At 59.3% G+C, this 56,780-nt stretch carries 51 protein-coding genes and 1 pseudogene (2 of these 52 running past the window's edge); 24 read left to right on the top strand and 28 right to left on the bottom strand.

Features of this window, described 5'->3' with window-relative positions; all coding sequences use genetic code 11:
* Positions 1 to 1,223, bottom strand: partial view of a transketolase gene (tkt, locus tag QRN48_RS00790; RefSeq protein ID WP_191944187.1) — the 5' portion only. It extends 889 nt beyond the left edge of the window; only the first 1,223 of its 2,112 coding nucleotides appear in the window; it begins with the start codon at positions 1,221 to 1,223; its stop codon lies beyond the left edge, outside the window.
* A gap of 235 nt (positions 1,224 to 1,458) precedes the next feature.
* Between tkt and QRN48_RS00795 the strand changes: the two genes are divergently transcribed.
* The gene (locus QRN48_RS00795) at positions 1,459 to 2,358 is read left to right on the top strand and encodes a bestrophin family protein (RefSeq protein ID WP_285348380.1); all 900 of its coding nucleotides are present in this window, start codon (positions 1,459 to 1,461) and stop codon (positions 2,356 to 2,358) included.
* A gap of 87 nt (positions 2,359 to 2,445) precedes the next feature.
* Here the strand turns inward: QRN48_RS00795 and QRN48_RS00800 are convergent, their stop codons facing one another.
* From QRN48_RS00800 to QRN48_RS00810, 3 genes are all read right to left on the bottom strand, one after another.
* On the bottom strand, positions 2,446 to 3,450 hold the full coding sequence (locus QRN48_RS00800; RefSeq protein ID WP_285348382.1) for an asparaginase: 1,005 nt from the start codon (positions 3,448 to 3,450) through the stop codon (positions 2,446 to 2,448).
* A gap of 31 nt (positions 3,451 to 3,481) precedes the next feature.
* Entirely contained in the window at positions 3,482 to 4,936 is a 1,455-nt protein-coding gene (locus QRN48_RS00805; RefSeq protein WP_191944185.1) for an alanine/glycine:cation symporter family protein, read from the bottom strand.
* A gap of 198 nt (positions 4,937 to 5,134) precedes the next feature.
* Complete coding sequence (locus tag QRN48_RS00810; protein ID WP_191944184.1) at positions 5,135 to 6,559, bottom strand: aspartate ammonia-lyase; 1,425 nt, start codon at positions 6,557 to 6,559, stop codon at positions 5,135 to 5,137.
* Between the two features lie 210 nt (positions 6,560 to 6,769).
* On the opposite strand from QRN48_RS00810, the gene QRN48_RS00815 reads away from it, so the two are divergent.
* The 5 genes from QRN48_RS00815 (at position 6,770) to QRN48_RS00835 (ending at position 10,499) form a co-directional block, all read left to right on the top strand.
* Positions 6,770 to 7,681 (top strand): LysR substrate-binding domain-containing protein, encoded by a 912-nt coding sequence (locus tag QRN48_RS00815; protein WP_191944183.1) that lies wholly within the window; start codon positions 6,770 to 6,772, stop codon positions 7,679 to 7,681.
* Positions 7,682 to 7,892: 211 nt separating this feature from the next.
* Positions 7,893 to 8,384: a 5-(carboxyamino)imidazole ribonucleotide mutase gene (purE, locus tag QRN48_RS00820; protein ID WP_074885928.1), complete on the top strand. Its 492-nt coding sequence runs from the start codon at positions 7,893 to 7,895 to the stop codon at positions 8,382 to 8,384.
* 7 nt (positions 8,385 to 8,391) lie between these two features.
* The gene (locus QRN48_RS00825) at positions 8,392 to 9,474 is read left to right on the top strand and encodes a 5-(carboxyamino)imidazole ribonucleotide synthase (protein ID WP_191944181.1); all 1,083 of its coding nucleotides are present in this window, start codon (positions 8,392 to 8,394) and stop codon (positions 9,472 to 9,474) included.
* Between the two features lie 163 nt (positions 9,475 to 9,637).
* Entirely contained in the window at positions 9,638 to 9,883 is a 246-nt protein-coding gene (locus tag QRN48_RS00830; protein WP_037016790.1) for a GlsB/YeaQ/YmgE family stress response membrane protein, read from the top strand.
* A 79-nt stretch (positions 9,884 to 9,962) separates the two neighbouring features.
* Positions 9,963 to 10,499 carry a DUF3299 domain-containing protein gene (locus tag QRN48_RS00835; RefSeq protein ID WP_191944180.1) on the top strand — a complete coding sequence of 179 codons (537 nt, stop codon included), beginning with the start codon at positions 9,963 to 9,965 and terminating at the stop codon, positions 10,497 to 10,499.
* A gap of 129 nt (positions 10,500 to 10,628) precedes the next feature.
* On the opposite strand, the gene QRN48_RS00840 is transcribed toward QRN48_RS00835, so the two are convergent.
* Positions 10,629 to 11,540 carry a D-hexose-6-phosphate mutarotase gene (locus QRN48_RS00840; RefSeq protein WP_285348387.1) on the bottom strand — a complete coding sequence of 304 codons (912 nt, stop codon included), beginning with the start codon at positions 11,538 to 11,540 and terminating at the stop codon, positions 10,629 to 10,631.
* 110 nt (positions 11,541 to 11,650) lie between these two features.
* Entirely contained in the window at positions 11,651 to 12,052 is a 402-nt protein-coding gene (locus QRN48_RS00845; RefSeq protein ID WP_037016781.1) for an acyl-CoA thioesterase, read from the bottom strand.
* Positions 12,053 to 12,573: 521 nt separating this feature from the next.
* Here QRN48_RS00845 and QRN48_RS00850 point away from each other — a divergent pair.
* The 8 genes from QRN48_RS00850 (at position 12,574) to QRN48_RS00885 (ending at position 23,203) form a co-directional block, all read left to right on the top strand.
* Positions 12,574 to 13,872 carry an MFS transporter gene (locus QRN48_RS00850; RefSeq protein ID WP_037016778.1) on the top strand — a complete coding sequence of 433 codons (1,299 nt, stop codon included), beginning with the start codon at positions 12,574 to 12,576 and terminating at the stop codon, positions 13,870 to 13,872.
* A gap of 148 nt (positions 13,873 to 14,020) precedes the next feature.
* Positions 14,021 to 15,001 (top strand): phosphate ABC transporter substrate-binding protein PstS family protein, encoded by a 981-nt coding sequence (locus tag QRN48_RS00855; protein WP_191944293.1) that lies wholly within the window; start codon positions 14,021 to 14,023, stop codon positions 14,999 to 15,001.
* 184 nt (positions 15,002 to 15,185) lie between these two features.
* The gene (locus QRN48_RS00860; protein ID WP_285348388.1) at positions 15,186 to 17,471 is read left to right on the top strand and encodes an ABC transporter permease subunit; all 2,286 of its coding nucleotides are present in this window, start codon (positions 15,186 to 15,188) and stop codon (positions 17,469 to 17,471) included.
* A 15-nt stretch (positions 17,472 to 17,486) separates the two neighbouring features.
* On the top strand, positions 17,487 to 19,157 hold the full coding sequence (pstA, locus tag QRN48_RS00865) for a phosphate ABC transporter permease PstA (protein WP_285348389.1): 1,671 nt from the start codon (positions 17,487 to 17,489) through the stop codon (positions 19,155 to 19,157).
* 104 nt (positions 19,158 to 19,261) lie between these two features.
* On the top strand, positions 19,262 to 20,095 hold the full coding sequence (gene pstB / locus QRN48_RS00870) for a phosphate ABC transporter ATP-binding protein PstB (RefSeq protein ID WP_037016767.1): 834 nt from the start codon (positions 19,262 to 19,264) through the stop codon (positions 20,093 to 20,095).
* Between the two features lie 51 nt (positions 20,096 to 20,146).
* Entirely contained in the window at positions 20,147 to 20,905 is a 759-nt protein-coding gene (phoU, locus tag QRN48_RS00875) for a phosphate signaling complex protein PhoU (protein ID WP_037016764.1), read from the top strand.
* A gap of 170 nt (positions 20,906 to 21,075) precedes the next feature.
* Positions 21,076 to 21,981, top strand: a complete 906-nt coding sequence (locus tag QRN48_RS00880) for a response regulator (RefSeq protein WP_285348394.1) — start codon at positions 21,076 to 21,078, stop codon at positions 21,979 to 21,981.
* Between the two features lie 313 nt (positions 21,982 to 22,294).
* Positions 22,295 to 23,203, top strand: a complete 909-nt coding sequence (locus QRN48_RS00885; protein WP_285348396.1) for a peptidoglycan DD-metalloendopeptidase family protein — start codon at positions 22,295 to 22,297, stop codon at positions 23,201 to 23,203.
* A 517-nt stretch (positions 23,204 to 23,720) separates the two neighbouring features.
* On the opposite strand, the gene QRN48_RS00890 is transcribed toward QRN48_RS00885, so the two are convergent.
* The 3 genes from QRN48_RS00890 to phoB form a co-directional block, all read right to left on the bottom strand.
* Positions 23,721 to 25,061 carry a hemolysin family protein gene (locus QRN48_RS00890; RefSeq protein WP_037016756.1) on the bottom strand — a complete coding sequence of 447 codons (1,341 nt, stop codon included), beginning with the start codon at positions 25,059 to 25,061 and terminating at the stop codon, positions 23,721 to 23,723.
* Positions 25,062 to 25,159: 98 nt separating this feature from the next.
* Positions 25,160 to 26,461: a phosphate regulon sensor histidine kinase PhoR gene (gene phoR / locus QRN48_RS00895; protein ID WP_037016753.1), complete on the bottom strand. Its 1,302-nt coding sequence runs from the start codon at positions 26,459 to 26,461 to the stop codon at positions 25,160 to 25,162.
* A gap of 48 nt (positions 26,462 to 26,509) precedes the next feature.
* Complete coding sequence (gene phoB / locus QRN48_RS00900) at positions 26,510 to 27,199, bottom strand: phosphate regulon transcriptional regulator PhoB (protein WP_037016751.1); 690 nt, start codon at positions 27,197 to 27,199, stop codon at positions 26,510 to 26,512.
* A 169-nt stretch (positions 27,200 to 27,368) separates the two neighbouring features.
* Here phoB and QRN48_RS00905 point away from each other — a divergent pair, with 169 nt between their 5' ends.
* Entirely contained in the window at positions 27,369 to 27,749 is a 381-nt protein-coding gene (locus QRN48_RS00905) for a COG4315 family predicted lipoprotein (RefSeq protein WP_191944171.1), read from the top strand.
* Between the two features lie 31 nt (positions 27,750 to 27,780).
* Here QRN48_RS00905 and ubiA read toward each other — a convergent pair whose 3' ends face one another.
* Both ubiA and QRN48_RS00915 read right to left on the bottom strand, forming a co-directional pair.
* Positions 27,781 to 28,671: a 4-hydroxybenzoate octaprenyltransferase gene (gene ubiA / locus QRN48_RS00910; RefSeq protein ID WP_037016746.1), complete on the bottom strand. Its 891-nt coding sequence runs from the start codon at positions 28,669 to 28,671 to the stop codon at positions 27,781 to 27,783.
* A complete protein-coding gene (locus QRN48_RS00915; RefSeq protein WP_191944170.1) occupies positions 28,671 to 29,249 on the bottom strand; it encodes a chorismate--pyruvate lyase family protein in 579 nt (192 codons plus the stop codon). Before QRN48_RS00915 ends, ubiA begins: the two co-directional genes overlap by 1 nt.
* 464 nt (positions 29,250 to 29,713) lie before the next feature.
* Between QRN48_RS00915 and QRN48_RS00920 the strand changes: the two genes are divergently transcribed.
* The 4 genes and pseudogenes from QRN48_RS00920 (at position 29,714) to QRN48_RS00935 (ending at position 32,220) form a co-directional block, all read left to right on the top strand.
* A complete protein-coding gene (locus tag QRN48_RS00920) occupies positions 29,714 to 29,881 on the top strand; it encodes a rubredoxin (RefSeq protein WP_002555879.1) in 168 nt (55 codons plus the stop codon).
* A 35-nt stretch (positions 29,882 to 29,916) separates the two neighbouring features.
* Entirely contained in the window at positions 29,917 to 31,065 is a 1,149-nt protein-coding gene (locus tag QRN48_RS00925) for an NAD(P)/FAD-dependent oxidoreductase (RefSeq protein WP_285348401.1), read from the top strand.
* A 188-nt stretch (positions 31,066 to 31,253) separates the two neighbouring features.
* A pseudogene (locus QRN48_RS00930) lies at positions 31,254 to 31,523 on the top strand (HU family DNA-binding protein); the annotation flags it as partial.
* Positions 31,524 to 31,845: 322 nt separating this feature from the next.
* Positions 31,846 to 32,220 (top strand): helicase, encoded by a 375-nt coding sequence (locus QRN48_RS00935; protein ID WP_285348476.1) that lies wholly within the window; start codon positions 31,846 to 31,848, stop codon positions 32,218 to 32,220.
* A gap of 131 nt (positions 32,221 to 32,351) precedes the next feature.
* Here QRN48_RS00935 and QRN48_RS00940 read toward each other — a convergent pair whose 3' ends face one another.
* The 6 genes from QRN48_RS00940 to exbB all read right to left on the bottom strand — a co-directional run bounded on the left by QRN48_RS00940 (position 32,352) and on the right by exbB (position 39,085).
* Complete coding sequence (locus tag QRN48_RS00940) at positions 32,352 to 33,746, bottom strand: HDOD domain-containing protein (RefSeq protein ID WP_037016734.1); 1,395 nt, start codon at positions 33,744 to 33,746, stop codon at positions 32,352 to 32,354.
* An 87-nt stretch (positions 33,747 to 33,833) separates the two neighbouring features.
* Positions 33,834 to 35,909, bottom strand: a complete 2,076-nt coding sequence (gene recG, locus QRN48_RS00945; RefSeq protein WP_285348404.1) for an ATP-dependent DNA helicase RecG — start codon at positions 35,907 to 35,909, stop codon at positions 33,834 to 33,836.
* 8 nt (positions 35,910 to 35,917) lie between these two features.
* On the bottom strand, positions 35,918 to 36,847 hold the full coding sequence (locus QRN48_RS00950; RefSeq protein WP_037016729.1) for a hydrogen peroxide-inducible genes activator: 930 nt from the start codon (positions 36,845 to 36,847) through the stop codon (positions 35,918 to 35,920).
* Between the two features lie 91 nt (positions 36,848 to 36,938).
* A complete protein-coding gene (locus tag QRN48_RS00955) occupies positions 36,939 to 37,682 on the bottom strand; it encodes an energy transducer TonB (RefSeq protein WP_037016726.1) in 744 nt (247 codons plus the stop codon).
* Complete coding sequence (gene exbD / locus QRN48_RS00960; protein ID WP_037016723.1) at positions 37,679 to 38,104, bottom strand: TonB system transport protein ExbD; 426 nt, start codon at positions 38,102 to 38,104, stop codon at positions 37,679 to 37,681. The genes QRN48_RS00955 and exbD overlap by 4 nt, the downstream gene beginning before the upstream one ends.
* A 3-nt stretch (positions 38,105 to 38,107) precedes the next feature.
* The gene (gene exbB, locus QRN48_RS00965; RefSeq protein ID WP_037016721.1) at positions 38,108 to 39,085 is read right to left on the bottom strand and encodes a tonB-system energizer ExbB; all 978 of its coding nucleotides are present in this window, start codon (positions 39,083 to 39,085) and stop codon (positions 38,108 to 38,110) included.
* A gap of 212 nt (positions 39,086 to 39,297) precedes the next feature.
* Here exbB and QRN48_RS00970 point away from each other — a divergent pair, with 212 nt between their 5' ends.
* Complete coding sequence (locus QRN48_RS00970) at positions 39,298 to 40,158, top strand: SDR family oxidoreductase (protein ID WP_191944165.1); 861 nt, start codon at positions 39,298 to 39,300, stop codon at positions 40,156 to 40,158.
* A gap of 129 nt (positions 40,159 to 40,287) precedes the next feature.
* On the opposite strand, the gene QRN48_RS00975 is transcribed toward QRN48_RS00970, so the two are convergent.
* From QRN48_RS00975 to QRN48_RS01000, 6 genes are all read right to left on the bottom strand, one after another.
* Complete coding sequence (locus tag QRN48_RS00975) at positions 40,288 to 41,025, bottom strand: hypothetical protein (RefSeq protein WP_037016715.1); 738 nt, start codon at positions 41,023 to 41,025, stop codon at positions 40,288 to 40,290.
* A gap of 57 nt (positions 41,026 to 41,082) precedes the next feature.
* Positions 41,083 to 41,463: a deaminase RidA gene (ridA, locus tag QRN48_RS00980; protein ID WP_037016713.1), complete on the bottom strand. Its 381-nt coding sequence runs from the start codon at positions 41,461 to 41,463 to the stop codon at positions 41,083 to 41,085.
* Positions 41,464 to 41,487: 24 nt separating this feature from the next.
* On the bottom strand, positions 41,488 to 43,596 hold the full coding sequence (spoT, locus tag QRN48_RS00985; RefSeq protein WP_037016710.1) for a bifunctional GTP diphosphokinase/guanosine-3',5'-bis pyrophosphate 3'-pyrophosphohydrolase: 2,109 nt from the start codon (positions 43,594 to 43,596) through the stop codon (positions 41,488 to 41,490).
* A gap of 60 nt (positions 43,597 to 43,656) precedes the next feature.
* Positions 43,657 to 43,920: a DNA-directed RNA polymerase subunit omega gene (rpoZ, locus tag QRN48_RS00990; RefSeq protein WP_025257879.1), complete on the bottom strand. Its 264-nt coding sequence runs from the start codon at positions 43,918 to 43,920 to the stop codon at positions 43,657 to 43,659.
* Positions 43,921 to 44,048: 128 nt separating this feature from the next.
* A complete protein-coding gene (gene gmk, locus QRN48_RS00995; protein ID WP_037016705.1) occupies positions 44,049 to 44,669 on the bottom strand; it encodes a guanylate kinase in 621 nt (206 codons plus the stop codon).
* Between the two features lie 13 nt (positions 44,670 to 44,682).
* Positions 44,683 to 45,546 carry a YicC/YloC family endoribonuclease gene (locus QRN48_RS01000; RefSeq protein WP_037016702.1) on the bottom strand — a complete coding sequence of 288 codons (864 nt, stop codon included), beginning with the start codon at positions 45,544 to 45,546 and terminating at the stop codon, positions 44,683 to 44,685.
* Between the two features lie 302 nt (positions 45,547 to 45,848).
* On the opposite strand from QRN48_RS01000, the gene rph reads away from it, so the two are divergent.
* Complete coding sequence (gene rph, locus QRN48_RS01005; RefSeq protein ID WP_191944163.1) at positions 45,849 to 46,571, top strand: ribonuclease PH; 723 nt, start codon at positions 45,849 to 45,851, stop codon at positions 46,569 to 46,571.
* 47 nt (positions 46,572 to 46,618) lie between these two features.
* Positions 46,619 to 46,987, top strand: coding sequence for a DUF4870 domain-containing protein (locus tag QRN48_RS01010; RefSeq protein WP_191944162.1), 369 nt, complete (start codon positions 46,619 to 46,621; stop codon positions 46,985 to 46,987).
* Positions 46,988 to 47,069: 82 nt separating this feature from the next.
* Here QRN48_RS01010 and crc read toward each other — a convergent pair whose 3' ends face one another.
* Complete coding sequence (gene crc, locus QRN48_RS01015) at positions 47,070 to 47,849, bottom strand: catabolite repression control protein Crc (RefSeq protein ID WP_037016693.1); 780 nt, start codon at positions 47,847 to 47,849, stop codon at positions 47,070 to 47,072.
* 82 nt (positions 47,850 to 47,931) lie between these two features.
* Between crc and pyrE the strand changes: the two genes are divergently transcribed.
* Both pyrE and QRN48_RS01025 read left to right on the top strand, forming a co-directional pair.
* Positions 47,932 to 48,573 (top strand): orotate phosphoribosyltransferase, encoded by a 642-nt coding sequence (pyrE, locus tag QRN48_RS01020; protein ID WP_037016690.1) that lies wholly within the window; start codon positions 47,932 to 47,934, stop codon positions 48,571 to 48,573.
* 12 nt (positions 48,574 to 48,585) lie between these two features.
* Entirely contained in the window at positions 48,586 to 49,197 is a 612-nt protein-coding gene (locus tag QRN48_RS01025; RefSeq protein WP_420850605.1) for a DUF4124 domain-containing protein, read from the top strand.
* Between the two features lie 21 nt (positions 49,198 to 49,218).
* Here QRN48_RS01025 and QRN48_RS01030 read toward each other — a convergent pair whose 3' ends face one another.
* The 4 genes from QRN48_RS01030 to dut all read right to left on the bottom strand — a co-directional run.
* Positions 49,219 to 52,635 carry a ParB N-terminal domain-containing protein gene (locus QRN48_RS01030; RefSeq protein ID WP_285348418.1) on the bottom strand — a complete coding sequence of 1,139 codons (3,417 nt, stop codon included), beginning with the start codon at positions 52,633 to 52,635 and terminating at the stop codon, positions 49,219 to 49,221.
* Positions 52,636 to 52,808: 173 nt separating this feature from the next.
* On the bottom strand, positions 52,809 to 53,714 hold the full coding sequence (argB, locus tag QRN48_RS01035; protein ID WP_037016681.1) for an acetylglutamate kinase: 906 nt from the start codon (positions 53,712 to 53,714) through the stop codon (positions 52,809 to 52,811).
* Between the two features lie 22 nt (positions 53,715 to 53,736).
* On the bottom strand, positions 53,737 to 56,337 hold the full coding sequence (locus tag QRN48_RS25200; protein ID WP_502944558.1) for a phosphomannomutase/phosphoglucomutase: 2,601 nt from the start codon (positions 56,335 to 56,337) through the stop codon (positions 53,737 to 53,739).
* 109 nt (positions 56,338 to 56,446) lie between these two features.
* On the bottom strand, positions 56,447 to 56,780 hold the 3' portion of the coding sequence (dut, locus tag QRN48_RS01045; RefSeq protein WP_037016677.1) for a dUTP diphosphatase. The gene runs 122 nt beyond the window's last position; the window shows 334 of its 456 coding nt (coding positions 123-456); the start codon falls outside the window, past its right edge; the stop codon is at positions 56,447 to 56,449.

The raw sequence follows: 56,780 nt of genomic DNA on the forward strand, positions 1-56,780 counted from the left end.
CACGGAATTTGTTCCGCGAAGGCATTCAGCACCTTCCCGCCAGACGCCCGGGAGGCGATGCCTTTTGCGTCCGCTTCAAAAGTCATTTGTTTGTCTTGCCAGCCTTCTGGCATTTCACCGGCACGCATGCGCTTGAGCTGATCCGCAAGCTCAGGCTGGTCCTTCTCGAATTGCTTGTAGGTAGCAAGCCAGGCGTCATACTCGCTGCCGCTACGTTCCAACAGCGCGTCGCGCAGGCGGTGGCGAGCGTCTTCCGGCACCAGGAAGCTGCTGTTTTCATCCCAGCCGTAAGCCTTTTTCGTCAGCTTGATTTCGTCATCGCCCAGGGGCTCGCCGTGTGCAGCTGCGGTGTTGTGTTTGTTGGGCGAGCCGAAGCCAATGATGCTGTCGACCACGATCAGCGTTGGCGCGTCTTGGGTTTGCTGAAAGGTTTGAAGTGCATTCGCCAGGGCGGCGGCATCGTTGGCGTCTTTCACGTGGAGGGTTTTCCAGCCGTACCCTTCGAAGCGTTTCTGCACGTCATCGCTGTAGGCGAGTTCAGTGTGGCCCTCGATGCTGATGGTGTTGTTGTCGTAGATCCAGCACAGATTCGACAGCTTGAGGTGCCCGGCAATCGATGCCGCCTCCGCCGTCACACCTTCCATCATGTCGCCATCGCCGCACAGGACGTAAACGTTGTAGTCGAACAGGGTCGCATCCGGCTTGTTGAAGTGCTCGCCCAGCCAGCGCTCGCCCATGGCCATGCCCACGCTGTTTGCGCAACCTTGCCCCAGCGGGCCGGTCGTGGTCTCCACTCCAGTGGTCATGCGGTATTCAGGGTGGCCCGGGGTCTTGGAGTCCATCTGGCGAAACTGCTTGATGTCCTCAACGCTCACGGCCGGCTTGCCCGACGGTTTCCCATGCTCATCGATCTCGATCACGCCGGCCAGGTGCAGCAACGAATACAGCAGCATCGACGCGTGACCGACCGATAGCACGAAGCGGTCGCGGTTCGGCCAGTCGGGATGCTCAGGGTGATAACGGAGGAAGTCTTTCCACAGCGTGTAGCCGACCGGGGCCAACGCCATGGGCGTACCGGGGTGGCCAGAATTGGCTTTTTGCACCGCATCCATGGCCAAGGTACGAATCGTGTTGATGGTCAGTTGGTCGCGGTCGTTGTGCGGCGTGAAGGGACGCGCGGCGGCGGATCGTTCGGTGGAGTGAGAGTTGGCAGACGAGCTCATTAACATTCTCCTCGTGACGGGTAGCTGAAACATCCAGATAGGTGTTGAGCCCCTGAAGGCTGTGATCGTTCCATGAACAATCTGTCAGGCGATCCGGTGGAGAAGCGATTCAGCTTCCGCGATTATCTGGTTACATATAGCCTGCTCCAGCAACGAACGAACTTGCCCAGACGCATTCGAAGCTTTGGGTCGAGCCTTTGCCGACTGATTCAACGTATTGCGATGGAGGTGGCTCTTGCAGGAAATGATCATCAAGAAGTACCGCGCCATGATCAGGACGTTTACCTACATTGGTTGGTCTCTGTTCTGGCTTTTGATTTGGGACGTGGTCGTCACTGTCGACTTCATGCTTTTTCTGGATCGCAAGATCACCTTGCCGTCCATGCCCCTGACCCTGCTGGGTTCTGCGCTGGTCGTGCTCACCAGCTTCCGTAACACCAGTGCTTACAACCGGTGGTGGGAGGCGCGCACGTTGTGGGGAGCGCTGGTCAACAACTCACGCAGCTTCGCACGACAAGTGCTGACATTCATTGATGACGGGGACGGGCTGAACCCGGTCAAGGCAGCACTCTTGCGCCGGCACGTCGCCTATGTTGAATGCCTGTCAGCTCATCTGAAGGGCAACGATTGTGGCGAACACGTCACCGCCATGATTTCCCGCGAAGAGTATGAGCGGCGTACGCGCACCAATAACTTCCCCAACGCGATCCTTAATGAATCTGCGGCGATCATTGCGCAGGAGTACAAGGCGGGGCGTCTGGACAGCATCCGGCTGGAGCGGCTGGAGGCGACCTTGGTGGAGTTGTCCAATAACCAGGGCGGGATGGAGCGTATCGCCAATACGCCGTTGCCCTATCCTTACGTGACGTTCCCGCGCCTGTTCATCACGCTGTTTTGCATCATCGTCCCTATCGGGCTGGTGGAAACGCTGGGATGGTTCACGCCGTTGGCATCGACCGTGGTCGGTTTCATGCTGCTGGCCATCGAGAAGATCGGCACCGACCTGCAAAGCCCTTTCAAGGCCTCCGAGCATGAGATCCAGATGAAAGCGCTGTGCGAAAACATCTCGGGCAATCTGAACTCGATGCTGCAGGACGCGATAGAAAAGCGGCCGGTTGAGGCTGTTCATCCGTAATAAGCGAGTAACCGTTGGCATGAGCCGCATCAAGGATTGATACGGCTCTGCGGGAGCGCCACTCGAGTCCACCCGAGAGCTGAGCCCTTAGCGCAACTCCCCACAGATATCGAGCTCGACCCAACGGCGCACTTCATCCCCATCCAGTCCGGTGCCGAGCAGCGCGTGCAGCTTGCCGAAAGCCGCTTCACGGGTCATGCCACCCCCTGACAGCACGCCGACACTGCGCAACCGGCTGCCAGCCTCATAAACATCCAGCTCTACGCCGCCTTCGTGGCACTGGGTGATAGCGACCACGACGACGCCTTGCTGCCGCGCCCGTTGCAGGCTGGCGAGAAAATCGGCGTTATCGCTGGGGCCTGTACCGTTGCCGAAGCACTCCAGCACCAGACCCTGTATGCCGCTGTCGATCAAACCGTCGAGCTGTGCCGCGCCAATGCCGGGGAACAGTGGCAGGACGGCAACATTCGCCAGATCCCTTGGCTGGCGATAATCGAGAGCAGCGGGCAGAGCCGGTGCCACCTTGCCGCCGCGAGCGCGGTTGAGCGCAGCAAATGGATTACGGCCAAAGCTTCGAATCTTGGCGCAACGCGTCGGCTCCAGCAGTTCGCCGTGGAAATACAGATGCACGCCAGGCGCAAGCCCACTTCCAAGCGCCTGCAGAGCGCCGTTGACGTTTTCCCAGGCATCGCTGTCGGGTACGCCCGCGGGCAGCATGGACCCTGTGAAAACCACAGGCGCATGCAAGCCCGACAGCTGAAAGCTCATGGCCGCTGCGCTGTACGCCAGCGTGTCGGTGCCGTGCAGAACCAGCACCCCGTCGCACCCGGCGATATCGACGGCATCGACCACCGCTTCGCGCAAACGCTGCCAATAGGCAGGGGTCATATTGGCGCTGTCGATCAAGGGAGACATTTCACGGAATGTCCACTGCGGTACGTGCACATTCGGCTGTGCAGTGAGTTGCGCAGCCATTCGGGCTTCAAAGCCGGAAGCAGGGGCAAGACCGTTTTCGCTGGCCTGCATCCCGATGGTTCCACCGGTATACAAGACCATCACATGGCTGGCGGATACGTGGTTTACGCTGTTCATGCCTGTCTCCCCGAGATCGACGTTCAAATAATCAAGACGCGTCTACGACGGGCTTGCCATTGATCGCTGTAGCGGTTGCCGCAGGCTGAGCGGTACCAGGCTTGGGCCAGGCCTGCAGGTCCAAATCCAGGTCAGGGAACTGGCTGGAGTCGAACACTGGCGTCTTGATGCCGGCTTTACGCTGAGCATCGTAGTCGTTCAATACCCGCAGCGCGATTTTGAACAGCATCGCCAACGCGATCAGGTTAACGAACGCCAGCAGGGTCATAGTGATGTCGGCAAACGCGAACACCGTCCCCAGGTCTTCGACCGCACCCCATAGAATGAGCGCGAGCACCAGCACACGGTAGCCGAAAATCGCTTTGCGGTTTTCGCCCAGCAGGAAGCGCAGGCTGTTTTCACCCAGATAGTAGTTGTAGAGAATCGAGGTGAACACGAACAGTGCCAGTGCCACGCTGATGAACAACTTGCCCCAGTCACCCACAACGGCGGCCAGAGAGTTCTGCGTCAGGGCAATGCCGTCGCCCTCGAAACCCGGGGTATAGAACCCGGACAGCAGGATCAGCAGGGCGGTGCAGGTGCAGATGACGAAGGTATCGAGGAACACGCTGAACGCCTGGACGACGCCCTGTGCAACGGGATGCTCAACGTGCGCAACGGCTGCCACGTTTGGCGCGCTGCCCAGACCGGCTTCGTTGGCGAAGACGCCGCGTTTTACGCCCATCACGATGGCGCTGCCGATTAGCCCGCCAAACACTTCATCCATACCGAACGCGCTTTTGACGATGGTCATCAGCATGTGCGGCACGTGTTCGAACTGGACGCCGATGACGTACAGCGTGACCGCAATGTAAACCAGCGTTTTGATTGGCACCAGCAGGTCGGCCACTGCAGCGATGCGTTTGATGCCACCGACGAATACCAGCCCCAGCAGAATTGCCAGGCCAACACCGGCATAGCCCGGCGAAACCTTGAACGCATCGTTGAGCGAGTGAGTCACGGCGTGGGATTGCAGGCCGTTGAAGGCGAAACCGAACGTCACCAGCAGCAACACCGCCATGATCATCCCCAGCCAGCGCTTGCCCAGGCCGTGCTGAATGTAATACGAGGGGCCACCGCGGTATTGGCCTTCGGCGTCGCAGCGTTTGTAGAGTTGGCCGAGGGAGCATTCAAAAAAGCTGCTGGCCATGCCGACCAGAGCGGTGACCCACATCCAGAACACGGCACCGGGCCCACCCAGGGTCACAGCAATACCGACGCCTGCGATATTACCGGCACCCACGCGCCCGGCGAGGCTCAGCATCAGGGCTTGAAATGAGCTCAGTTGCCCCGCGCTGCTGCGCAGGCTGTCGCGGAACACTGAAAACATGTGAAAGAAGTGACGGAACTGAACGAAACGCGAGCGAATGGTGAAATATCCACCGAGCCCTACAATGAGCACGATCAGTACTTTTCCCGAGAGGAAGTCGTTGATGACTTCAAGCATTGGTGTTTCCTCGCTTTCTTAGAGGGTGCGCACTATACCGGTGCGCGTTATTGGAGTCTTTATCCGGTTTGTTGCAAGCCGACGTAACGCAGGCAAAAAAAAGGGCCTGGAAGCATGTGCTTCCGGCCCTCAAAAGGGTGAGGGGTGTCTAGACCCTCAGCCTGGTGATCCTGATGCAATTGACGCAGGGGCCGGAGATCAAGCCTTCAAAGGCACGAGTCTTGGCGCAATCATGTTCTCGGGTCGCAGGATGTCCGCCAGCATGACGTCATCAAGCAAGCCCTCTTCACGCACCAGCTCCAGCACACCGCGGCCTGTTTCGAGGGCGACGCGGGCAATGCGGGTGGCGTTTTCGTAACCGATGTAAGGGTTCAGCGCAGTGACGAGGCCGATGGAGTGCTCGACCAACTCGCGGCAGCGCACTTCGTTGGCCGTGATGCCGACGATGCAATGCTCGCGCAGCATGTCCATGGCCCGTTGCAGCAAGCGGATCGAGTCGAAGATCTTGTAAGCGATCAGTGGCTCCATCACGTTCAGCTGCAGCTGTCCGCCTTCGGCGGCAATGGTCAGTGCCAGGTCATTGCCCATGATTTCGAAGGCGCACATGTTTACCGCCTCCGGGATCACCGGATTGACCTTGCCCGGCATGATCGAGCTGCCCGGCTGACGCGCAGGAAGATTGATTTCGTTGATCCCGGTGCGCGGGCCGCTGGAGAGCAGGCGCAGGTCGTTGCAAATCTTCGACAACTTGACTGCAGTGCGCTTGAGCATGCCGGAGAACAGCACGAAAGCGCCCATGTCTGACGTCGCTTCGATCAGGTCGGCGGCCGGTACCAGCGGCTGGCCGCTGATGGTCGCAAGGCGTTGCACGGCGAGGTGCTGATAGCCCGGGTCGGCGTTGATGCCGGTACCGATCGCGGTACCTCCCAGGTTGACTTCGGTCAGCAGCTCGGGCGCCAGAGTGCGCAGGCGGTTGAGGTCTTCGGTCAACGTCGTGGCGAAGGCGCGGAACTCCTGACCCAAGGTCATCGGAACGGCGTCTTGCAGCTGGGTTCGGCCCATCTTAAGTACATGATTGAACTCGTGGCCTTTGGCTGCGAATGCCTGAATGAGGCTATTGAGGCTGGCGAGCAACGAGTCGTGGCCCAGGAGCAGGCCCAGGCGGATGGCCGTCGGGTAGGCGTCGTTGGTGGACTGGGCCATGTTCACGTCGTTGTTGGGGTGCAAATAGTTGTATTCACCCTTGGCGTGGCCCATCGACTCCAGGGCGATGTTGGCGATGACTTCGTTGGCGTTCATGTTGGTGGACGTACCGGCGCCACCCTGGATCATGTCCACGACGAACTGGTCATGAAAATCGCCACGGATCAGCCGTGCGCACGCTTCGCTGATGCCCGCGTGCTTGTCGGCGCTCAAGTGCCCGAGTTGATGGTTTGCGTCTGCTGCAGCCTGCTTGACCATCGCCAGCGCTACGACCAGCTTCGGGTAATGCGAAAGCGGAACGCCAGACAGGCGGAAGTTATGCACTGCGCGCAGGGTCTGGATGCCGTAATACGCTTCAGCGGGGACTTCGAGAATGCCAAGCAAGTCTTTTTCGATGCGAAATGATGCAGCGGAGGACATGATAGAGAACGTCTCAAGATGGGCACGGACTGAGCCGGAACGCCGCTGATACTAGGCTTGAGGCTTATGCTGGACCAATGCTGTTAAACGCTGCCCTATGCACAAACGGCATAATGTCGATGTGACGACAGGGCAGTGGCAAGCGTATGAACCTTTAGGGAGGCCGCGCTTGCGCATTGCGGTCACGCAACTTTTCGCGCTGGAGAAATGATGAACCTTGAAAGCAAATGGCTGGAAGATTTCAGCGCTCTGGCGGCGACCCGCAGTTTCTCTCAGGCAGCGGAGCGCAGGTTCGTCACGCAGCCTGCTTTCAGTCGGCGCATTCGCAGCCTTGAGGCGGCGCTAGGGCTGACGCTGGTCAACCGCTCCCGAACGCCGATCGAGTTGACAGCGGCGGGGCAGTTATTCCTGGTCACCGCCCGTACCGTTGTCGATCAGCTGGGTGAGGTCCTGCGCCATCTGCACCATCTGGAAAGCGGGCAGGGCGAAGTTATGCAGATCGCAGCGGCCCACTCGCTGGCGCTGAGCTTCTTCCCTCGCTGGATTGCGCAGTTGCGCAACGAGGGGCTGAACATCGCCACGCGTCTTGTCGCCACCAACGTCGGCGACGCGGTGCATGCGCTGCGTGAAGGCGGCTGTGACCTGATGCTCGCGTTTTACGACCCCGATGCTGCCCTGCAAATGGACGCCGAGATATTCCCGTCGCTGCACCTGGGCATGACCGAAATGCTGCCGGTTTGCTCAACGGACGAGCAAGGTCAGCCCTTGTTCGATCTGGAAGGGGAACAGAGCGTGCCGCTGCTGGCGTACAGCGCGGGCGCGTTTTTGGGCCGCTCGGTGAACCTGCTGCTGCGTCAACGCAGCGTGCGCTTCACCACGATCTATGAAACGGCCATGGCCGACAGCCTCAAAGGCATGGCGCTCCAGGGCCTGGGCATCGCGTGGGTGCCCCGATTGAGCGTGACGGCAGAGCTTGAGCGCGGTGAGCTGGTGATCTGTGGCGGCCCCCAATGGCACGTTCCGCTGGAAATACGGCTTTACCGCTGCGCGCTGGTTCGCAAGGCCAATGTGCGCCTGCTGTGGCGCAAGCTTGAAAGCAGCGGCACACCGCCTGCCGCTTGACCTCGGAGTCAGCAAATATGGGCTTCCCTCGCCCTGTTTCGTTGGCTGACAGGAGGTCGCCGGCAGTCTGTCAAACGAGACTCTTTGCGGTATACTCCGCGGCCTTTGGCCGGTTCGACTGGTCATAATTTGTACGACAAGCCACGCCGGTCCTCCCGCGTGGCTTGTTGTTTTTAGCCGCGCCTGCGGGCGCCCGATGAGAGGCACGACGATGAGCGCACTGGTTGGCGTGATCATGGGCTCCAAGTCCGATTGGTCCACCCTTAGCCACACCGCCGACATGCTTGAAAAGCTCGGCATTCCGTACGAAGTCAAAGTGGTCTCGGCGCACCGCACGCCTGATCTGCTGTTCAAGTACGCCGAAGAAGCCGAAGGCCGTGGTATCGAAGTGATCATCGCTGGCGCCGGCGGTGCTGCACACCTGCCAGGCATGTGCGCTGCCAAGACTCATCTGCCCGTTCTGGGTGTGCCGGTCCAGTCTTCCATGCTGTCGGGCGTTGATTCATTGCTCTCCATCGTGCAGATGCCGGCCGGCATTCCGGTCGCGACTCTGGCCATCGGCAAAGCAGGCGCAATCAACGCCGCGCTCTTGTCAGCCAGTATCCTGGGCGCCAAGCACCCACACTTCCACGCAGTGCTGAAGAAATTCCGCGCTGAGCAGACAGACAGCGTTCTGGACAATCCAGACCCACGCGAGGCCTGAGGTTTTCATGAAGATCGGCGTAATCGGTGGCGGCCAGTTGGGTCGCATGTTGGCACTGGCGGGCACACCGCTTGGAATGAACTTCGCCTTCCTGGATCCTGCCCCTGACGCTTGCGCCGCCGCGCTTGGCGAGCATTTGCGCGCAGATTACGGCGACCAGGATCACCTGCGCCAACTCGCCGATGAGGTCGATCTGGTCACCTTCGAATTTGAAAGCGTGCCCGCTGAAACCGTCGCTTTTTTGTCGCAGTTCGTCCCGGTCTATCCAAGTGCCGAGGCGCTGCGCATCGCCCGTGATCGCTGGTTTGAAAAAAGCATGTTCAAGGACCTTGGCATTCCAACGCCAGCGTTCGCTGATATCCAGTCCCAGGCAGACCTCGACGCCGCAGTCGCCACCATTGGTCTGCCTGCCGTGCTGAAGACCCGCACGCTGGGCTATGACGGCAAAGGGCAGAAAGTCCTGCGCACGCCCGAAGACCTGCTCAACACCTTCGCCGAGCTGGGCAGCGTGCCGTGCCTGCTGGAGGGGTTTGTACCGTTTACCGGTGAAGTGTCGCTGATCGCCGTGCGCGCTCGCGATGGCGAGACGCGCTTCTATCCGCTGGTTCACAACACCCACGACAGCGGCATCCTGCGCCTGTCCATCGCCAGCACTGACCATCCGCTTCAGGCGCTGGCGGAGGATTACGCCGGGCGCGTGCTCAAGCAGCTGGATTACGTAGGCGTTCTGGCGTTTGAATTCTTCGAAGTCGACGGCGGGCTGAAAGCCAACGAGATTGCGCCGCGGGTGCACAACTCCGGCCACTGGACCACCGAAGGCGCCGAGTGCAGCCAGTTCGAGAACCATCTTCGGGCCGTTGCCGGATTGCCTCTGGGCTCGACCGCAAAAGTAGGCGAAAGCGCGATGATCAACTTCATCGGCGAAGTGCCTGCAGTTGCCGAGGTCATCTCCGTAGAAGACTGCCATCTGCATCACTATGGCAAAGCCTTCAAGGCCGGGCGCAAGGTTGGCCATGCCACGGTGCGCAGCAACGATCGCGCAACGCTGGATCGCCAGGTGAAGAAGGTCGAGGCGCTGATCAAAAACTGATCAGCGTGTTGCTCTGACGGGTGGGTGCCTGGCGCCGCAAAGCTGTATCCGGCCCCACTCTTCGCACATCCGTTGAACCATTCTTCGCGGGCACCCCTCTCATAGCGTGTTGCCAATTGCCAGCTAGGCTTTTGGCATATTCATTCAAACAGAGGGACATGGCATGGGAATCATCGGAACCATCTTCATCGGGCTGATCGTAGGTCTGCTGGCGCGCTTTCTGAAGCCTGGCGACGACAGCATGGGCTGGATCATGACCATCCTGCTCGGCATCTGTGGCTCGCTGGCCGCTACCTACGGTGGTCAGGCGCTGGGTATCTACCGCGCGGGCGAGGGTGCAGGTTTCCTCGGTGCGCTCGTCGGCGCGATCATCCTGCTGGTGATCTACGGCATGATTAAAAAGCGTTAAGCACACCTGGCCCTCTGCGCTATTGCTGCGCGGAGGGCTAGAATGCCCGGCACTTATTTCCTCCCGCCGAGCATCTCCAATGCGTCATCTCCTCTTCGTTTCACTGCTGCTGGTCTGCGGACTGGTACGCGCCGCTGAATTGCCTGAGACCGACTGGCTCGAACTGATGCCGAAGTCGGATCAGAAAGCCCTCGAAGCCATGCCCGAGATCGATCACAACTCTCCGGAAGGTCAGGGGACGTTCGACAGCAAGGGCGGCTTGAAACAGAGCAAGGGCTTGCCCGCCGTCATGTACTCCACCAAAACCGTTGCGTCTATGAACGACAAGACCATTCGGCTGGGCGGGTATCCGGTTCCCCTGGAGACCGATGCCAAAGGCCACAGCACGTTGTTCTTCCTCGTGCCTTATCCGGGTGCCTGCATCCACGTGCCACCGCCGCCGCCTAACCAATTGGTACTGGTGCGCTATCCGAAAGGCCTCAAAATCACCGACATCTATACGCCGTTGTGGGTGATCGGGACGTTGAAGGTCGAGAAGGTGAGTAATGATCTGGCGGACGCTGCCTACGCTCTGGATGCGTCCAAGGTGCGTGTGGTGGTTGAGGCTGATTTGTAGGCGCAATTAGCTGTTGGCGCATTCCCTGTAGGAGCGCGCTTGCCCGCGATGCGGTTTGTCTGACACCTCAAGGTGTCTAACTCAAGGCAATCGCGGGCAAGCGCGCTCCTACAATTCCGGGCGAATGGCTCAGGCTTCTGTCAGCGGCTCGGCCCAGATGCTCACGCTCAGCGCGTGCATATCCCCCGGCTTGAGGGTCACCACATCAGTCATGACATTGGCCGTCTCAACGCAGACCATGCTGCGCCAGCCATCAGGCTGCATATCGTCGAAGGTCTTGGTTTTGTCGACCCAGGGGTTCCAGATAATCGCCGAGTGCGACCCGGTCGTTTGAATCTGAATCCGGCGTTTCCATTGCGGATCGACCACTGAAATCAGGTCCGGCGTGTCCTGATAAATACGGTCGGTCTCGCCGGTGAAAGTGATGTCTCCCACCTGGACGTTCTGCGTCTCCCAACTCTCAAGTGTGTTCAGGTATTGAACCCCGTCGAGACCTTCGACGCTGACCTGCGCAACATCGCTGACAGCAAAATAGCTGTGCAGCGCCTGGCTCAACGTGACGTCTTCAGTGCCAGCATTGAAGCTGACCAGACTGACATTCAGCGCAGCATCAAGCCGGATCTGCAGCTTTAGCCCTACAGTGTGCGGCCAGCCGGGCAGGTGGCCCTCGGCTTGCGGCTGAATGAATTCGACGATCAGTGCATCGCCGTCCTCACCCATTCCCATCAGCTCCCAGTCAATGGCCCGCACTTCACCGTGGGCTTTCGCAGCCTCATCACTCTGGCGCATGGCCTGGACACTTTGCGGATTGCGCTGGAAATTGCCAAACCAGGGCCAGCAGATCGGCATACCACCACGAATGGGCTTGCCGGTTTTGAACAGCGCGCCAGGGTTTGACCAGATCAGAGGCTCATCGCCGTCGACCTGATAACTGATGATGTGCGCGCCTTGCTGGGCAACGACCAGTTCGGCCGCACCATGGCGGATGCGCCAGCAATTCAGTTCACCGAGCTGGATGGATTCAACGTTTGGCGTAGGCATGGGGGTTCTCACTCGAAGGACAGTGACTTAATCGGACTGCGCCAAGCTTGATGAGTTTATTGCGCAAAGCCAAGGGCAAGCGCACTGGCGCGCCTGCCCTGGTTTGATGATCAGCGCCGGGCGGGTACTGAACGGGTCCGGCCACTGCCGTCAATGGCCACGAAGACGAACACCGCCTCAGTCACCTTGCGCCATTCGCTGGACAGTGGATCGTCGCTCCACACCTCGACCATCATCTGAATCGAACTGCGGCCGATTTCTAGGGTTTGGGTATAGAACGACAATTGCGCCCCCACCGCGACGGGCACCAGGAATGCCATCCGGTCGATGGCAACAGTGGCCACGCGCCCACCGGCCACCTTGCTCGCCATGGCGGTGCCGGCGAGGTCCATCTGGGAAACCAGCCAGCCGCCGAAAATATCGCCAAAACCGTTGGTTTCACGGGGTAGAGCGGTAATTTGCAAGGCAAGATCGCCTTGCGGGATTGGATCTTCTTGTTCGAGCTCAATCATTACTGGGTTCCTCTGACCCTGCAGACCCTGTGAAAACTACTGCGCTCGACAATACTGCCTTAAAAGCAGGCGGAAAATGCTCATTTAGGAGCCTCTAGACTCCGCTTTTCCGCCTGCTTTTGCCTTGTCTTGCCTTCGCTCGTGACGTTTTCACAGCGTCTGCTGACTCTAGGTAGTCTTCATTTCGTTAAAAGGGAAACTCTGCGAAAACAACTTTGCTAAATGGCTTCGCACAATTTCCCTGAAGAGACCGGTTGAGTCGCGGTCGGCAAGTATATCGGTCGCATCGTCACGCGACGACCGCCGGGTGTGCAGAATGCCTTCGCCTCATTGCAATCCATGTGCATTTGCACGCAATTTGCTATCGTGCCGGACCGATCTGGCGCACTACGCCATTTTTGGCACGCAATTTTGATGCCCGATTAACTTTCGAGTCGAGAAATCGCGTGTGAAGCCGTTACCCACGGCGGTGTCACCGTTGATTTCCACCCAAAGAGAGCCTCAAAAGAGAAGCCATTGTTATGTCCTCTGTGCCTTCAAGCGCCACGCAGCCTTCGCGCCCGCTGACCCGAAACGATTACAAGACTCTTTCCCTCTCCGCCTTGGGCGGAGCGCTGGAATTCTATGATTTCATCATCTTCGTGTTTTTTGCGGCGGTGGTGGGCAAGTTGTTTTTCCCCGTAGACATGCCCGAATGGCTGCGTTTGATGCAAACGTTTGGCATTTTTGCCGCCGGTTATCTGGCTCGTCCGCTGGGCGGCATCGTCATGGCGCATTTTGGCGATCTGCTGGGTCGCAAAAAAATGTTTACCCTAAGCATCTTCCTGATGGCCGTGCCGACGCTGATCATGGGCCTGTTGCCAACCTACGCCCAGATCGGGATCTGGGCGCCGTTGTTGTTGTTGCTGATGCGCGTCATTCAAGGCGCTGCAATCGGTGGCGAAGTGCCTGGTGCGTGGGTATTCGTTTCCGAACACGTTCCCGCCCGTAACGTCGGTTACGCCTGCGGTACCCTCACGTCCGGTTTGACTGCCGGCATTCTGCTCGGCTCGCTGGTCGCCACGTGGATCAACAGCGTCTACACGCCGATTGAAGTTTCGGACTACGCATGGCGTATTCCCTTCCTGCTGGGCGGCGTGTTTGGTCTGATGTCGGTTTACCTGCGTCGCTGGCTGCACGAAACCCCTGTTTTCGCCGAGCTGCAGTTGCGCAAGCAACTGGCTGAGGAAGTTCCGCTCAAGGCGGTGCTGCGTGATCATCGCGGTGCCGTAGTGCTGTCGATGCTGCTGACCTGGCTGCTTTCCGCCGGCGTGGTGGTCGTCATTCTGATGACCCCGACCTTGTTGCAGAAGGCCTACGGTTTCGCGCCCGCCGAGACCCTGAAAGCCAACAGCCTCGCTATTGTTTTGCTGAGCCTGGGATGTATCGGGGCGGGCGCGCTGGCGGATCGAGTCGGCGCGGGGCTGGTGTTTCTGTTCGGCTCGCTCGGTCTGTTGGTCAGTTCCTGGACCTTCTATCACATGATCGGTACGCACCCGGATCTGCTTTATCCGCTGTACGCGATTACCGGTTTGTTCGTCGGTACCATCGGCGCGGTGCCCTTCGTGATGGTCAAGGCCTTCCCGCCAGTGGTTCGCTTCTCCGGGCTGTCGTTTTCGTACAACCTGGCGTACGCCATCTTTGGCGGGTTAACGCCAATGGTCGTCAGCATGATGTTTGCTGCCAACCCGATGGGACCGTCCTGGTATGTGGCCATTCTCTGCGCCATGGGCATGGCGATCGGTGTGTTCTTGATGAGAAGAAAACCGGTCGCGTCCTGATCGGCCACAGAACAGACTCTCCTGCTTCAACCAAAGGCCGCCAGTTGTAATGACTGCCGGCCTTTCATTTGTTTGTCATATTCCGGTCATACAGTGGTCACATGGCCATCATCGATGGCGGCCCCCTTTATCTCGTCAGGAGCGCGGAATGACTTTCAAATGGTGGATGACGGCACTGACGTTTGTCGCGGCGGGGCTCGCAGGGGGCACGGTATCTGCCGCCGTTGACCCGGCGATCAAGCCCTACGTCAAAACCAGTGGTGTTTCGGGAAATCTGTCCAGCGTGGGTTCCGACACGCTCGCCAACCTGATGACGATGTGGGCCGAAGCCTACAAGCGCGAATACCCGAGCGTTAACATCCAGATTCAGGCGGCCGGTTCATCAACAGCACCGCCTGCATTGACGGAAGGCACGGCGACGATGGGCCCGATGAGCCGCAGGATGAAAGACGGTGAATTGTCGGCATTCGAGCAGAAGCACGGCTACAAACCGACAGCGATTCCCGTGGCCGTTGATGCGCTGGCAGTGTTCGTTCACAAGGACAACCCGATCAAGGGCCTTACGCTGCAGCAGGTTGACGCAATTTTCTCGGCGACCCGTTTGTGCGGCGCCCGCAGTGACGCAAAGACCTGGGGCGACTTGGGGGTAACGGGAGATCTGGCCGGCAAGGCCATTCAGCTGTTCGGACGTAACTCGGTTTCCGGCACGTATGGCTACTTCAAGGAAGAGGCGTTGTGCAAAGGCGACTTCAAGCCCAACGTTAACGAGCAGCCCGGCTCGGCTTCAGTGGTCAGTTCCATCAGCAGTTCGCTTAACGGCATAGGCTACTCGGGTATTGGTTATAAAACGTCCAGCGTGCGCTCCGTGCCTTTGGCGAGGAAAGAGGGCGGTGCTTTTGTCGAAGACAACGAAGCCAACGCGCTGAATGGTACCTACCCGCTGGCGCGCTTCCTGTACGTGTACGTCAACAAGGCGCCGAACAAGCCGTTGAATCCGCTCGAGGCGGAGTTCGTCAGATTGATCCTGTCAAAACAAGGTCAGGAAGTTGTCATGAAAGACGGGTACATTCCGTTACCAGCCAAGGTCGTCAGCAAAGCCTTGGCTGATCTGGGGCTACAAGAACGGTAGCGAGCACGCTGCCCAGACAACCCTGACGCGGGGTGACAGGTTCGTCCCGCAAGACACAAAAAGGCCTTATGGAACGAGGCTCGCAGAACACTGAACAGTCCGTTGCCCCGATTCAGGAGTGGCGGGCTTTTTTGCGTCACCTCGCTGTAATGTATTTGTCATACACAGCGACTACGGTGTGCGCATGAATGATTTGGCCAATTCATCAATGACCGAAAACCCCCGCCCCGGGCGCATAGATTTCACTACGCCCGAGTTGCAGCGCAAGCGCAGGATCCGTGCGCTCAAAGACCGCCTGACACGTTGGTACGTGTTAGTGGGCGGTCTTGCTGTGTTGGCTGCCATCACGTTGATCTTCTTCTACCTGGCCTATGTAGTCGCCCCACTGTTCCAGGGTGCGAAGCTGACGCGCACCGATTCGCAGACACCTGCCTGGCTACAGGATGCCGGCAAGCCCATGGTGCTGGCTATCGAAGAGCAGAATCAGGTCGCCATGCGCGTATCCGACAAGGGAGAGGCACTGTTTTTCAGCCTCAAGGACGGCGTCGAGATTTCCCGCGTGGTCTTGCCCATACCTGCCGGGGCGAAGGTGACGTCGGTGGCGCAGGATCAGCCAGGCAAGCCTTTGATCGCGGTTGGCCTGTCCAACGGCGAAGTGCTGGTGTTCAAGCACGCTTACCCGATCAGCTATCCCGACAGCAAAAAAACCATCACTCCCACGATTACCTATCCCTACGGCGAAACGCCGCTGGTGTTGGACGAAGCAGGGCGGGCGCTCGAGCACGTCAATCTGAATGCCAACGACACGACTCTGATTCTGGCCGGTGCAACCGGTACCCAGCTGCACGTGTTGTCCCTGAGCCAGTCCGAAAATCTGATGACGGGTGAAACCAGCCGCGAGCAAAACCGCATCGACCTGCCGCAACTGTCGGCGGAGGTCAAAGCCATTTATGTCGATCCGCGCCAGCAGTGGCTTTACGTGATCAACGGGCGCGCGCTGGTGGATGTGTTCGATCTGCGCGATCGCACATTGAACGGCCGCTATAAGTTGCTTGAAGACGCCAACGCCGAGACCACCGCCAGCACGCAGCTGGTGGGTGGCGTCTCTTTGGTGATCGGCAGCTCGAGAGGCAATATCGCGCAGTGGTTTATGGCGCGGGACGTCGATGGCGAGATGCGCCTGCAGCACATTCGTGACTTCAAAATGAGCGGTGCGCCGATTTCCCAGATCACCAGCGAGCAACGCCGTAAAGGCTTCATCGCCATGGACACCTCCGGCAAGCTGGGCGTGTTCCACAGCACCGCCCATCGCACGCTGTTGATCGACCCGATTGCCAGCGGCCCGGCCGTGATGGGTTTGTCCCCGCGGGCTGATCACATCATCGTGGAAGACAACGGCAAGCTGCTGCCCTTGAAGCTTGATAACCCGCACCCGGAGATTTCCTGGAGTGCGCTGTGGGACAAGGTCTGGTACGAGAACTACGACGAACCCAAATACGTCTGGCAATCCACCGCGTCCAACAGTGATTTCGAGCCCAAGCTAAGCCTTGCGCCGCTCACCTACGGCACCCTCAAAGCCGCGTTCTACGCCATGCTGCTGGCCGCACCCATCGCCGTCGCCGCAGCGATCTACACCGCGTATTTCATGGCGCCGCATATGCGCCGCAAGGTCAAGCCGATCATCGAGCTGATGGAAGCGATGCCGACGGTGATTCTGGGGTTCTTCGCCGGGCTGTTTCTGGCGCCTTATCTGGAAGGGCACCTCCCCGGCATCTTCAGCCTGCTTATCTTCACCCCGATCGGCATCCTGCTGGCGGGGTTTGGCTGGACGCGCTTGCCCGAATCGATCCGCCTGCGCGTACCCGAAGGATGGGAAAGCGCCATTCTGATTCCGGTCATTCTGCTGATCGGCTGGGTCTCATTGAGCATGAGCCCCCATCTGGAGAGCTGGTGGTTTGGCGGCGACATGCGCTCTTGGATCACCAACGATCTGGGTATTACCTACGATCAGCGCAACGCATTGGTCGTGGGCCTGGCGATGGGGTTCGCGGTGATTCCCAACATCTACTCCATCGCCGAGGACGCCGTGTTCAGCGTGCCCCGCGGTCTGACACTCGGCTCCCTGGCCTTGGGTGCGACGCCGTGGCAGACGCTGATTCGCGTGGTCATCCTCACGGCCAGTCCGGGGATTTTTTCCGCACTGATGATCGGTATGGGCCGCGCCGTCGGCGAAACCATGATCGTGCTCATGGCCACCGGCAACACGCCGATCATGGACATGAACCTGTTCGAAGGCATGCGCACCCTGGCCGCCAACGTGGCAGTGGAAATGCCGGAGTCGGAGGTCGGCGGCAGTCATTATCGCGTGTTGTTTCTCGCCGCCCTGGTGCTGCTCATGTTCACATTCGTCATGAATACCTTGGCAGAGCTGATTCGTCAGCGCCTGCGCAAGAAGTATTCATCTCTCTAGGGCAGGTTGAAACCGATGAAGCAAACTGCCCTAAAGCGTTGGTTCAACAGCGGTGGCCCCGGCGTATGGCTAAGTGCGGGCGCAGTGTCGATCGCAGTCATCATGACCATCGGCTTGCTGGCAGTGATTGCCGTTCGCGGGCTCGGCCACTTCTGGCCTTCCGATGTCATTGCCGCTCAGTACGACGTGCCTGGGCAAGAAAGCCATGTATTGGTGGGTGAACTGGTGCAGTCCGAGCAAGTGCCCCGAGCCCGCCTCAAGGGGGCCGGTTTGCCCGTGCCGGACCAGGGCCCGGAGTTCATGACCCGTGATCTGTTCAAAATCGGGAACCGCGACATCAGCCCCGGCGATTTCAGTTGGGTCATCGGCGAATGGCTCAAGGATCAGCGCAAGCCTGCGCAGCTGATGACGTTAGAGCGCCGCGAGTGGGGCAACTTTTACGGCTACCTGGTCAATGTGAAGGAAGACGGCAACGTCATCGCGCATGGGGAGGCGGCATGGCCGCAACTGCAGGCTCGGATCGAACGCGTGCAAGGCATTTCCGATCAGCTGGACCGCTTGGAAAAAGGCGAAATCGGCGCCATCAATCACGGGATCGAACGTCTGCGTTTACGGGCGCGCAAGCTGGAGCTGGACGGCAAGCTTGATGCGGCGGCGCAGGCTGATATGGCCTCAGAGCGCGCCGAATTCGACGCCCGCTACAAGGCGGTTGAATCGCAGTTGGCTGCCCTGCACGCCGATTTCAATCGCGACAGCCTGACGGCCCGTGACGGCAATGGCAAAGAGATCGAGATCGGTATCGGCAAAGTGGTGCATGCGTATCAACCCAACGCCATGGGCACGATGACCAAGCTGGGATTCTATTTCCAGAAGCTTTGGGAGTTTCTCAGTGACGACCCGCGCGAGGCGAATACGGAGGGCGGCATTTTCCCGGCAATCTTCGGCACGGTGATGATGACGCTGATCATGGCCGTGATCGTGACGCCCTTTGGCGTGCTTGCCGCTGTCTATCTGCGAGAGTACGCGCGTCAGGGCGTGATGACGCGCCTGATCAGAATCGCCGTGAATAACCTTGCAGGCGTGCCCGCCATCGTCTACGGCGTGTTTGGTCTGGGCTTCTTCGTTTATGTGCTGGGTGGCTCTCTCGACCGGCTGTTCTTTCCCGAAGCCCTTCCGGCGCCTACGTTCGGGACGCCGGGGCTGCTGTGGGCGTCGCTGACACTGGCGCTGCTCGCCGTGCCGGTGGTGATTGTGGCCACGGAAGAGGGCCTGGCGCGCATCCCGCTGACCCTGCGCGAGGGCTCCCTTGCACTGGGGGCGACCAAGGCCGAGACGCTCTGGAAAATCGTTCTGCCGATGGCCAGCCCGGCGATGATGACCGGCCTGATTCTGGCCGTGGCGCGAGCGGCGGGTGAAGTGGCGCCGCTGATGCTGGTGGGTGTGGTCAAGATGGCGCCGTCGCTGCCGCTGGACGGCAATTACCCGTATCTGCACCTCGACCAGAAAATCATGCACCTGGGCTTCCATATTTACGATGTCGGTTTTCAAAGCCCCAACGTCGAGGCCGCGCGCCCACTGGTGTACGCCACGGCCCTGTTGCTGGTGTTGGTGATCGCGCTGCTGAACCTGTCGGCGGTGACGATTCGCAACCGCCTGCGCGACAAGTACAAGGCGTTTGAAGACTGAGTCAGCGACAAGCTACAAGCGGCAAGCTGAAAAGCCGCATACCGTATCAGCACCACACTTGCAGCTTGCAGCTCCAGGCTTGCAGCTACGATCGGAGTGAGACCATGCAACACGAACCCCACGCCCACGGCATCAACATGTCGGCCCTGGGTCGAAAGCGACAGGTGTTGGACCTGGCGAGTGAAGCCGTTGCGCTGGAGGTGCCGGGGCTGGATCTCTTCTATGGCGACAAGCAGGCGCTGTTCGACATCCGCATGAACATCCCGAAACAGCGCGTCACTTCATTCATCGGGCCGTCCGGGTGCGGTAAATCCACGTTGTTGCGTACCTTTAACCGCATGAACGACCTGGTGGATGGCTGTCGCGTCCAGGGACAGATCAAGCTCTACGGCCACGACATCTACACCAAGGGTGAAGACGTCGCCGAGTTGCGTCGTCGGGTCGGGATGGTCTTTCAGAAGCCCAACCCGTTCCCCAAGACAATTTACGAGAACGTGGTTTACGGACTGCGTATTCAGGGCGTCAACAAGAAACGCGTGCTTGACGAAGCCGTCGAGTGGGCCTTGCGCGGCGCCGCCTTGTGGGACGAGGTCAAGGACCGCCTCCACGAGTCGGCGCTCGGACTTTCCGGTGGTCAACAGCAGCGTCTGGTGATTGCCCGCACTATCGCCGTCGAACCTGAGGTGTTGCTGCTTGATGAGCCATGCTCCGCGCTCGACCCGATTTCGACGCTAAAAGTCGAAGAACTGATCTACGAACTGAAATCCAAATACACCATTGTGATCGTTACCCACAACATGCAGCAGGCGGCGCGCGTGTCGGATTACACCGCGTTTCTGTACATGGGCAAGGTGGTCGAATACGGGGACACAGATACGTTGTTCACCAATCCGACCAAGAAACAGACTGAAGACTACATAACCGGTCGTTACGGCTAGCACGTGTTTCGTCAGCCCTGAACCACCGCGCAATCAATCGGACGGACACTCATGATCAAAGACAGCCATACACATCACATCTCCCAGCAGTTCAACGCTGAACTGGAAGAAGTTCGCAGCCACCTGCTGGAAATGGGTGGTCTGGTCGAGAAGCAGGTCAACGACGCGGTCACTGCGTTGATTGAAGCCGATTCCGGCCTGGCCCAGCGGGTGCGCGAAGTGGACGACCGCATCAACCAGATGGAGCGCAACATCGATGAAGAATGCCTTCGCATTCTGGCCCGTCGACAGCCGGCAGCGTCCGATCTGCGATTGATCATCAGCATCTCCAAATCGGTCATCGACCTTGAACGCATCGGCGATGAGTCCACCAAGATCGCTCGTCGTGCGATCCAGCTCTGCGAAGAGGGCGAGTCCCCGCGTGGTTATGTCGAGGTGCGCCACATCAGCGACCAGGTCAGCAAGATGGTGCGCGATGCGCTGGACTCGTTCGCCCGTTTCGACGCCGATCTGGCGTTGTCGGTTGCCCAGTACGACAAGAACATTGATCGTGAGTACAAAACCGCGCTCCGCGAGCTGGTCACTTACATGATGGAAGACCCGCGTTCGATCTCTCGCGTGCTGAACGTGATTTGGGTGCTGCGCTCTCTGGAACGTATTGGCGACCACGCGCGCAACATCTCCGAGCTGGTGATCTATCTGGTGCGTGGCACCGACGTTCGTCACTTGGGGCTCAAGCGTATGCAGGAAGAAGTCAAAGGCCTGACCGCCGAAAGGATTAATGTTCTGGACGCCCCTGACGATAAATAAGATTGCCTGAGATAAAACGCCTGGCAACCGCCGGGCGTTTTTGTTTTTCCGGTCCGTCTTTTTTTAAGTCACCCGCGAATAAAAGTCCCGGTGTCGTCAAACAGTTTGGCAGCTGGCTACCCGCCAGCGAATGCTCGCCACTTACGGTGAACACGCCATCAGGAGCGTCGATGAGTAAAGTCAGTGTATTGGTGGTGGATGACGCGCCGTTCATCCGCGATCTGGTCAAGAAAGGATTGCGCAATGCCTTCCCGGGAATTGCCCTGGAAGACGCAGTCAACGGGCGCAAGGCGCAAGTCCTGCTGAGCCGTGAAGTGTTTGATCTGGTGTTGTGTGACTGGGAAATGCCCGAGATGTCCGGGCTCGAGTTGCTGACCTGGTGCCGTCAGCAGGAAAGCCTGAAGACCATGCCGTTCATCATGGTCACCAGCCGTGGCGATAAGGAGAACGTGATTCAGGCGATCCAGGCCGGCGTGTCGGACTTCATCGGCAAGCCTTTCACCAACGAGCAATTGCTGACCAAGGTCAAAAAAGCGTTGCACAAGGTCGGCAAACTGGACGCATTGATGTCCAGCGGACCCGCACGGGTAAACGCGGCGTTCGCCAACGACTCGCTCAGTGCCTTGACGGGCAACCGCCCCGAAGTGGTCAGCCAGGCCCCGGGTCTATCGGCAGCACCACAGGCCGCCAAGCCTCTGATGCAGCCTGTGGCCAAAGCTGCCCCTTCCGCTGCGCCAACGGGTCGTGGCCAAGGGCAATTGCGCCTTCCCACTGGCAATCAGCCCTGCGTAATTAAAGCGCTGACGCTCAAGGAAGCTTCGCTGCTGGTCCGTCGTGGCGAGGTATTGCCGCAGATTCTGGACAGCGCCGTGCTCGACCTGGAGCAGGGCGACAACGCAGAAGTAGCGCGCCTTAACGGGTATCTGCACGCTATCGCTGCGTTTGAACAGAAGCCAGACAGCGAGTGGCTGCAGTTGACCTTCCGCTTCGTCGACCAGGACACGCAGAAGCTGGATTACCTCTCGCGGCTGATCGCCCGTGGCACCGCGCAGAAGCACTTCGTCCCTGGCGCTTGAGGCAGGCAATGGCTTTGCTCGCGAAGACTTCGGAACAGCCGTCCAAACGTTCTTCATCCGTCTTCGCGCGCAGCGCACTTGCAACGGTAGCGTCGTTGCTGCGCTACCGAGCAATAGCGCCATCTTTACGTCCGTCAGAACTGCCTGACGAACCGCACTCGCACTCAGCATAGAAATTGCACCTCACATCGCGCCCCGTGCTGACGCGATTTCCTTGACGCTTCGTCTATTACCGATTGATTCGGATGAGTCCTTTTGCGTCGTCATCGCTGTTAGGCTGGGCGCCATCCTTTCACTTACCAGGCCTGTCCAGATGTTAGAGCGCGTGCTGGTTGTCTGTGCCTTACTGCTGGCCACGCAGACCGCCGCGGCAGTGACTATCTATCGGTTTACCGACGCCAATGGAGTGGTCTCTTTCACCGATCAGCCCGTGCGCGGTGCTGAGGTCATGAAGCTGCGCGAACGCATGGTCGAGCGCATCGACAGCCAAGTGCGCCTCAGCGTCAAGAAAGCCAACGGCAGCGACAGCTTGTACGTACGAAACGATCTTTACGCGCCGGTGGAAGTCGAGCTGCGTCTGGCCGGTGTAAAGAACGTGGTCGGCGTTTCGGACCAAGTCATTCGCCGCACCATTGCAGCGCGCAGCAACGAACGTCTTATCGCTCTCAGCCCGCAAGTCGCCAGTAAGGCCATGGCTTATAAGCCCAGCTTGCGATCAATCGTGGGCGACCCCCAGCGCAGCACCTCCGCAAGCGGCTTCGCGTATCGCTATCCGCTGCCTTGGGTAGGCGGCCCGTTTCGCATCAGTCAGGGCGCCAATGGTTCCTACAGCCATGTTGGCGCCAAAAGCCGATACGCCATCGACATCGCCATGCCAGAAGGCACGCAAATCATCGCCGCGCGTGGCGGTACGGTGATCAAGACCGAAAACGCCCAGTCTGGTCGAGGTGCTAACCCGTCAGGCAATTTTGTGCGCATCCTGCATGATGACGGCACCATGGGCGTTTATCTGCACCTGCAGCAGGGTTCGGTGAGCGTCAAGGAAGGTCAGCGTGTGGTCGTTGGTGCGCCACTCGGGCGCTCTGGCAACACCGGCAACAGCACCGGCCCCCACCTGCACTTCGTGGTGCAACGCAATGTGGGGCTGGCGCTGGAGTCGATTCCGTACGAGTTCTCGCAACCGGTCCAGAGCTTGCCGAATTTCGCCATCGGCGGGAATTAAACCGCTGCCGGAGAAGCGCGACCTGTGTAGGAGCGCGCTTGCCCGCGAATGCGATCTACCTGCGCAATGGGTCTTGGCTGACCTACCGCGTTCGCCAGCAAGCCGGCTCCTACAGATTCGGGTTCGCCCGCAAACTAGCCGGTTCTGCTGGTTTAGCGGTTACAACAGCGGTCGTCGTCGGTTCGCCCGTAAACTAGCCGATACCGTTGGTTCGGCGTTTACGGAAGCAGTCGTAGTCATAAGGTGATTGCGTGGCAATCCACTCGTAGGAGCCGGCTTGCTGGCGAATGCATGTGGTCAGACGCTGCAAGGGTGAATGCCTGATCGGGTTCGCCAGCAAGCCGGCTCCTACGGAATCTGTACCAGCTTGACGCATCGCACCCCCGCGAATCGTGAAGTCCCAAGCCCAAGCCCAAGCCCAAGCCCAAGCCCAAGTCCCAAGCCCGAGCGTGGCTTGCCCGTGCTCGGGTGCACTGAGGCCGTTAGACGAGGAGCCGAGATCTGGCGTGCGGCCAGATCAATCCAGCTTCAACACCTTCGCCAGCACAATCTTGGGGCCTTTCATCTTTTTGATGATGATACGCAGGCCTTCGACCTCCATGACTTCCTCCTCCTCGGGCACGCGCTTGAGGCTGTCGTAGATCAGGCCTGCGAGGGTTTCGGCTTCCACGTGGTCCAGGTCGATGCCCAGCAGGCGCTCGACCTTGAACAGCGGCGTGTCGCCGCGTACCAGCAGTTTGCCAGGCTGATACGCCAGAATCCCGCGCTCCGCCTTGCGGTGTTCGTCCTGAATATCGCCGACCAGCACCTCCAGCACGTCTTCCATCGTCAGATAGCCGATGATCTTGCCGTCAGCTTCTTCGACCAACGCAAAGTGCGCGCCGCCCTGACGAAACTGCTCCAGCAGGCGCGAAAGCGGCATGTGCTTGGACACGCGCTCCAGCGGCCGTGTGAGCTCGGCCAGGTTGAACGATTCGGGAATGTGATCCAGCGCCGCCAGCTCCAGCAGCAAATCCTTGATGTGCAGCAAACCCACGAATTCGTTGCGGTCCGAGTCATACACCGGGTATCGGCTGAACTTGTGGCGGCGGAACATCGCCAGGATTTCCTTGAGCGGCGCGTTGAATTCCAGCGAGACCATGTCTTCACGGGAGTTGGCCCAATCCACCACTTCCAGCTCGCCCATTTCCACAGCGGAAGCCAGCACGCGCATGCCTTGATCGCTAGGATCCTGACCGCGGCTTGAATGCAGGATCAGCTTGAGCTCTTCACGGCTGTAATGGTGCTCGTGATGCGGACCGGGCTCGCCCTGGCCTGCAATGCGCAGAATGCCGTTGGCACTGGCGTTGAGCAGGTAGATAGCCGGGTACATGGCCCAGTAGAAGAGATAGAGCGGCACTGCGGTCCACAGCGACAGCAACTCAGGCTTGCGAATGGCCCAGGATTTGGGCGCAAGCTCACCGACGACGATGTGCAGATAAGAAATCATGAAAAAGGCACTGAAAAACGATACGCCTTTGACGACCTCGGGCGATTCCACGCCTACGGTTTCAAGCAGGGGCGCGAGCAAATGCGCGAACGCCGGCTCGCCGACCCAGCCCAGTCCCAGCGACGCCAGGGTAATACCCAGCTGGCAGGCAGAGAGATAAGCGTCCAGCTGACTGTGAACCGTGCGCAATATGCGTCCGCGCCAACCGTTGTTGTCGGCGATCGACTCAACCCGGGTTGAGCGCAGTTTGACCATGGCGAACTCAGCCGCAACGAAGAATCCGTTGAGCAGAACCAACACCATTGCGAAAAGAATCATGCCGAAGTCGGCGAAGAGTGAAGCCAGGCTGATACCAGGGGAAGGGTCCATGATGGGGTTTTGCAGGTTCCGTTTTGAAGGGGGAATGAAACAAGCCCTCACAATTAGAGGGCGTAAGGGGGCAATTTAGCGGCTATCCACAGGCTTGCCTAGGGCTTGGTCATCTGGTTGGGGGCAAAGTTGCAGATAAACACGCTGCCCTTGCCAGGCACGCTGTTGATCTCCAGCGCTGCCCGATGGCGCAACAGCACGTGTTTGACGATGGCCAGGCCCAGACCGGTGCCACCGGTGTTGGATGCGCGGCTGGAGTCGACGCGGTAGAAACGTTCGGTCAGGCGCGGAATGTGTTTACTGTCGATGCCAATGCCCGAGTCCTGCACGCTCAGGTGCGCACCGCGCCCATCGCTCCACCAACGGATGCGGATCTTGCCCTCGGCCGGCGTGTATTTGACGGCATTGAAGATCAGGTTCGAGAACGCGCTGCGCAGTTCCGCCTCACTGCCCTTGAGGCTGACATCGCTTTCCAGTTCCAGGGTGATGTGCTGATTCTTGCTCCCCGACAGGGCCTGCGCATCGTTGGTGATGCTTTGCAGCAAAGCGGAAACCGCCACGGGCTGATTGTCGGACGGGTAGTCGGTGGCTTCCAGTTTGGCCAGCAACAGCAAGTCGTTGAGCAGCGTCTGCATGCGTCCGCCTTGTTGATGCATCTGCTGCAGCGCACGCACCCAGCGCGGATTCACCTCTTCGACGTTGTCCAGCAGCGTCTCCAGGTAACCGCAGATCACCGTCAGCGGTGTGCGCAACTCATGCGACACGTTGGCGACGAAGTCTTTGCGCATCTGCTCCAGCTGGTGCATACGCGTCACGTCACGGACCAGCATCAGGTGCTCATTATTGCCGTAGCGCGTGATCAGCATCTGAATGCGCAGACGGTCATTGACCGGCGACGGGATTTCCAGCGGTTCGGCGTAATTGGCGTGCTCGAAGTATTCTTTGAAGCGCGGATGGCGCACCAGATTGGTCACAGGCTGGCCGCTGTCTTGCGGGGTCTTCAAGCCCAGCAGTGTTTCAGCCGCACGGTTCCACCACTCCAGATTGCCGTCGCTGTCGAGCATGATCACGGCGTCTTTCAGCGCGGCTGTGGATTCCTGAACGCGGTCGATTACCGCCTGCAGCCGACCGCGGACGCGCTGGTCGCGACGTTGCAGATGGTAGATGCTGTCAAAGACCTCACCCCATAAACCGTAACCGTCTGGCGGTGGCTCGTCGGGTTTGTGATGGCGAAGCCATTCGTGCAGGCGCAGCAGCTGTTTGAGGGTCCAGGCCAGATACAGCCCCAGACCGATTGCCAGGCACCCGCCGTAATGGCCGCTGATCAAACCGGCCAGCAGCGAGACTGTGACCAACATCAGCAAGTGGCGGATCAGGGTGCCATGCCAGTTGTGATTCAATTAACGCGTCCTTGTCTTCAGCGGTCTGAATCGCTGCCGAAAGCTTTCTCAGCTTTTGGTGGAGAAACGGTAGCCAGTACCGCGGACGGTTTGTACCAGATTTTCGTAAGCCTCGCCGAGGGCTTTGCGCAGACGCCGGATGTGGACATCCACGGTGCGCTCTTCGACGTAAACGTTTCCGCCCCAGACCTGATCGAGCAGCTGCCCGCGGGTGTAGGCGCGTTCCTGGTGGGTCATGAAGAATTGCAGCAGGCGGTATTCGGTCGGGCCCATCTCGGCAGGAGTACCGTCGATGGTCACGCGGTGGCTGATCGGGTCCAGCAGCAAGCCGCCCACTTCGATGGGCGATTCGCCGTCATTCGGCGCAGCCCGACGCAGCACGGCCTTGAGCCGGGCGACCAGCTCGCGGGGGGAGAAGGGTTTGGTGATGTAGTCGTCGGCGCCGACTTCAAGGCCCTGGATCTTGTTGTCTTCTTCGCCTTTGGCCGTGAGCATGATGATCGGAATATCGCCGGTGAGCTCGTCGCGCTTCAGACGGCGAGCCAGCTCGATGCCGGATGTCCCGGGCAGCATCCAGTCAAGCAGGATGAGGTCCGGCTTGCGGTCGACGATAACGGCGTGAGCCTGTTGCGAGTTTTCGGCCTCGATGCAGTCATAGCCAGCCATCTCCAGTGCGACGGCAATCATTTCGCGAATGGGCGCTTCGTCGTCGACGATCAGAATGCTCCTGCCAACCATGCCTCGAACCTCATGTCATTTATCTGTCTTGGGCCGCATTAGATAACGGAATTATTGCAGTCGTGTGACAGGTTAGTTCGGACTAGGCTTATCGGGAGGTCTAGCGCTAAGCTGACGGCTTGTCCTACAAGAAATGTCCACACAACGACAGACAATAGAGGATTCATCCATGACCCGAATTTCTTCCGCACTGGTACGTCTTTTGTCCGCGGCTGCGCTGGCATCCTCCGGCATGGCATTCGCAGCGGCGCCTGCAATGACTAGCGATGGAGCGCTGACCGATCACAAAGGCATGACCCTCTACACCTATGACAAGGACACCTCTGCGGGCAAATCGGTGTGCAACGATCAATGCGCAACCGACTGGCCGCCGCTGACTGCCAGCTCAAGCGACAAGGCTGAGGGCGACTGGACCATCATCAAGCGCGACGACGGCGCCTCGCAGTGGGTTTATAAAGGCAAGCCGCTGTATACCTTCAAAAATGACAAAGCCGCTGGCGACAAAACCGGTGACGGCAAAGGCGACGTCTGGCACATCGCAAAGCCCTGATCTGAGCTTGCTGCTGCGTTGGCCGGCTGGGTCAACGCAGCGCATAGTCCAGGACGATGCCCACAAAAATCGCCAGCCCTGCCCAGTGGTTGTGCAGGAAAGCCTTGAAGCAGGCCTGCGGATCCTTGTCCCGCGTTGACCAGAATTCCCATACAAAACAACCCGCCGCTGTGAGCAGGCCGATGAAGAAGTACAGGCCCAGCTCGAAGCGTGAACCCGCGAGCATCAGGCAAAGCAACGCCAGGCATTGCAGCGTCAGGATGATCACTCTGTCAGCGTCGCCGAACAGTACGGCGGTCGACTTCACGCCTATCTTCAAATCGTCTTCGCGGTCCGTCATCGCGTAGTACGTGTCGTACCCTACCGTCCATAGAAGATTGGCGATGTACAGCAGCCAGGCAGCGGCGGGCAGCTCACCGGTTTCAGCGGTAAACGCCATGGGCATGCCCCAGGAAAACGCGGCGCCCAATACCACCTGAGGGTAGTAGGTGTAGCGCTTCATGAACGGGTAACAGGCCGCAAGGGCCAGCCCGCCGACAGACAGCCAGATGGTGGTCGCATTGGTGAACAAGACCAGTATGAAGCTCAGCGCCACCAGCACAGCAAAGAGCGTCAAGGCTTCTTTAGGCTTTACCTTGCCACTGACCAGCGGCCGCTGCTCGGTACGTTTGACGTGGCCGTCCACCTTGCGGTCGGCATAGTCGTTGATCACGCAGCCCGCCGCGCGCATCAGAAACACGCCGACGACGAAGATGAACAGCGTACTCAGGGATGGCGAGCCTTTGCCTGCGATCCACACGGCCCAGAGTGTGGGCCAGAGCAACAGGTAAACGCCGATGGGCTTGTCGATGCGCGTGAGCTGGATGAAGTCCCAGACGCGTGGATGCAGACGGTTCAGAGACTTGAGCAATGACACGTACATCAACGATTCTCCTGAGCGTGCAGCGGGTGGGTGGCGTTGATGGCGCGCCAGGCAGTGGGCAGGAACACTTCCGCCACCAGAATGCTCAACGCTGCTCGGCTGAAGCAGGAGCGGCGACCCCATAGATCCGGCTGCGAGTCAGCCTCCGGCAACCACTGCGCCGGGTAACGGCACACCTGCAAAGGGCCGCGCTCAAAGGCTTTATCGCTGAACAACAATTCCCCCAGGGAACGGGTACCGAGTGCGTCCATGTGCAGACCGTCGCGTTCCAGCGCGGTGCGGCCAGCAACGCTGCGGGCAAATACCCATCGTTCATCGTCGCCGAGCAAATAGACCTCACGCACCCAACCTTCGCTGCCTGCGGGCAGTTGCAGCAGACTGCATTCATCGTCGCGCAGCCGTTGCCATCCTTCATACAGCGGCTTCACGCTGAATCGGTTATCAGAAAGGCGGGTCAGGCGTCGAGTGAGGGAGTCTTCGTGAAACAGCCACTCGAGAACAAGGGGCGAAGGTGATTCGGGAACTTGATCGCGAAGTAGCCACACGGGCGCTGGAAAGGCAGGGGTTTGCTGGGTCACGGGGAACGAATATTGGCGGCCATCGATGCGGCGAGCTTAGCATGATTGCGATTGCTGACCGACGACCGAAGCGCCGCCCTTTTTTGCGCTGAGTCAACTGACGCCTTCCCGGCTAAAGCCAGTCCCACTGGATATGCGGCGTTAGTGGGACCAGCTAAAGCCAGCCCCACTGGATATGCGGTGTTAGTGGGACCAGCTAAAGCCAGCCCCACTGGGTATGCGGTGTTAGTGGGACCGGCTTTAGCCGGGAAGGGGCCGTTGTGGGCACCCTATGTTTCGCGGTGTCGCCGCTGACGCGCTCCAGGCTAGTCACATTCGACCAGTTCCTAAAAGTCTGTGACCGCTGTATCGATGAAACTTGCGTCATCGCGCGGTGATCAGTACAAGGCCTGACCCATTCGATAAACTTCGCGAAGACAGCGGAGCGTGTGGGACGTCTAGCCTGAAACCAAGAGAACCGAGCGATGAAAAAGTGGCAATGCATAGTCTGTGGCCTGATCTATAACGAAGCCGATGGCTGGCCGGATGACGGTATCGCGCCTGGCACCCTTTGGCAGGACGTACCCGAAGATTGGCTGTGTCCCGACTGCGGCGTTGGCAAAATGGATTTTGAAATGATCGAAATCGGCTAATCCGCCGACGACCCCAACCCCCTTTGGAGAACTCAATGAACGCACCTGTCGTGATCATCGGCACCGGCCTCGCGGGCTACAACCTCGCTCGAGAATTTCGCAAGCTGGATGGCGAGACGCCGCTGCTGCTGATCACGGCCGACGACGGCCGCTCGTACTCCAAGCCGATGCTCTCTACCGGCTTCGGCAAGAACAAGGAAGCGGACGGCCTGAGCATGGCTGAACCAGGGACAATGGCCGAGCAGCTTAAGGCCGAAGTCCGCACGCATACGCGCGTCAGCGGCATTGACCCTGGACACAAGCGTCTGTGGGTGGGCGAGGAGGCCGTGTACTACCGTGATTTGATCTTGGCCTGGGGGGCGGAAACGGTGCGCGTACCGGTGGCGGGTGACGCCGGTGATGCCGTATTTCCGATCAATGATCTCGAAGACTACGCGCGCTTTCGTGCCGCTGCCGCCGGAAAGCGACGGGTGCTGATCCTGGGCGCGGGACTGATCGGCTGCGAATTCGCCAATGATCTTATTCTGGGCGGCTACGAGGTCGATGTCGTGGCCCCATGCGAGCAGGTAATGCCCACGCTGCTGCCCTCACAGGCGGCCGCGGCTGTTCAGGCCGGGCTGGAGAGCCTGGGCGCGCGTTTCCATCTCGGGCCGCTGTTGACGCGTCTTGAGCGCGCCGCAGACGGACTTGAGGCGCATTTGTCCGATGGCGAAGTGCTGCATTGCGACCTAGTGGTGTCTGCGATCGGCTTGCGCCCTCGAACGGATCTGGCGGCCGCAGCCGGGCTCGAGATCGGACGCGGCGTCGTGGTTGACCGGCAGCTGCAAACCTCGCACGCCAACATCTATGCGTTGGGTGACTGTGCAGAGGTCGATGGGCTCAACCTGCTTTACGTCATGCCATTGATGAACTGCGCGCGTGCCTTGGCGCAGACCCTGAACGGTACGCCTGCAGCCGTTAGCTATGGCCCCATGCCGGTCACTGTCAAAACACCGGTCTGTCCGTTGGTGGTGTCGCCGCCGCCCAAGGGCTCTGAGGGCACATGGGCCGTCGAAGGCGAGGGCGCTGACATCAAAGCGCTGTGCCGCGACCCGGAAGGTAACTTGCTGGGTTATGCGCTGACAGGCACTGCCGTGATGGAGAAGCTTGCGCTGAACAAAGCGTTGCCTTCGCTGCTGGCATAAATACCTGTCGTTCTGTCGGATAAGCCTTCTTTTAGTTGAAACAAACGCAGCCCCTGTACTGGCGCGGGGGTCGGCGGCGTGCCATTCTCATTCCGGTCTGCCGCAACGTAGAGCAGTTGCGGCACCTGCTCGCTGTCCGCAAGGGCTGCACGGGACATAAAAACAAAAAACCGTAAAAGAGGCTACATATGCGCAAACCAGAACTTGCAGCGGCTATCGCCGAGAAAGCAGATCTCACCAAAGAACAAGCCAATCGCGTCCTCAACGCCGTCCTCGACGAAATCACCAACGCACTGCACAAGAAAGACAGCGTTACGCTGGTTGGCTTCGGCACGTTCTTGCAGCGCCATCGTGGTGCCCGCACAGGTAAAAATCCTCAAACCGGTGAGCCAGTCAAGATCAAGGCCAGCAACACTGTGGCGTTCAAGCCAGGCAAGTTCCTCAAAGACAGCGTCAACCCTGACTCGATCAAGCCGGCCAAGCCAGCCAAACCGGCTGCAGCAGCCAAAGAAGCCAAGCCGGCCAAAGCCGCAGCAACCAAAGCGCCCGCTGCCAAGAAAAAGTAATTGGCTGAATGCCCTAAACAGGCGAGCAGCAAAAAAATGGGCATGCCGGTCAACCGGCATGCCCATTTTTTATGGCAATACGAAAAATCGCCGCGTCGTTTGCAGGGTATGGCGCGCCACTTTGCGACCCGCCGGTTCTGCTCATTCATCGACCGCTCAAGCTCGCTACACTGCGCACATTCGCCGACGCAGTCGCTCCCTTGAGGCCTCACGCATGAAGTTTCGTTTTTTACTCTGGATGTTGGGCCTGTTGATGGCCAGAGCCAGCCGCAACAACCCTGCATTTCAGCAGCAACTTGCAGGCAAGGACTTGGCGTTTCAACTGCAGACCGCTGATGGAAAAATCGCCAGGCACTTCGTTGTGCGTGATCAGCGCGTCAGGAGCCGCGCTGGTACCTTCGCTGCGCCCGCCTTTGTCATTTCGTTCAAAGACGCCGAATATGGCTTCGCCACGATGCAGGCCCGGAACAAGCAACTGGCCTTTATGCAGGGCATTCAGGACAAAAATATTCAGGTCATCGGCAATACAGGGCTGGTGATGTGGTTTCAGGGGCTCACAAAGTATCTGAAGCCGCGCAAGAAGAAGTAGGCGCCACAAACTTGTAGGCGCGGCTTGCTGGCGACCGCGCTGTGTCATTCGGCATTCCAGCGTTGACACGCCGCGCTTGCGAGCAAAGCGGCGCCTGAAATTGCTTCAAGGCGCCGCTGGATACTCGGAAATCAGCTGAACTGGGCAGCCAGTTCGCGCAACAGCACCTCGGCCTCCAGCACTTTCTTCACGACGTCCTGAGCCTTCTCGCGAGAGAGCTTCAAGCGCTCGAGCAGTTCGTCCGGGATGGCCTCCATCGGGCCTGAACCGATGCCTTCCTTGCGCAGCAATCTCACCGCGAGACACACCAGGTTCGCGTATTTGTGATGCTCGCCTGCGTAGTGAGGATCGTGCTGGAAGCGCAGAGCGATGACCAACTCTTCCGGCATGTCCCAATTGCGCATCAGCCACGAACCGATCTGTTCGCGCGTGATGCCCAGCAAGTGCTGCTCGACGAAGCTGTGATGCAAATGCGGGTTCACTTCGATCTGACGGCAGATCAGCGAAAAGTGTGGCGGAAATACGTGTGCGAGCAGTAAGTAACCAAAGTTGTGAAGCAACCCGGCAAGGTATGTAAGCCCGTTTTCCGGGCGCTCGGCGCGCGGCATGGCGCGTGTGAGGCCCTCGATGATCGCGGCGGTATAGATTGACTGCTGCCAGTAAGGGGTCGCCTGCTGCGGGTGATCCTTGGGCAACGCCAGGGTTTTGCCCAGCGCAAGGCCAAGTGCAAGGTTGATGACCAGATCAAAGCCCAGTACCCGAACGATCGCGTCTTCTACCGAACGGATTTTGCCGGCCGAGCCGTAGTACGGTGACGCCGCCCAGCTGACAACCTGTGCAGCCAGTGCCGGATCGGTCTCGACCACGCCGGTGATGTCATCAATGGTGGCGTCGGGGTCGACACGCAGTTTGATGATCTTCTGCGCGGTGTCGGCCAGCGGCGGGATTTCAACCGTAGATTCCAGGCGCTGCTGAATGCGCCGGGCGGTGAAGTTCTGTACAGCCTTGGTGATCTCCTCGCGGTCGTCATCGGGACGTGTGAGGTTAGGAATGACAGACGTCACTGGTTCGCCAAAGCGGGCGGCGCTTGCCTTGGCCAATAACGTTTTGAAGTCTTCGCTGCTGATTTCCAGCAGCAGGCCCGGCTCGCCCGAGTCGATCAGAACGGTAGAACCCGACAGAATGCGTTCTTCATACAGACAAGGCGAGCTGGTCAAGGATGGCAGGCCGGGCAGCGTGCCCAACTTATGCTTGATCAGCATGAGGTCGAGCGACTCTTTAGGCACGGCTTTCAACTTGCGACCGGTCAACTCGGTGATGCGATTGAGATCGAGCAGCTGGTTTTGCGGAAACAGGATGAACAGCGCGCCAACCGAGTCATCAACCAGGATGGCCTGCACCTTCTGATCAAGAGGCAAAGCCTCGTTGTCAGTCACTTCCTGGAAGTTGATGGCGGCTTTGCCGAGCAACTGCCGAATGACAGCAGGGCAGTGTGGGGTCGCGTCGATGTGGGCAGCTTCTGTCATGGCCTGTATCCAGATTCCTACAATTGCTGAAGTATAACCAGCTTGGTTGTTATAGAGGTGAGACACGCTGATGGAGCGAAGACTGCATCACACTTGCCCGTACTGCTGACCGTGGCGCAGCCAGCGCTCCAGCAGCGGGCTGACATGCTGTGGCCAGCGTTCGAGCAGCGCCTGTGCGGCGTCTCGTACCGCAGGAAGCAAATCAGCATCGCGCATCAAATCGGCGACTTTGAACTGTAGCAGCCCCGTCTGGCGCGTACCGAGCATCTCACCAGGACCGCGCAGTTCCAGATCCTTCTCGGCAATAACGAAGCCATCGTTGGTTTCACGCATGATGCCCAGTCGCTGACGACCAATCTGCGAAAGCGGCGGATGGTAGAGCAGCACGCAGTGACTGGCCGCACTGCCGCGACCGACCCGCCCGCGCAATTGGTGGAGCTGAGCCAGCCCCAGACGTTCCGGATTTTCGATAATCATCAGGCTCGCGTTGGGGACGTCGACACCCACTTCGATGACTGTCGTCGCAATCAGCAGCTGCAAGTTGCCCTGCTTGAATTCGGCCATGACAGCGGCTTTCTCGGCCGCCTTCATGCGCCCGTGAATCAAGCCGACCTTGAGCTCGCCCAGCGCGCTCGTCAACTCCTCGAATGTCGTCTCGGCCGCCTGGCATGTCAGCTCTTCCGACTCCTCGATCAGTGTGCACACCCAGTACGCTTGCCGACCCTCGGCGCACGCATTGCGCACCCGCTCGACGACTTCAATACGCCGGCTGTCGACCACCAGAACGGTGTTCACCGGGGTACGACCCGGTGGCAGTTCGTCAAGTATCGAGGTGTCCAGGTCGGCGTAGGCGCTCATCGCCAGCGTGCGCGGGATAGGGGTGGCAGTCATGATCAACTGATGTGGGCACATTGAGCCGCCCACACCTTTTTTGCGCAAAGCCAGACGCTGCTGAACCCCGAAACGGTGCTGTTCATCGATGATGACCAACGCCAGGTTCTTGAATTGCACCTCGTCCTGAAACAAGGCATGGGTCCCGACCACCATGGGAGTGCCACCGGCAATCTGCGCCAGGGATGCCGCGCGTGCCTTGCCTTTCAGCTTCCCGGCCAGCCAGGCGGTTTCTATGCCAAGCGGCTCCAGCCAGCGGGTGAAGTTGATGAAGTGCTGTTCCGCGAGGATTTCGGTCGGTGCCATCAGCGCAACTTGATAGCCCGCTTCGAGAGCTTGCAAAGCCGCAAGTGCAGCGACAACCGTCTTGCCAGCACCCACGTCGCCTTGAATAAGCCGAAGCATCGGCTCGGGCTGACTCAGGTCGTAGGCGATTTCGTTACCGACGCGCTGCTGCGCGCCTGTGGGCGGAAATCCGAGGTTGGCGAGGAATTTCTTTGGCAAGCACTTGGCCGCCGGCAGTGCAGGCGCGCGTTGGGAGCGAAGGCTTTCGCGCAGGCGTTGCTGGGAGAGTTGGTGGGTCAGCAACTCCTCGAACGCCAACCGGTGCTGCGCCCAATGGTGGCCCAACGCAAGCTCTTCAACGTCGGCATCGGCGGGAGGGTTGTGCAGGTAATGGATGGCGTCAGCCAGCGGAGCCAGTTGGTAATCGCGTGCCAGCTCGTCCGGCAGCCAGTCGGGCAGGCTTTTGGGTCCGAGCATCGACAGGCTTTGCTGGCACAACTGCCGCAGTCGCTGCTGAGTCAGGCCTTCGGTGGTCGGGTAGATGGGAGTCAGCGTTTGCTCCACCGGGACGGGTTCGTCGCCAGTGATCGCGCGATACTCCGGGTGGTAGATCTCAAGTCCTGACGCGCCGGGCCTGGCTTCGCCGTAGCACCTCACATGAGTGCCGCGCTTGAGGCTGTCTTTCTGGGCATTGCTGAAATGGTAAAAGCGCAAGCTCAACACACCCGTGCCGTCGCCGAGTCGGACCAGCAAGCTACGGCGCTTGCCCATCACCACGTCGGCGCCGCTCACCACGCCTTCGATCACGGCGTCCTGGCCCGGGCGCAATTGGCCAATGGGCACAACCCGGGTACGGTCCTGATAGCGCAGCGGCAGGTGGAACAGCACGTCCTGAATGTTCTCAAGACCGACTTTCGACAGCTTTTCAGCCATGGCCTCGCCGACGCCTTTCAGCGCCGTGACCGAGACATGAGACAGCTCCGTCATACCGTCAGTCAGCTCGCTTCAGCCTGCGCTTTGGGACGAGCCACGGAGCACAGACGAATTGAGTCAGCCAGGATTTCGATGGCTTTCGGCCGAGGGAAGCTGGCGCGCCAGGCGATTGCCACCGTGCGGAACGGCACAGGAGGCGACAGCGGACGCACTTCGATCACGCCGGGCGCGTAATGATGGCTATCGACCGCTGACATCGGCAGGATCGAGACGCCCAGTCCGGACGCGACCATGTGGCGGATGGTTTCCAGCGAACTGGACTCTACGGTGGTGTGCTTGGCAGCGTCGCCGCCTTTGACCAGCGTCGGACAGGCTTCAAGCACCTGGTCCCGGAAACAGTGGCCTTCACCCAGTAACAGCAGACTTTTGTCATTGAGCGCGGAGGCATCAATGGTTTTCTTCTGGGTCCAGGGGTGGTCGGCAGGCATCAGCACGTAGAACGGCTCGTCGTAGAGCGACATGGTCAACACGTCTGCTTCGTTAAACGGCAACGCAATGATAATCGCGTCGAGCTCGCCATTACGCAGCTTGTCGCGCAGTACGTGCGTGAAGTTTTCCTCGATGTACAACGGCATCTGCGGGGCAACCCGGTGCAGTTGAGGGATCAGATGAGGAAAGAGGTAAGGGCCGACGGTGTAGATCGCGCCAACTTTGAGGGGGGCGGTCAGCTGATTCTTGCCGGTCTGAGCCAGTTCGCGAATGCCTTGAGCCTGTTCAAGCACCTTTTGCGCTTGAGCGACGATGCCTTCGCCAACCGGGGTCAGACGTACGGCGCTCTTGCTGCGCTCGAAAATCAGCACACCGAGTTCATCTTCCAGCTTTTTGACGCCCACCGACAGGGTCGGCTGGCTGACATGGCAGCGTTCGGCGGCGTGGCCAAAGTGCTGCTCTTGAGCGAGGGTAACGATATAGCGCAATTCTGTGAGGGTCATAACGTGCGTCCATGAAGTTGCGGCCCCAGCATAGCGGGTGCAATCGATAGACGCACGTTATCAACCCGTCGCGACTGACAAAATTATCGTTTCAGCGCTTATCGAGTGAATAAACGAAAGGCGCTACGACTTCCAGCGATCCATTCTTCAATAATTCCGGTGGTGGCTTGGGCAACGGCTGGGCGCGGCGGATCATTTCCAGCGTTGCGCGATCCAGCGAAGCACTGCCCGAACCTCCTGCCAGCTCGTAGGACAATACACGGCCCTCACCGTCGACCACGAAGCGCAGACGGCTGGTGCCTTGCATGCCCCGACGTCGCGCGTCTTCCGGGTAGCGCTTGAACTTGCTCAGGTGGCTTAGCAATTCACCCTGCCAGGTAGGTAATGCATTGCTTGGCGGGGTGGGTGCGGCCGGCTGCGGTGAAGCGGACTTCTCCGGCTTGGCGTTGGACGGCGGGGCGTCCAGCGGTTTGTCGTCTGCCGGCTTCTCTTCCTTGGGAGGCTCGACCTTTTTCACAGGCTTGGGCGGCTGTGGTTTGGGCTTGGGTTTGACCGGTTTGGGAACGGCGATCTCAGCCTTTGGCGCTTCTGCAATGGGCGGGATCGGCAGTTGCTCTTCGGGCGCAGGCGGCTGTGGCGGCTGCACGACTTTGGGCGGTGGTGGTGGCGCTGGCTCCGGCGCAGGTGCCAGCTCGACCATCATGGCTGCTGGCGGCAGTTCGATGGCCTGCGAGGACGGCCAGCGCAATGCGACGATGATCGCCACGGCATGGACCGCCAGCACCAACAACAGACTACCGCTATAGCGCGTCAGTTTTTGGCGCGTATTGATCATTTCTTACCAACCGTCTCAAGACCCACCAGGCCCACCTTCAGGTAGCCTGCGCCGCGCAGGGCATTCATGACGTCCATCAGGTCGCCGTAATCCACGCCCTTGTCGGCCTGGAAGAAGATGGTGGTGTCTTTCTTGCCCTTGGTTTTGGCATCCAGCACTTGGCCGATCTGCTCGCGTGCGACCTTTTCATCGCCCAGGTACAAGCTCTGGTCCGCCTTGACGCTCAGGAAAACGGGCTTCTCGGGTCGAGGAGCAGGTTTGGCTGTGGACGCCGGCAAGTCGACTTTGATGTCTACCGTCGCCAGCGGTGCTGCGACCATGAAGATGATCAGCAGCACCAGCATGACGTCGATGAACGGCGTTACGTTGATTTCGTGGTTTTCGGCGAGCTCGTCGTCGCCTTCTTTCAAATGCAGGCCCATGGTTTACCCCATTTTTACCATGTGCGGTGGTTGGCTGCGCTCGGCCGCAGGCTGGTGATCCAGATCTCGGCTGACCAACAAGAGAACCTGCGCCGAGGCGTCGGAGACTTGAGCCTTGTAACCGGCGATGGAGCGGGCAAAGACGTTGTAGATGACTACGGCAGGGATCGCAGCAACCAGGCCCAGTGCAGTGGCCAGCAATGCTTCAGCGATGCCGGGTGCAACCACGGCAAGGTTGGTGGTCTGGGTTTTAGCGATGCCGATGAAGCTGTTCATAATCCCCCAGACGGTGCCGAACAGGCCTACGAACGGCGCAGTCGAACCGATGGTGGCGAGGACGCCAGTGCCCATGCTCATGTTGCGGCCACAGGCTGCGACCAGTCGCTCAAGACGGAAAGCAACGCGTTCCTTGATGCCTTCGCGCTCACGCGTGTTGACCGACAGGCGCATCTCTTCCATGGCGTCGTGCACAAGCAAATGGGAAAGGGTGCCTTCTTTCTTTGCCCCTGCGCTGGCTTCGTCCAGGTTGCGCGCACGTTTCAACGCTGCAATCTCGCCGCGCAGACGGCGCTTGGCGCCCAGCAACTCGAAGCCCTTGGCAATCCAGATAGTCCAGGTAATCACCGACGCAATGGCCAGGCCGATCATCACTGCTTTAACGATGATGTCAGCGTTTTTGTACATGCCCCACGGCGAGAGATCGTGGGACATGCCCAGGCTGTTATCTTCCGCGGCAGGCTCCGCCGGATCAGTCGGGGCAGAAGCCGGTGTCAACTCTTGAACGGTTGGCGCTGCTGCAGGGTCAACCGGTGTGGCCGCTGGTGTCTCGGCCTGCACCGCTGGTTTCTGCGCGGGGGCAGTGGAGTCAGCGAGGGCGACAGGCGTCAGCATCAGGCTTAAAAGCAGCGCGGCAAAGGCGCGACCTGCCCGTGGCAGACCTCGATTGGCGATTGACGAAGCGGGAGTTTGAATAGGTGTCATGCTGGCCCGACCTGATATAAAAATAGGTGTTCGTTCTGAGAGCGTCACGCTGGCGCGAGGCGAGCGGAGGAGAACAAAGGGTCGCCATTATTGCAAGTAATTCTTGTTAACAAAAGTAAGAGCGTCTCTTTTTTCCTGAGAATGCTTCCCAATGGTCGGTTTTAAAGTCCGATTTACGGGCCGAAATTCAACAAATGATGGGGAGATTGGACATGTCAGCGCCATCCGTTCTGATTGCTGGATGTGGCGATATCGGGAGCCGGCTCGCCTCCCAACTGTTGCCCGACGACTGGACCGTCTATGGCCTGCGGCGGTCAATAGAGAAATTGCCCACGGGTGTACTTGCCGTCAGTGGCAATCTGTTCGATGCCCGTATTCCGGCGCACTGGCCGGAGGGCCGGCTGGATTTTCTGGTCTATTGCGCAACGCCCACCGAGCGGGATGAGGCGGGCTACCGAGCTGCTTACGTGGACGGACTTCGACACGTGTTGGGGTGGAGCGAACGCAGCGGTCAGAAACCAAAGCGTCTTATATTCGTCTCCAGCAGCAGTGTGTACGGGCAGCAACAAGGTGAGTGGGTCGATGAAACGTCGCCTGCTGAAGCCACCGGCTTTTCCGGCCAGGTTATGCGCGAGGCAGAGCAGGTTGCTCTGGAGAGCGGAGTCGCCGCCACCATTGTCAGGCTTACCGGCATCTACGGTCCGGGGCGTAGCGATTTGATGAACCGTGTACGTCAAGGCTATAGCGTCGCGAGCGAGCCGCCGCTGTATGGCAACCGTATTCATGCTGATGACGCAGCCGGACTGCTGGCGTTTTTACTGCGCGCCGCGGCAGATGGCAAGGTGCTGGAAGACTGCTACATCGGCGTCGATGATGCGCCGGTGCCCTTGGCTGAAGTGGTCGACTGGTTGCGAAAGCGCCTGGGCGTCACCGAGTGGTCGGATGCAAACAGTGTGCGGCGCACCGGGAGTAAACGTTGCAGCAACGCCCGCATCAAGGCGCTGGGCTGGAGACCCCGTTATGCGACGTATCAGGAAGGGTATGAGGCGATGCTGGCAGACCAGCCGAACTAGTCTGCTTTGGCGCCGACTGGTAGGACCGGCTTTAGCCGCGAAGGCGTCCGTCTTAACAACCGGGAAATTGAGGTCGCAGGTACTGGCCTCTTCCCGGCTGAAGCCGGTCCCACCATGTGTACGCGATAGTCAGTTCTTCTCAAGCACCCAGCGTCGCTCACCCGGGCGCAAATCAGGCATCTCGGTTGCCTGTGCATTGTTCACTGCCTGGAAGAGCTCAAGCTGCTTGCCGTTGCGAACGAAGATCCACGGATTACCGCGCTCGTCCTTTTCCAGCCACATGCTGTCGTACTCACCGCTCATGGCCGCGCAGTCGCCTGCAAGGCACAGCGCGTAGCGATCATTGCCCGGTAACCCACTGACGCTGCCGTCTGGCAGGAATTCCACGGTACTGCCCTGGCCGTCGCCGTTGACGATCGTCCATTTGCCGCCCAAATAAGCGGTATAAAGCGCGCGCTCGAAGCTGGTGCCAGGTTGCGCTCCGGCAGGCGGTGCTTCCTTCGGCGAACGGAAGTGCTGTTCTGGACCTGTGTCGCTGGCGCGCTGCACCAGATCGTCACCTTTGATGGTCAACTCATCCGACGCATTGCCATAGAAATCGACCCGCAACTTGCCGTCGGCGTTACTGGCAATCTTGCCTTCACTGAGCTCGAAGCCGTTGGACGCAGTGGCTTGGCCTGCCTTGGTGTTGATGTTCCATTCCAGATTGGGGCCGTAAGCCAGTAACGCTTGCCGCAAATTGCCGCCTTGAGCTGCGGCGTCGATTGCAGCCTGGTTGATCCAGGTGCCGTCCGGCGTTTTGTTGGAGTGGCTGGCGCAGCCGCTGAGCAGTGCTGCCAGAAGCGAGAGGGCAAACGCAACGCGCATAGGCGGAGTCCTTCCTGTGCAGAGGAGGCGGAGCGTGCATGAGCTCCGCACCGGGATTTACTCGACGACCAGTATGGCGTCCATTTCGACCTGAGCGCCACGCGGCAGCGCAGCGACACCGATGGCGGCACGCGCCGGATAGGGCTGCTCGAAGTACGTGCCCATGATCTCGTTGACCTTGGCGAAATGGCTCAGGTCAGTCAGGAAGATGTTCAGCTTGACGATGTCCTTGAACGAACCGCCTGCGGCCTCAGCTACTGCTTTGAGGTTTTCAAAAACCTGAACGGTCTGGGCTTCAAAACCCTCGACCAGCTCCATGGTTTTTGGGTCCAGCGGAATCTGTCCCGACATGTAGACCGTGTTACCGGCCTTGATCGCCTGAGAGTAAGTGCCGATGGCGGCAGGGGCCTTGTCGCTGGAGATGACGGTCTTGCTCATGAATAACTCCTGTTAGCGGTTTGACTACGCGCGCATGCGAGTAATGCGGATCACGCCAGCCAGGGCGCGCAGCTTCTTGATCACGCGTGCCAGATGCACTCGATCATGCACACTGACCACCAGTTGGACCACGCTGATGCGACCATCGCGTTCATCCATACTGATTTTTTCGATATTCCCGTCGGCCGCGTTGACGCTGCTGGCAAGCAAGGCGATCAGGCCGCGTTGATGCTCCAGCTCGACACGCAGCTCGACGTTGAACTCGCCGGTAACGTCTTTCGCCCAGGACAGCTGGATGCATTTTTCGGGGTTATGACGGATTTCCGTGATGTTCCGGCAGTTGTCCAGGTGGACCACCATGCCCTTGCCTGCGGACAAGTGGCCGACGATAGGGTCACCCGGAATCGGCGTGCAACACTTCGCATAGCTGAGCACCAGACCTTCAGTGCCCCGAATGGCCAACGGCCCCTCGGCATTTGGCAACTGGTCGCCTTCGCTGGCGAGCAATCGCCGAGCCACCACATACGCCATGCGATTGCCCAGACCAATATCTTCGAGCAGGTCTTCGATGACCTCTACTCTGTACTCGGCGAGGACCAGGCGTACGCGTTCGGCCGGAATCTTGTCCAGCGTGCTGTCGAAGCCGTTGAGCACTTTGTTCAACAGCCGTTCGCCCAGATTGATCGACTCCGACCGACGCTGCAGTTTGAGCGCATGACGGATGTGCGTCCGGGCTTTGCCGGTGACGACAAAGTTGAGCCAGGCCGGATTCGGACGGGCGCCGGGTGCACTGACGATTTCGACTGTAGAGCCGCTCTGCAAGGGTTCGGACAGTGGAGCCAGACGGCGATTGATACGGCAAGCAATACAGCTGTTGCCAACGTCGGTATGCACTGCGTAAGCGAAGTCCACTGCGGTGGAGCCCTTCGGCAGCTCCATGATCCGCCCCTTCGGGGTGAACACGTACACCTCGTCCGGAAACAGATCGATCTTCACGCTTTCGATGAATTCCAGCGAGTTGCCGGCGCGCTGCTGCATCTCCAGCACGCCTTTGACCCACTGCCGTGCCCGAGCGTGAGTGCTCTTCGGCTGTTCATCGCCCGACGACTTGTACAGCCAGTGCGCAGCGATGCCATTGTTGGCCATCTCCTCCATTTCGCGGGTGCGAATCTGGATCTCGATCGGTACACCGTGCATGCCGAACAGGGTGGTGTGCAGTGACTGATAGCCGTTGGCTTTCGGAATCGCGATGTAATCCTTGAACCGGCCGGGCAGTGGTTTGTACAAATTATGTACAGCGCCCAGTACGCGGTAGCAGGTATCCACCTTGTCAACGATGATCCTGAACGCATAAACGTCCATGATTTCGTTGAACGCACGACGCTTGCCACGCATCTTTTTATAGATGCCATACAGGTGCTTCTGGCGACCGCTTACTTCGCCTTCAATGCCATCAACCGCCAGGCAGTGGCTCAGCGACTCTTCGATTTTGTTGACCAGCTCTTTGCGATTGCCACGGGCACGTTTGACCGCCTGCCCAATGCGCGACGAGCGCATCGGGTACATCGCCTTGAAGCCAAGGTCCTCGAATTCGATACGCACGCTGTGCATACCAAGACGGTTGGCAATAGGCGCGTAGATTTCCAGGGTTTCTTTGGCGATGCGCCGGCGCTTCTCGCCGGACAGCACTTCCAGCGTGCGCATGTTATGCAGGCGGTCGGCGAGCTTGACCAGAATCACACGGATATCCCGCGCCATGGCCATCGCCATTTTCTGGAAGTTCTCGGCCTGAGCTTCGGCCTTGGTCTCGAAGTTCATCTGGGTCAGCTTGCTGACGCCATCGACCAGTTCGGCCACCGTTTCCCCAAACTGGGCGCAGAGCGCTTCTTTGGCGATACCGGTGTCTTCGATCACGTCATGCAGCATGGCGGCCATCAGGCTCTGATGGTCCATGTGCATGTCGGCAAGGATGTTGGCCACCGCCAGCGGATGCGTGACGTAGGCTTCGCCGCTGCGACGACGTTGACCGTCGTGGGCTTGTTCGGCGTAGAAATACGCTCGGCGGACCAGGTTGACCTGGTCTGCGCCGAGGTAGGTCGAGAGGCGATCGGCGAGGGCGTCTATGCTCGGCAAGATAAAACTCCTTGCCGAAGGCTGTGACCCTGCGCCTTGCAACGTCGACCAGGCATAGGCTTAGACGGCCTCGCTGGACTCGTCCTCGAATGCGGCGAACAGTGGTTCATCTTCAACGATTTCGGCTTCTGCAATAACAGCGTAATCCATCAGGCCAGCCGCGATTTCGCGCAGGGCCACCACGGTTGGCTTGTCGTTTTCCCATGCCAGCTTGGGCTCTTTGCCACCGGTCGCCAGTTGACGCGAGCGCTTGGTGGCGAGCATGACCAGCTCAAAACGGTTATCTACATGTTCCAGGCAGTCTTCAACGGTCACGCGGGCCATGGGTATTCCTCGTAGCAAATGCGATATGCGCGGTGCCCGAATGGGCGAGCGGACTCGACAGTCTAAAAAATCACCAGCGTTTAGGGAAGCGCTGATTTGCGATGACTCGGTTTCCCGAGCAAAACCGGTCAGGCCAGAAGCTGCGCGAGCAACTGGCTATGACGCTGTTGTTGGTGCTCCTGACTCAACAGGTTGGCGCGAAAGATCGCTTTGAGGTCTTCGAGCGCCGTGGCGAAATCATCGTTGATCACGATGTAATCGTATTCTGCGTAATGGCTCATCTCGCTGACCGCTTCGCGCATGCGACCTTCGATGATCTCGTCGCTGTCCTGACCACGATTGGTCAGGCGCTGACGCAGGGCCTGCTGAGTCGGGGGCAGGATGAAAATCGAGCGAGCATTCGGCATCAGCTTGCGCACTTGCTCGGCACCTTGCCAGTCAATCTCCAGAATCAGGTCGTGGCCTTCATCCAGTGTTTGCTGCAAATGGCTCTGCGAGGTGCCATAGAGGTTGCCAAACACCTCAGCCTGTTCGAGAAAGTCGCCGTGCTCGATCATCCGCACGAACGCGGCGCGATCAACGAAGTGATAGTTCACGCCGTCCACTTCGCCCGGACGCATGGCCCGGGTGGTGTGGGAAACCGACACGCGAATTTGCGGTTGAGCGTTGATCAAGGCGTTGACCAGGCTGGTCTTGCCCGCGCCCGATGGGGCGGAAATAATGTAAAGGGTGCCGGTGCTGTGGGTCATGTTGGGGGTGGCCTTACTCAATGTTCTGCACTTGTTCGCGCATCTGCTCGATCAACACTTTAAGGTTGACTGCGGCTTGCGTGCTTCGAGGATCGAAGGCTTTGGAGCCCAGCGTGTTGGCTTCGCGGTTGAGCTCTTGCATCAGAAAATCCAGCCGGCGTCCGGCCTGTCCGCCGGCTTTGAGCACGCGACGGACTTCAGTGACGTGAGTGCTCAACCGGTCGAGTTCTTCGGCGACGTCGCTTTTTTGCGCCAGCAGAACCATCTCCTGCTCCAGGCGCTGGGGGTCGAGCTCGGCCTTCATGTCGGCGAAGCGATCAAGCACCTTTTGGCGCTGGGCCGCGAGCATTTGCGGTACCAGATTGCGTAACGTCGCAACCTCGGTTTTGATAGAGGTCAGCCGCTCGTCGAGAAGTCTCGACAGATCGGCTCCCTCACGGGCGCGGCCAGCTTTGAGTTCGTCCAGCGCCTCATTGAACAGTCCCAGCGCGTCGTTGTTCAGGGCTTGTGGGTCAGCGGCGTCTGCGACCAGTACGCCTGGCCAGGCCAGTACTTCAAGGGGGTTCAGCGCGGCGGGCTGCTGGATCAGGCTGGCAACGATTTCAGCTGCTGCCACCAGCTGACCTGCGCGCTCGCGATTGACCTGCAGCGGCTTGCCTGCGGACTCCTCGGTAAAGCGTAGCGTGCATTCGATCTTGCCCCGTGACAGGCCTTGACGCAGAGCTTCACGCACGGCGCCTTCCAGGTCACGAAACGATTCCGGCAGACGCAGGTGAGGTTCGAGGTAACGGTGATTGACCGAGCGCAGTTCCCAGCTCAGCGTGCCTTGTGGGCCGGCTCGTTCAGCGCGGGCAAAAGCCGTCATGCTGTGCACCATGGGACGTACCTCTATAAATTCAGGCGTTATAAATTCGGGCGATTGCGGGTAGCCGGTCTGGCACGAGTGCCTGGCGCACGTCGAGGAAAACGACTGGCTGTAAAGGCGCAGGATTGTAGCTCAGTGCGAGGTGTGCGCCCAAATGTGGCATTGTCGCAAGCGATGCGCGGTGTCTTGACTCGGCGTATGGCCGCGCCGTTTTACGGGGCGTTTCGCGAGCAACGTCTCATTAGGTGTCCCAAGCAACGCCCGCACCTCTATAATGCAGGCCAGTTTTCCGTCTCCCAGTACAGGTATCCCAGATGAAACGTCCAAGTGGTCGCGCTGCCGATCAGCTTCGCCCGATCCGCATCACCCGCAACTACACCAAGCACGCCGAGGGTTCTGTGCTGGTTGAGTTTGGTGATACCAAGGTGATCTGCACCGTCAGCGTTGAAAACGGCGTTCCGCGTTTTCTCAAAGGGCAGGGCCAGGGCTGGTTGACCGCCGAATACGGCATGCTGCCCCGGGCAACAGGCGAGCGTAATCAACGTGAAGCCAGTCGTGGCAAGCAGGGCGGTCGCACGCTTGAGATCCAGCGCCTGATCGGGCGTTCGCTGCGTGCTGCACTGGACATGTCCAAGCTGGGCGAGATCACCTTGTACGTTGACTGTGACGTGATTCAAGCGGACGGCGGGACGCGCACTGCGTCGATCACCGGATCCATGGTTGCCCTGATCGATGCGCTGAAGTCCATCAAAAAGCGCGGCGGCCTCAAAGGTGGCGATCCGCTCAAGCAAATGATTGCCGCTGTATCGGTGGGCATGTACCAGGGCGAGCCGGTTCTGGATCTGGATTACCTTGAAGACTCCGCTGCCGAAACCGACCTCAACGTGGTCATGACCAATGCGGGCGGCTTCATCGAAGTTCAGGGCACTGCCGAGGGCGCGCCGTTCCAGCCTGAAGAGCTGAACGCCATGCTGGCACTGGCTCAAAAAGGCATGAACGAGATCTTTGAACTGCAGCAGGCGGCACTGGCCGACTGATCGGTTTCTCCTAATCCGCAACACTACGTCAGCATAGGGAAAGCATGATGATCGAGAGTCAGTCGCCGCTGCCAGCACCCAGCAAGGAAGCCCGTCAGTGGGCAATGCTCTGCCATTTCGCTGCGTTTTTCGGGTTGATCTTCCCGTTCGGCAACTTGCTCGGACCACTGATCGTCTGGCAGCTCAAGAAAGAGGCCGATCCCTACATCGATGCCCAGGGCAAGGAGGCCCTGAACTTTCAGATCACGGTCGCTATTGCTGCGATGATCTGCTTTTTGCTGATGGTGGTGATCATCGGTTTTCCGCTGTTGATGCTGGTAGGGGTCGGGGCACTGGTGCTGACGATCATTGCCGGCGTCAAGGTCAATGACGGGATTGCCTATCGGTATCCGTTCACCTGGCGGCTGATCAAGTAAGAAATGCGCACAGCGGCCGCCTGCCCGATCTGCAGGCAAACAAAAGCCGACTTCATGTCGGCTTTTTTTGAGCAACCGAACGTCAGATGGTGAGCGTCCAGTCGTAGTCCACAATCAACGGCGCATGTTGCGAGAACCGCGGTTGACGTGGGAGGCGCGCGCTGCGTACAAAACGGCGCAGGCCCGGGGTTAGCAATTGGTAGTCGAAGCGCCAGCCCAGATTAAGCATCTCGGCCTGCTCGTTATCCGGCCACCAGCTGTACTGATCGCCTTCGCGACTGACTTCCCGCAGCGCATCGACATAGCCCATGTTGCCAACGATCTCGTCCATCCAGGCGCGTTCCGGCGCAAGGAAGCCCGGAGATTGCTGACTGTCACGCCAGTTTTTGATGTCCAGCTTCTGCTGCGCCACATAAAGCGAGCCGCAATAAATGTACTCGCGACGTTTGCGACGCTGCTTGTCGAGGTATTTGCCGAAATCGTCCATGAGCTTGAATTTCTGATTCAAGTCTTCATCGCCGTTCATCCCGGAAGGGAGCAGCAAGGTAGCGATACTGACTTTGTCGAAATCTGCCTGCAGGTATCGCCCGTAACGGTCGGCCGTCTCGAAACCAAGACCGTTGATAACCGCCTTCGGTTGCAACCGCGAGTAAAGCGCCACGCCACCCTGGGCTGGAACCTCGGCATCGCAGGCATATAGGAAGTAGCCGTCCAGTTGGAAGGCCGGGTCGTCCAGTTCAAAGGCGGAGGCGCGGGTGTCCTGAAGACAGATGACGTCGGCATTCTGAGCTTGCAGCCAACTGAGCAAACCGCGCTCGACTGCAGCCTGAATACCATTAACGTTCACACTGATGATCCGCATAAATGGCCCCAAAAATCACGTGCGTGTATGATACCCGAGCTCTACCTAATTAGCTAAATCCGTGGTATTCGGGGCTTTTTTCATGCAGGCGTATCAACGCGATTTCATTCGTTTTGCCATCGATCGCGGCGTATTGCGCTTCGGTGAGTTCACCTTGAAGTCTGGGCGCACCAGTCCTTACTTCTTCAATGCCGGTCTTTTTAACAGCGGTTCGGCCCTTGCCCAACTGGGCAAGTTCTACGCCGCCGCCGTCGTTGAAAGCGGCATTCCCTTCGATGTTCTGTTCGGCCCGGCCTACAAAGGTATTCCGCTTGCAGCTGCTACGGCCGTGGCGCTCGCCGATCACCACAACCTTGACCTGCCCTGGTGTTTCAACCGCAAGGAGGCCAAGGCGCATGGTGAAGGTGGCAGTCTGGTCGGGGCTCCGTTGACCGGCAATGTGCTGATCATCGACGACGTCATCACGGCCGGCACGGCGATTCGCGAGGTCATGCAGATCATTCAGGCTCAAGGTGCAACTGCCGCCGGCGTGCTGATCGCACTGAACCGTCAGGAGCGCGGCAACGGCGAGCTGTCTGCCATTCAGGAAGTCGAACGTGATTTCGGCATTCCGGTGGTGAGCATTGTTTCGTTGAATCAGGTGCTTGAATACCTGGCCGACGACGTGGAGCTCAAACAGCATTTACCTGCCGTAGAAGCGTATCGAGCTCAATACGGAATCTGAGCCTCCAAAAGGATGCGGTTTATGCTCAAGCTGGGCACGTTGGGTTTTTGTTTGTCGCTGGGTTTGGGTTGCATCGCGAGCGTTCAGGCTGACGATTCCTCCGACATGGTCTTGTATCGCTACGTCGACAGTCGCGGCGTGACCGTGCTTGATCGGCAGGGTGTGCCCTCGGAATATGTGGGCAAAGGTTATGAAGTGCTGAATCAGCGTGGCCGGGTAGTGCAAGTGGTACCGCCTGCACCTTCGGCCGAGGAACTGCGCGACGCCCAGGCGGCCAAGCTGCAAGCTGACGCGGACGCACATTTGCTCCGGCTTTACACCAGCGTCGAGGACGTCGATCGGGCCAAGACCCGACGGCTCGCCGAACTCGACGCCTTGATCGTCGTGGCTCAAGGCAATATCCAGAACCTCGTCACACAGCAAGGCGTGCTGCAGACGCAAGCGGCCGATCAAGAGCGGGCAGGGCATCCGGTCCCCAAAACGCTGCTTGACCAGCTGGACGATCTGCGGGATCAGCAGCAAAACCTGAAAGTCGACATCCTGCGCTACCAGACTGCGCGGACTCAGGCCGAGGCCGAGTTCGCGCAAGATCGGGCTCGTGTGCAGAAACTTCTGGGTCGGTAGGCAGCCCGTCCTCGATTCCGGTCAGACAATCAGCACGGGGACGGTCTCAAGCTGCATCTGCAAAGCAACAGCAAGCCGGTGGTTGCCGTTGACCACCGGATACGTGCCGTTGGCGAGCTCCCCAACATGGATAGGCCGCAGATATTGCCCTTCGCTGATGCCTGCCTTGATCTCATCCAGCCGCTTCTGAATCAACTGTCCTCTACCAGCGGCCAAGCGCTGCGGGGCAACCTGCAAGACACCGGCCTCAATCGCAGGATCCACTCGCCATGTTTTCAACGTGGCGTGATTATAAAACCTGAAAACACTAACCCGCGTGTTGGTGAAGGCGTCCACATAGATTCGGTCGTGTACGTCATGCAGCGCGATACTTTTGCTGCCCTTGCCGGTTTGGTAGATGAACAATGGCGTTCCGTCTTCCACCACGTTGGCTATGACGCGAAGCTGTCCCGGAGTCGCGCTGATGTTGTTCTGGCTCAGGACGGTCGCAAGATCCTCAGACGGATCAATCGCTCGTCCCAGCTTTCCGCCATCAGGGCTTGCAATCGGGCTACCCCCGGCGCCTCTTCCAGACAGCGGATAGCCCATCACGCCACCGCCCTGTACTGAAATCGAAGCAGATTGCCGAGCGGTCAAGCGCGGGCCATAGGCTACGCCGGAATTGAGCAGGTAATGCGCATCCGTCCCGCCAGCCATAGCGTTGGATATTCGGCGGACGGGCACGTTGTCGATTTCGCTGACCGTCGCCAATGAGTCAAACCCTGCTGGGCCTCGCCATTCGGTGGGTTGTGTAATGGTGGCGATACCGGAGACATGCCGCGTCGCACTGTTCGCAGGCACGGTGTAGCTGCGCAGCCTGTTGGCCAGGGCATGAAAGGCCTTAATGTCCAATACCTTTGCGCGTAAAAGGCTGCCGAGTACGCAGGGCGTTAGAACTCCGGCTGCGCGCATCGCTCGATGAGCATAAGCGGACTCCATGATGATCGACGTCGAAAACCATGCAAGCCGTGGCAAGGTCTGGGTGATACCTGCCTTGCCTGCATTGAGCGCAAGCCGCATCGTGCCCCCCAGAAGCTTGAGCGCAGGTACGCCGAGAGTCACGGCGTCCAGTGAGCAAGCGACGACTGGCGAATCGTTCGTGACGATCCCGTTGACGCATCCTAGCCCCGGCACGATGACTGCGAGCGAGCGCAGAATGGGCGGGTAGTTATTGGAAACGTACTCGGAACCCGTCTGGTCGCGGTGATAGTGGTAGGTGTCATGGGGGTAAAAGAACAGATGGTGAGTAGCAACCGCGACTGAAATCTGGTTTAAGCGAGCAGAGGTCAAGGGTGCGGGGGCATTGTTATCGAGATCGTCGGAAGGCCCAAACTCGGCAATGGTTTCGCTGATAACCGTCGATTTGGTCCCGCTCACTGGTGCAGCAAGATTGACGTATGCATTCCAGTCGATGGGCAGCCTCCTGCCGGTGGTTACTTTCAGAATCGGAGTCGGCGCGGTAGAGAACTCATGCCCGGACGTGGTCGGAATCGACAGGCTTGCGTGACGTACTGCAATCCCGGCCAGAGGAAACAGCTCGTAGAAGAAACATTTGCGGAGGTAACTGCACTCTAGGACGAAACCATAGCGGCCGCGTTTTCGCTCTCTATCGAGCGGTCCTTCCAAAACGTCAATTTTTCCGGTGGGGGTCCGCAGTGTATGAACCTTGACTCGCCCGTTATGCAGCGCGCGCCGGTCGTCTGCGGGCAATTGCGCCCATAGCTCGTCAATGATGAAGGTGTACGCCAGCTTTGCCTGTGACTCAAAGAATCGATATCGGTGTTCGAACGTAGCCGGAATATCGATGCCCCGGAGCTCTTCCATAATTCTCGCGAATGTCCAATCGATCAATCGCGGGTTTGGAGCAACGGGCTGGAACTTGTCCATCCCGTTGATAAGGTGGCCGGCGGCAAAGAGGTCCAGCAGGTAAAAGCAGGTGTCGGAGTTGGGACCGCGCACGGCATATTCAAACCTGTCACTGAGCTCGACGGGGTGCATGAGACGCTTTTTTATCTGCTCGGCATTGTCCCCAAACAGCTCAAGCAGCTTGTCCTCTGCCATCTTCAAGCGATCGGGCACCTGACGCGTTATTGCCTCTGCGGCCTGCACGGCACGCTCAATGTGATCATCCAGCGCGTTTGAAGCGCTAGCCAGCTCTGATAATGAATAGTCATTCTGTGCGTTGACGGGTAGCACACCGTTGGCGACCGCCCAGTGCAGGCTCGGATATATCCGGGCACTGGCGATCAATGCCAGTTCTTCAGAGGTAGCGGTTTTGCTCAGATTTATGGGGAGTCGAATCAGGTCTTCGAACGCGAGCTTCGTTGAAGAGCCTGGATCAAGCGAATTGGCGAGTGAGACGCCGTGAACGAAGTTCACCCACGCCACCGTGCCGTATCGCAGGTCTTCGTCGATACCTTCAACCATGAAGTCGGGCACAGCAGGCGCAAGGATGCACAGCGCCAGTTCGGGCAGAGCCGTTCTCGTAGCAAGGGCGGTCAGCAGGCGCCTCTGACGTTGCCGATAGCTCAGGCCCCAGTTCTGCGGCCCCGCCAGATCACAGCCCGCAATGTAGCCCGGCTGTTGTTGAGCGGGAGGGTCGAGCTCCAGCATCAGCGCCGCCCACACCAGTTGCTTGCGAATGACCGGGACCGTGATCTCCCTCTCCGCACCGCCGTACCAATCCAGAGCCTTGAGCAATTGATCGGCAAGCGTCTGCGCAGGCGCTGAGCAAAGCATCGAGTCCAGAATGGCGCCCAGGCGTTTTGGCGGCGGCCATGATTCGTCGGCGCTTGCTTGCAAAGCGTCCAGATGGGGTGCCGCAAGGAGTGGCAGGAGCGCTTGCGTACCCCCGCTGCCATTCGCCTGTGGCCCCGGTTGTAGCAAGAAGCGCTCGACCGCTCTGATGATTTTGAATAGATCCTCTGTCATCAACAGGGCGTCGATTTGATAAGGCAACGCCATCAATCGAGCAGAATCCCCGTTGCGGCTCACACTGGATTCCACGTGTCGGAGCGACCATTTCCGGCTGCTTGAAAGATAGGTCGGATGCCAGTCGCGTAACACCTGCTCCCGGTTCGATGGCATACCGGCGCTTTCATCCAGCTCGGGCGCTGGCGCACAAGGCGCCACAACGTTGAAGCGAAAGTTGTCGGTGTCGAATTCTACCTCGTAGGTGCGGCCATCAAGTTCGATGAACAGCAGGCCATCGATGTTGTAGACGCCGGCGAATGGCGCGACGTCCTCAAGCGCGACGTGCCCGATCAGCGACTGCGCACTGACGAAAGCCTGCAGCAGACCTGCTCGAAGTATTGGCTCGCTCCGCACTTCGTCGCCGGGCAAAAGCAGCTCCAGTTGGGCTCGAGCAGGTACTGGATTGTTGTGTTGCAGCATGGACATGAAGGTCCCCAAATAATGAGCGAGACCTACGGTGTTCAGATCCTGTGCGGGTGGCTGTCATTAGGCAGCGATAGAACAGGTCGGATATGTCTGATGCGTCTGTGGTGCCGCTAAAGCCGGCCATAAAAAAGCCCCGCCAGGCAATGAGCCGGCGGGGCTGCTTACTGTTGTAGTCAATGACGCTTGCGGTTGCTGATCAGCGTACCGACGCCGGTATCGGTGAAAATCTCCAGCAGCACGGCGTTCGGCACGCGGCCGTCGATGATATGCGAGGTGGTCACGCCGCCCTGAACCGCTTCCAGTGCGCAGCGGATCTTGGGCAGCATCCCGCCGTAGATAGTGCCGTCGGCGATCAGTCCGTTGACCTGCTCGGTGGTCAGGCCTGTCAGCACCGTGCCTTCCTTGTCCATCAGGCCGGCGATGTTGGTGAGCAACATCAGTTTTTCTGCCTTCAATGCTTCAGCGACTTTGCCTGCGACCAGGTCGGCATTGATGTTGTAGGACTCACCATCTGCGCCCACACCGATGGGGGCGATTACCGGAATGAAATCGCCCTTAACCAGCATGTTCAGGAGGTCGGTATTGATACCCACGACTTCGCCAACGTGGCCGATGTCGATGATTTCCGGTTTGAGCATGTCCGGGGTCTGACGCGTGACGTTCATTTTTTTCGCACGAATCAGTTGCGCGTCTTTACCGGTCAGGCCGATTGCGCTGCCACCATGGCGGTTGATCAGGTTGACGATGTCTTTGTTGACCTTGCCCCCCAGCACCATTTCCACCACGTCCATGGTTTGCGAGTCGGTCACGCGCATGCCGTCGACAAAGTGGCTTTCAATGGAAAGCCGCTTGAGCAGATCGCCAATCTGAGGGCCGCCGCCGTGAACCACGACCGGGTTGATGCCCACTGCTTTCATCAGCACGATGTCGCGGGCGAAGCCGGTTTTCAGCTCCTCACTTTCCATGGCGTTGCCACCGTATTTGATGACAAGCGTCTTGCCGACAAAGCGGCGGATGTAAGGCAACGCTTCGGAGAGGACCTTGGCGGCATTGGCTGCGGCATCATGTTCAAGGGTCATTTGGGCTCCACTCAAAATTGGGTCAAAAAGGAAGTTCTAAATCCGGTGCTACGTTTTTCAGCTGAGTGTGGAAGACGTCCTTGATCCGTTGTAGCTCAAGCTCGGTCTCGGCTTCGAAGCGTAGTACCAGCACCGGCGTGGTGTTGGACGCGCGAACCAGACCCCAGCCTTTTGGATAATCGACGCGTACACCGTCGATACTGGTCAGATTGGCATTGCCCCACTGTGCGTCGCGCTCCAGTGCTTGCATGATGCTGAACTTGCGGGTTTCGGTGACGTTGATGTTGATCTCGGGTGTGGACAGATCGTTTGGAAAGGTCTGGAAAAGCTCTTCAGCGCTGAGTTTCTCCTGACTCAGGATTTCCAGCAGGCGCGCCGCGCTGTAGATACCGTCGTCAAAGCCAAACCAGCGTTCCTTGAAGAAGATGTGCCCGCTCATCTCGCCTGCCAGCAGGGCGCCGCTTTCTTTCATCTTTTTCTTGATCAACGAATGCCCGGTTTTCCACATCACGGGACGACCACCGTATTCATGGATCAACGGGATCAAGCGCCGCGTGCATTTCACGTCGAAAATAACGTCGGCACCGGGGTTGCGCTTGACCACGTCGCGAGCAAACAGCATCAGCAGACGATCGGGGTAAATGACACTGCCGGTGTTGGTAACCACGCCTACGCGATCGGCATCGCCGTCAAAGGCCAGACCGAGGTCCGCGCCGGTTTCCAGGACCTTGGCGATCAAGTCCTGAAGGTTCTCCAGCTTGCCAGGGTCGGGATGATGGTTCGGGAAGTTGCCGTCCACTTCGCAAAACAGCGGGATGACTTCGCAGTTCAGTGCTTCGATCAACTGCGGGGCGATAACGCCCGCAGCGCCGTTGCCGCAGTCAACCACCACCTTCATGCGCCGGGCAAGCACGACGTCGCCAAGGATTGCGCCCGCGTAACGGTCGAGGATATTGACCTTGACGATGCTGCCTTTCGCAGCGGGCAAGTCGTTGGCCTTGATGCGCTCGTGGAGCGCCTGAATCTGCTCGTTCGCCAACGTGTCCCCGGCGATCACGATCTTGAAGCCGTTGTAGTCCTTCGGGTTGTGGCTGCCCGTCAACATGACGCCCGTTTTACCGGCCAGCGTGTGGGTGGCGTAATACAGGGCAGGGGTTGGCACCAGTCCGATATCGCTGACGTGACAGCCGCTGTCGTGCAGGCCTCTGATCAGGTGCGAAACCAGCTCAGGGCCCGATAGCCGACCATCCCGACCCACTGAGACATGCGCCTCGCCCTGCGCCAGACTCTCCGCCCCAACGGCACGGCCAATCCAGTAGGCCGTCTCGGCGCTCAACGTATCGCCAACGATGCCGCGGATGTCATAGGCGCGAAAAATGGTGTCGGGAAACGGCGGGGCAGTGGACGCGGTGCTGCTCATGGGGTGGGATGGCTCCGACTTCAGGAAGTCCTGGTGTTCATCAATCAAGTCGATGTCGAGAATATCGGTGTCTTGAAACAGCGGGTCGGTCAGCTCTTCTTCCGACACGGTGGGCAGGAGCGGAGAGGTATCGGTATCGCCAAGCGGTGCAGACCCGGCGGGGGACGACGCGTGATCACTCGTCGCAGCGCTTGTGGGATTATTGCGCAGCGAGAACCTAGCCAGGCTCTGGGCCAGCCCGTTCAGCGCCGGTAGGCTCAGGCTGAAGGCTTTGACGGCCTTGCCCCCCGAGAGTTCTTGCACCAATTGCTCAAGCTGTCTGGCGTCGGCGGCGATGCGACGCTTGAACGCACTCTCGTTGAGATACAGCCCAAGCAGCATCGCTCCCGCAGCAACCAGCAACGCGAGAAGCAGCATCAGCCAGGGCGTCGTGCCGTGGAGGGCGGGGCCGGCCGCAAACGTGAGCTTCCAGTTGGCGTAGCCGGTGGGGAATTCCTGCGCATGGCCGCCGTCGTCCTGCCCGCGGGTAAGGAAGCTCTGTGGGGTGGCGCTACCGAACTGTTGGGCGAGTGCGACCTGGCCGACGTCGGCAGGGATCTCGGGCAACGCATTGATCAGCCGTTGGGGGTTGTAGGCCAGCAGCAAGGTGCCGGTGATGGGTGCGTCCGGCGCCGTGCGCAACGGCGCTGCGGTGTAGATCAGCCAGTGATCGCCGACATTGCGCGCTTCAGGGGCGGGCGTCTCGCCTTTGCCGGCCTTGGCCAGCATGTCCAGCGTGGCGAAGCTGATGGGCAGTGAGCCCTGCGGATCAAGCCCGTTGAACCCCAGCGGGTTGAGCCGCGCACCCGCCACGCCATCTCGGTAGCGAAGTTGACTCTGGGCGGTTTCGATCAGCGCAGGATTGTTGCTCAGTAACGCCTGGCTCAGCGCGCCATCCATTGCTGCTGCCTGGGTGTCCGCATTGATCTGGCGCAGTGCCTTGTTAACCGCTCCGGCCTGGGCGCTCCCCCATGCCTCGACCAATTGCGCCTGCTGTTGCGGCTGGCTCTGGATCGCGAGCCACACCAGCACCATCGCCGCAAGCAGGCCGACAAGCGACGGAACAAGGCCGGGGCTGGCTAGACTCAAACTGGCGTCGTGGTCGGCCGGCCCGGTATGTTGCGGAGCGGCGTCCGCTTTGGCTGTGCGTTTGATGCCTTTCAAACTGACTCTCCCTGCTCGATCGTCCTGACGCGGTCTTATCATTCGTGCATCACATCAAGGCGTCCAGACTCCGGCAACGCATCAGCCAAAGTGAGCGCTTGTCACAGGGTCAGTGGCTGCCAGAGTGGCCGAACCCGCCTGCACCGCGCTGACTTTCGTCGAATTCTTCGACGATTTCAAAATGCGCCTGCACCACCGGGACCAGCACCAACTGAGCGAGACGCTCGCCGATGGAAATCTTGAATGCGGTCTGGCCGCGATTCCAGCAGGAGACCATCAGCTCACCCTGGTAGTCGGAATCGATCAGGCCCACCAAGTTGCCCAGCACGATGCCGTGTTTGTGGCCCAGGCCCGAGCGCGGCAGGATCAGCGCCGCCAGGCCGGGGTCTGCGATGTAAATCGACAGCCCGGTGGGAATCAACAGGGTCTGGCCGGGTTCGAGC

The organism is Pseudomonas sp. ME-P-057 (assembly GCF_030208975.1).
Taxonomy (GTDB): domain Bacteria; phylum Pseudomonadota; class Gammaproteobacteria; order Pseudomonadales; family Pseudomonadaceae; genus Aquipseudomonas; species Aquipseudomonas lutea.

Excerpts from the sequence above, each read along its gene's own strand:
- argB (WP_037016681.1), bottom strand. The coding sequence starts at position 53,714 with ATGACCCTTGAACATGATGCCGCAGCCAATGCCGCCAAGGTCCTCTCC.
- QRN48_RS00970 (WP_191944165.1), top strand. The coding sequence starts at position 39,298 with ATGTCAGCGCCATCCGTTCTGATTGCTGGATGTGGCGATATCGGGAGC.
- QRN48_RS00845 (WP_037016781.1), bottom strand. The coding sequence starts at position 12,052 with ATGATTGAGCTCGAACAAGAAGATCCAATCCCGCAAGGCGATCTTGCC.
- pstA (WP_285348389.1), top strand. The coding sequence starts at position 17,487 with ATGAAGCAAACTGCCCTAAAGCGTTGGTTCAACAGCGGTGGCCCCGGC.
- QRN48_RS00920 (WP_002555879.1), top strand. The coding sequence starts at position 29,714 with ATGAAAAAGTGGCAATGCATAGTCTGTGGCCTGATCTATAACGAAGCC.
- QRN48_RS00955 (WP_037016726.1), bottom strand. The coding sequence starts at position 37,682 with ATGATCAATACGCGCCAAAAACTGACGCGCTATAGCGGTAGTCTGTTG.
- QRN48_RS01010 (WP_191944162.1), top strand. The coding sequence starts at position 46,619 with ATGATCGAGAGTCAGTCGCCGCTGCCAGCACCCAGCAAGGAAGCCCGT.
- ridA (WP_037016713.1), bottom strand. The coding sequence starts at position 41,463 with ATGAGCAAGACCGTCATCTCCAGCGACAAGGCCCCTGCCGCCATCGGC.
- crc (WP_037016693.1), bottom strand. The coding sequence starts at position 47,849 with ATGCGGATCATCAGTGTGAACGTTAATGGTATTCAGGCTGCAGTCGAG.
- purE (WP_074885928.1), top strand. The coding sequence starts at position 7,893 with ATGAGCGCACTGGTTGGCGTGATCATGGGCTCCAAGTCCGATTGGTCC.
- QRN48_RS01000 (WP_037016702.1), bottom strand. The coding sequence starts at position 45,546 with ATGGTGCACAGCATGACGGCTTTTGCCCGCGCTGAACGAGCCGGCCCA.
- QRN48_RS00860 (WP_285348388.1), top strand. The coding sequence starts at position 15,186 with ATGAATGATTTGGCCAATTCATCAATGACCGAAAACCCCCGCCCCGGG.
- QRN48_RS00825 (WP_191944181.1), top strand. The coding sequence starts at position 8,392 with ATGAAGATCGGCGTAATCGGTGGCGGCCAGTTGGGTCGCATGTTGGCA.
- QRN48_RS00835 (WP_191944180.1), top strand. The coding sequence starts at position 9,963 with ATGCGTCATCTCCTCTTCGTTTCACTGCTGCTGGTCTGCGGACTGGTA.
- QRN48_RS01025 (WP_420850605.1), top strand. The coding sequence starts at position 48,586 with ATGCGGTTTATGCTCAAGCTGGGCACGTTGGGTTTTTGTTTGTCGCTG.
- QRN48_RS00840 (WP_285348387.1), bottom strand. The coding sequence starts at position 11,540 with ATGCCTACGCCAAACGTTGAATCCATCCAGCTCGGTGAACTGAATTGC.
- QRN48_RS00940 (WP_037016734.1), bottom strand. The coding sequence starts at position 33,746 with ATGACAGAAGCTGCCCACATCGACGCGACCCCACACTGCCCTGCTGTC.
- phoB (WP_037016751.1), bottom strand. The coding sequence starts at position 27,199 with ATGGTTGGCAGGAGCATTCTGATCGTCGACGACGAAGCGCCCATTCGC.
- QRN48_RS00950 (WP_037016729.1), bottom strand. The coding sequence starts at position 36,847 with ATGACCCTCACAGAATTGCGCTATATCGTTACCCTCGCTCAAGAGCAG.
- QRN48_RS00810 (WP_191944184.1), bottom strand. The coding sequence starts at position 6,559 with ATGTCCTCCGCTGCATCATTTCGCATCGAAAAAGACTTGCTTGGCATT.
- QRN48_RS00805 (WP_191944185.1), bottom strand. The coding sequence starts at position 4,936 with ATGCTTGAAGTCATCAACGACTTCCTCTCGGGAAAAGTACTGATCGTG.
- QRN48_RS00855 (WP_191944293.1), top strand. The coding sequence starts at position 14,021 with ATGACTTTCAAATGGTGGATGACGGCACTGACGTTTGTCGCGGCGGGG.
- QRN48_RS00885 (WP_285348396.1), top strand. The coding sequence starts at position 22,295 with ATGTTAGAGCGCGTGCTGGTTGTCTGTGCCTTACTGCTGGCCACGCAG.
- QRN48_RS00975 (WP_037016715.1), bottom strand. The coding sequence starts at position 41,025 with ATGCGCGTTGCGTTTGCCCTCTCGCTTCTGGCAGCACTGCTCAGCGGC.
- QRN48_RS00800 (WP_285348382.1), bottom strand. The coding sequence starts at position 3,450 with ATGAACAGCGTAAACCACGTATCCGCCAGCCATGTGATGGTCTTGTAT.
- QRN48_RS00905 (WP_191944171.1), top strand. The coding sequence starts at position 27,369 with ATGACCCGAATTTCTTCCGCACTGGTACGTCTTTTGTCCGCGGCTGCG.
- QRN48_RS00850 (WP_037016778.1), top strand. The coding sequence starts at position 12,574 with ATGTCCTCTGTGCCTTCAAGCGCCACGCAGCCTTCGCGCCCGCTGACC.
- QRN48_RS00880 (WP_285348394.1), top strand. The coding sequence starts at position 21,076 with ATGAGTAAAGTCAGTGTATTGGTGGTGGATGACGCGCCGTTCATCCGC.
- rpoZ (WP_025257879.1), bottom strand. The coding sequence starts at position 43,920 with ATGGCCCGCGTGACCGTTGAAGACTGCCTGGAACATGTAGATAACCGT.
- phoU (WP_037016764.1), top strand. The coding sequence starts at position 20,147 with ATGATCAAAGACAGCCATACACATCACATCTCCCAGCAGTTCAACGCT.
- pyrE (WP_037016690.1), top strand. The coding sequence starts at position 47,932 with ATGCAGGCGTATCAACGCGATTTCATTCGTTTTGCCATCGATCGCGGC.
- recG (WP_285348404.1), bottom strand. The coding sequence starts at position 35,909 with ATGACGGAGCTGTCTCATGTCTCGGTCACGGCGCTGAAAGGCGTCGGC.
- gmk (WP_037016705.1), bottom strand. The coding sequence starts at position 44,669 with ATGACCCACAGCACCGGCACCCTTTACATTATTTCCGCCCCATCGGGC.
- ubiA (WP_037016746.1), bottom strand. The coding sequence starts at position 28,671 with ATGTACGTGTCATTGCTCAAGTCTCTGAACCGTCTGCATCCACGCGTC.
- QRN48_RS00890 (WP_037016756.1), bottom strand. The coding sequence starts at position 25,061 with ATGGACCCTTCCCCTGGTATCAGCCTGGCTTCACTCTTCGCCGACTTC.
- exbB (WP_037016721.1), bottom strand. The coding sequence starts at position 39,085 with ATGACACCTATTCAAACTCCCGCTTCGTCAATCGCCAATCGAGGTCTG.
- QRN48_RS00830 (WP_037016790.1), top strand. The coding sequence starts at position 9,638 with ATGGGAATCATCGGAACCATCTTCATCGGGCTGATCGTAGGTCTGCTG.
- QRN48_RS01030 (WP_285348418.1), bottom strand. The coding sequence starts at position 52,635 with ATGTCCATGCTGCAACACAACAATCCAGTACCTGCTCGAGCCCAACTG.
- QRN48_RS00815 (WP_191944183.1), top strand. The coding sequence starts at position 6,770 with ATGAACCTTGAAAGCAAATGGCTGGAAGATTTCAGCGCTCTGGCGGCG.
- exbD (WP_037016723.1), bottom strand. The coding sequence starts at position 38,104 with ATGGGCCTGCATTTGAAAGAAGGCGACGACGAGCTCGCCGAAAACCAC.
- QRN48_RS00935 (WP_285348476.1), top strand. The coding sequence starts at position 31,846 with ATGAAGTTTCGTTTTTTACTCTGGATGTTGGGCCTGTTGATGGCCAGA.
- pstB (WP_037016767.1), top strand. The coding sequence starts at position 19,262 with ATGCAACACGAACCCCACGCCCACGGCATCAACATGTCGGCCCTGGGT.
- rph (WP_191944163.1), top strand. The coding sequence starts at position 45,849 with ATGAAACGTCCAAGTGGTCGCGCTGCCGATCAGCTTCGCCCGATCCGC.
- QRN48_RS00925 (WP_285348401.1), top strand. The coding sequence starts at position 29,917 with ATGAACGCACCTGTCGTGATCATCGGCACCGGCCTCGCGGGCTACAAC.